The sequence below is a fragment of the Paracoccus litorisediminis genome, assembly GCF_009711205.1.
GTDB classification, from domain to species: domain Bacteria; phylum Pseudomonadota; class Alphaproteobacteria; order Rhodobacterales; family Rhodobacteraceae; genus Paracoccus; species Paracoccus litorisediminis.
Window position 1 is genome coordinate 1 of the sequence record NZ_WMIG01000029.1, and the last position, 40,952, is coordinate 40,952.

Genomic DNA, 40,952 nt, shown 5'->3' on the forward strand with positions numbered 1-40,952 from the left:
TCGCGCTGATGCCGTTGGGCCGAACGATGTCTGGGCAATGGATTTTGTCCATGACCAGTTGGCTCTGGGCAAGAAGCTGCGGATCCTGACTATTGTCGATACGCATTCCCGCTATTGCCCCGCGACGGATGTGCGCTTCCAGTATCGCGGTGAGGACGTCGTTAGGACGTTGGAACGGATCTGCCGAAAGATCGGCTATCCGAAGACGATCAGGGTCGACAATGGCAGCGAATTCATCTCGCGCGACCTCGATCTGTGGGCCTATTCCAAGCACGTCACGCTCGACTTCTCGCGGCCAGGAAAGCCCACGGACAACGGCTTCATCGAGGCCTTCAACAGCAAGCTCAGGTCAGAATGCCTGAACGCACACTGGTTCATGAGCCTTGCGGACGCGGCCGAAAAAGCTGGAGGATTGGCGCAGACACTACAATGACGACCGACCCCACAGCGCCATCGGATACAACGTCCCGAGCGCGCTGCACTTTCCCGGCGGCGTCACCAGCCCGCCGCCATGGCCAAGGCTGGAAACTCCGGCTTTAGATGGTCCAAAATTGGTAGGCAGGGCAGCATCATCCCACAATTCTCGAACGAGTTGGCTAAGTTGGGGATACGCTACGCGCTTCAACTCTCCGTGCCCGATGCCGGCGCGACACCATCCCTTGCCTGCGTATTGAGGAACGTATGCACGCAAAACCTCCGCCCTGATGTCCAACAATAGGGCACTGAGCAAACCTTGACGGAACAACAATGCTGGTTCGCGCTTAAGTACCATTCGTCGGATATCAACATGCCAACGCGCTAGCCAAGCTGCGACTGGAGCCATACTTGGTTTGACGACCTCTTCGCCCCGAAGCCCAAGGCTTGAAGGTCTGCTTCGGAAATGCTGCACTGCAGCGATATCGCCCGCTGCGGAATGGCCGCTATGGGCTCAAAAACAACGTCGCTCTGCGCCACTTTCCTGTACTGACTGAGTGGAAGCTCGCTCATGCTACAAGGAGTAAAACGCAGCGATGAGTGGACCATTGGCGTCGTCAAGCAGGGGGTCGATCAAGCGCCAACCGGGCCAGGTCAGATCGACCGAAAGACTTCGAGGGCGACCGGTTCCGCAGACGACGTGGCGATGAGCCCGTTCGCAGCGGCTTCGCGAATTAACGCATCGAGAACTAACGGGCGCTCGTAGGGAGTGTCGCGGTCTGCGACGGACCACGAGGCCTGGAGCATAAAAAGCTCGGGGTCTACCTCGGAGCGATGCGCCAGAAGGGTAGCGTTCGACGCGATTGCACCGACCTCCCCAGCGATCAAGCGTTGCAGCGCTTCGCCCTTGCCCGGCTGCGCCCGCACCCGGACGCTGACACTTCGCCTGTCACCGCCGATATTGAGGCGACCGACAGTAAGATTATCAATTTCGACCCGTCGCAGCTTTGTGTGGCGCACAGAGAGCCGCCCGACCGCGAGCGCTCCCACGGCGACGGCACCAAGCGCGGCCGCGCCAAGCAAAATCGTGCCGAAAGACACGACCCCCGCCGCTGCCGCGCCCGCCGCGATGGCACCACGGCTGGAGTTTCTGAGGTCTCTTTTCTTCATCGCCACCAACCGGACCTCAGTAATTACGCCAAGTGTAGGTTGGGGGGAATCTTAGAACGACGCAACACTGAGTGTCGCAGCTCCACGTCCGAGCAAACGACAGGAACGCCCCCGAACAATCTTTCGAGCCGCCGGGACCAATATCGAGCGGCCGTCGAGTTGGGATGCTCTATCACATAAGGACGATTTGCGCGGTCTCCGGTCGAGCGCCGTTGATGCTGCGCGGCGGCCTTCCCGAAAGCGGGCATTAGGCATACGGCGCAGCATTTCGCGCCGACGCGAGTCTGCCTAAGGTGCCCTAACCTTCGGACTGCGCAGTTGTTGCTCGGTCCCTAGAAAATGGACAGCACGGTCCGCTATCTCGGTGTTGACGTGGATGATGCGCTGTCTATCTCCGAGGCCATTGACCTATGACCGTCAGGACGATCGCCTTGCGGCGAGGAAATCGTCGACTAAGCTGCCCTTCGTTGCGGGCCTTTGATAGCAAACAACCTGACGGGATCGGGAGCCAGCAGACGTATATACTGCGCGAGTGAAACCTCGCGCCGGCTAACCGGTCGTCCGTGAAGTCTGTCCTGCACCGCCCGATTTCCTTCACGGTCCAGAGAGGATCGGTATGCCAGCTAATGTGTTGCGCAGGTTGATTGCGTCCCACGGCATATGTTCGGTAATGCCGAGCCCCACGACGTCGCAAGCCGCAGAGACGTCGCGGATGATACGCAGGACCTGCTCGAATGTCATCGACCCAACGCGCTCCGCCATCACGCCCTCCAGCACTTGCCCCGGCACCGCAAAGCCGTGTGACCGGAAGACCTGCGGATCCAGCACGTCGAGATCCAGATGGACTGCAAGATGAGCGATGCTTTCAGTCCGGATCCAGTCCAGGATCTGATCGGAAGATGACGCAACTTGATCCGTGCCGAGCGCCAGCAGTCCCAAAGCCTCGATCTCCTCGGCTTCGTAGGGCAAAAGCCGCGACAGGCCAACCATCATCACCCGCTCACGGTCGAGCGGCATCGCGACTTCGCTCGCCATTTCGGAATCACCGCGCCCCAGCAGGTTGCCCAGCACCATGGTATGCGCGCGCGAGCGGTCGCGGGGGGACGCTACGTCGGGATGCGCGTCGAGCCAGAGGACTCCCAACTTCCCGTTGTGACGTTCGTTCAACCAAGCAAAGGGCGCTTGGTTCACGAGGCAATCGCCGCCAAAGATAACGACCCGCTCCGGCGCATGATCTTCAAGAACGCTGCGGATCTGTTTCATCTGCTCCATCAGAGCAGCGCGTCCGGCAATCCCGCCCTCTAGTGGCAGTGGCATGGCAGAGGGGTCGGGCACAGCGATCTCGACTGTCCTGTCCCCGTTCTGCGGCGCAAGCCATGCAAGCAACCGCGCCCCGAGCGGATAGGCGTGGTTTTCGCCGCCCTGCCATTGCGGCACCACCAGTCGAAGCGTGCCAGATGTCTGCGTCATGCTGCTTACTTGCTCCTTTGATTGCTGGTGGCGACTATACACGACCATCATTCTGGCTGCCCTGCCATCGGAAAGCGCAACCAAGAGCACACGGCTTCGCCTGTAGATGTGGGACGAAGCTGCCGCTCGTCGTTAAGGCCGCCGGGGCAGCGCCCGACGAACTTCTGGGACAAGTCGGCATTCGAACTGCCGGTTGCCGCCACGCGATGCGGACATTTCTACCCTTCGCCAGCGCAGGAAATCTAATCTCGAGTTCACGGGACCAAGCCCCGGAGGACGGATGTTGCCACTCGCTGCAAAGAGAACGAAAGACTGCTTTGGAACTAGCCGCCCGGAGGCGTTCCGACTTAGTCGGTCGCCACAACTTTAGCTTTTCGCCTGCTCGCCTCAAGTTCGGCCATCAGCGACTCAATTCGATGCTTCCTGTCGTTGGCTTCGGCGATCATGCTGACGACGGCCGCGTGCTTCTTTGCCAGCAATGCCAAGGCGTCGGTGCAGGACACGATGTGTTCCCCGGTGCCGATTTCCACATCGGCGATCTCGCGCAGGGTGAAGCCAAGGCCTTGCGCCTGTTCGATGAAGCGCAATAGGGCGACCAGATCCTCGGGATAGTCACGATAGCCGTTCTTGCCGCGATCCGCGGGCGGAATGATCCCCTTTCGCTCGTAAAACCGGATGCGCGAGGTGGTCACGTCGGCAGCTTTCGCGATGTCTCCTATTTTCATGCGAAGGACCCTTGACCTTAAACATAGGTTCAAACCTTATATAGGCTGCGAACCGATAGCAAGGATCGCAGACATGTTCGACAAACAACTCGAATCGACCCTTTTCCAGCCACTCCTGCTGCCCAACGGACAGATCGTCCCGAACCGCATCGCCAAGGCCGCGATGGAGGAAAACATGGCGGATCGCCAGCATCTGCCGGGTGCAGCGCTGCGGGGGCTTTACCGGCATTGGGGCGCAGGCGGGGCCGGGATGCTGATTACCGGAAACGTGATGGTGGCGGCAGATGCGGTCACCGGACCGGGCGGGGTGGTTCTGGATCGACACCAATCGCTGCAGCCGTTCCGGGAATGGGCGGTGGCAGGCAAGGCGCAGGGCGCGCGGATGTGGATGCAGATCAACCATCCCGGTCGTCAGGTCTATGTCGCCACCAATCCGCAAGCGATCGCCCCCTCGGCCGTGCAGGTCGAGATCGAGGGATATTCGCAACTTTTCGCGCAACCTCGCGCCATGACCGAGACGGATATTGCCCGCGTCATAGGTCAGTTTACCGAGACCGCCTCACTGGCAGAACAAGCGGGGTTCGACGGCGTCGAGATCCATGCCGCGCATGGCTACCTGCTAAGCCAGTTCCTGTCGCCTCTGACCAACCGGCGCGATGACCCTTGGGGCGGTAGCCTCGAAAACCGCGCACGCCTCTTGATCGAAATCGTCCGCGCCGTCCGAGTGCGCGTCAGCCCCGGTTTCGGCGTCGGCGTCAAACTCAACTCCGCCGATTTCCAGAAGGGCGGGTTCGAGCCGGCGGATGCGATGTCCGTGGTCCAGATGTTGAATGCCGAAGCCGTCGATCTGGTTGAGGTTTCCGGTGGCAGCTATGAAAGCCCGGCCATGCACGGGCGCCCACAAGAGGAGACGAAGCGCGCCAGCACCCGCGCGCGAGAGGCCTATTTCCTCGATTTCGCGCGCGATATTGTGGCGGTGGCCAAGATGCCTGTCATGGTCACCGGCGGTATCCGCCGCCGCGGCACCGCCGAGGACGCCCTTTCGCCCGAGGATGGGCGGGCTGGCGTGGCGATGGTCGGCATCGCCCAGGCATTGGCCTATGCGCCCGACTTGCCGAAACGCTGGCTTACTGCCGAAATGGCAGTGACAGTTCCCGCAGTGCATTGGAGGCGGCGTGCGCTGGCGGGCCTTGCGACGATGGCGATGACCAAGCTGCAGTTGCGGCGGATGGGCCAGGGCAAGGTTCCGAATGCTGCGGCCTGGGCGCCGGGCATCCTGCTGAGCGATCTGTTGCGCACCCGGCGGCGCAATCGTGGCTATCGCAGCTGGCTGCGCCGGCGCGGCGAAGAGTGAAGGAAGCGCCCATGGGCGTATCCTGCATGCCGTGAGCGATGTCGCGCATTGTGATGAAGCAAGTTTCGTTGACGTCGAACGCCCGACAGGGCGAGATCATGTCCGCCATTGGTCCGCGAACAATGGTCGAGCGCAATGCTCACCCTTCTTGTCGCCACGGCTTTCTCGGCCCGCTCGCGGTGTTGAGCTGGCTGCGGCATCAATTAGGATAATCCGCCCTGCACTCTACCCTGGCGTCAGGGAAGCCCCATCAAATGGAAAGAAAGGATGCGAACCAGATCAATTCCTGAGACGGCCGCTTTCGGCATCGACATCGGCAGGAAGCTGTTCCACGTCGTTGCCCTCACGCTGCCGGTGGTGTGATCCAGCGACCTTCGAGCAGAAGGTCTGCATAACATGAGCACCTGACAGGCACGAAACCGGTACAGGTCCAGCACGTGTCTGCATGCAGATCGAGCGCTACTCCTCATGAGATCAGAGCCGCCGCCGCTGGCCCCTCATGCCCGCCGATGTCCATTTTGGATCATAAACATTATCAACCGCGGACTTTCACCGTCAGTGCGGGCACGCCGGACATATACGGCCAGAAAACAGTCCGCGGGACTGTTTTCCCGGCGATTGGATGCGGTGCCTCAAATCCTGTGGAAGCGGATCTCCTCCCGAGATTCCGACCGCCAGACCGCCAGACCGCCGAAATCTGCATTGCTCTTATAGACCTCTGGCCTGAACCCTCGTGGGAAAGGGGTAGCCCGACCCGGATCAGCCTGCTGCAACGACGCTTGACCAAGTAAGTCTATCAGACGCACGGAATGACTTCTAGCTTCAAGTCCATGTCAAATCATTGATTTGTATTAAAAAAATTTCTTATACAACCTGCGGCGCACTCGACGAACCTAACAGTGAGCAATCCGGTTTCGTCGTAGTGTATCCAGCAGCACACGGAACGCGGGCATCATCTGGCGGCGGCTGGGATAGTAAATGTGATATCCTTCATAGGGCGGCGTCCACTCTTCGAGAACCCTGATAAGTCGACCGGCGGCAAGATCTGCGCTGACAAGAAGTGCAGGCATGTATGCGTAACCAAGGCCGCGCAGGGCTGCCGAGTAGATTGGAGTCAGGCTGTTGAAAACCAGCGGGCCATTGACATTGACCTCCATGGCACGGCCGTTTCGCTCGAACTCCCAAGCATAAATATTACCGTGCGTCGGTAGGCGCAAATTGATGCAACGGTGCTGCATCAGATCCGCTGGAACGGAAGGAACGGGTCGACCTGCCATGTAGCTGGGGGCCGCGACTACTATGGATTGCATCTCAGGACTGATCGGCATGGCGATCATGTCTTTGGCAATAATGCCGCCAAGGCGAATTCCTGCATCGAAACGCTCGGCTACGATATCGATGAGGCCGTAGTCGACAACGATCTCAACGTGGATATCAGGGTAGTCACGGGCCACCTCTGCAAGCGCGGGCATCAGAACTGTCTCGACGGCATACTCATCGCTGGTGATCCGGAGGTTGCCGGCGGGTTTCTCCCTCAGATCCGCCAGCGCTGCCAAATGTTCGTCAAGCTGGTTGAGCATAGGGGCGAAGCCCGACATCAGCCGCTCCCCCGCCGCTGTCAGGGTGACGCTTCGAGTGGTCCGGTTGAGAAGCCGGACACCAAGCTCCGCTTCCAGCTTTCTGACGGTGTGGCTAACCGCCGACGTCGACAGGCCCAGTTTCGCTGCCGCGCCTGTGAAGCTAGCCGCATCGGCGACCGCAACAAAAGTGCTCAGATCGTTCAGGTTCGGCCGTGTCATTATGAAACTCTGTTTCACACTACATCAAATTAATAACACGTAGTGCAACAGACGGTCCAGCCCTACATCTCGCTCTCAACGTAACACCGGGTTGGGAGGCCCGAAGGCAAGGACCGTAGAATGCCAAACAATAGCCCACCCAAAACCGCTGCTTGGCCCGCAATTTTTGCCATTGCCGTTGGCGTGGCCGCGCTCATTACCGCCGAATTGCTGCCGGTAAGCTTGCTCACCCCTATGGCGCAAGGTCTCTCGATTAGTGAGGGCATGGCCGGTCAGTCGGTCTCGGTCACGGCCTTCGTCGCCATCTTCGCCAGCCTGTTCGTCACCACCGCGACCAGAGGCATTGATCGACGCTTCGTCGTCATGGGATTTTCGGTGCTTCTGATCGCATCCAGTCTGATTGTTGCTGTTGCACCGAACTATGCATGGATGCTGGTCGGACGTGTGTTGCTCGGCCTGGCACTGGGCGGCTTCTGGGCGATGGCGGTGTCTCTCGCCATGCGACTGGTTCCCGCATCGGACGTGCCCAAAGCATTGTCGATCGTGTTTGGCGGGGTGTCTGTTGCGATGGTTGCCTCGGCCCCGCTCGGTAGCTTTCTCGGCGGCCTGATCGGCTGGCGTGGCGTGTTCATCGTGGCGGCGGCATTCGGAGTCATCTGCCTGATTTGGCAGGCGATCACCCTTCCCAAGATGCCTCCCCGTGGGAGTGGTAACTTCGCGGCAGTCGTCGCGCTTCTCGGTCGGACTGGTGTATGCTTGCCAATGCTCGCGATCTTTGCCGTCTTTGCCGGACAGTTTTCCGTTTTGACCTATCTGCGGCCGTACTTCGAGCGTGTCTCTGGCTTCGGCGTCGAGGGTGTCTCTTTCGTGCTGCTAATCTTCGGCGTAGCGAACTTCGTCGGAACGTCGCTGTCTTCCATTGCTCTGCGCCACAGTCTTCGCATTACTTTGGCTTTTGCACCCTTGGTTCTGGCCGGATGTGCGATCGGGTTAGCCACGTTCGGCACCATTCCCTTCGCAGTTGTCGCACTAATCGCGATCTACGGCTTTGGTTTTGGCTTCGTCCCGGTCGCATGGTCTACATGGGTGACGCGCGAGTTGGGTGATGACGCTGAAAGCGCAGGAGGCTTGCAGGTCGCGGTGATCCAGTTGGCCAATACCACTGGAGCTGGCCTGGGCGGATACGCGCTTGATCTGGGTGGCCCCTTGGCGCCGATCTTATTCGGAGCCGCGCTCCTCGCATTAACCTCGGCACTGGTCATTGCTGCTGTGCCGCGTCCAATCAGCAGGGTGGCTTAGCGGTATGCCACCTCATATTCACTGTCATTCTGCAGTTACCCTTAAGTATTTATGGGCCAGTCGTCTGCACCACAGCCCGCATCTGTCGACACGACAGTACGCGCGGATCCTGCGGGAATGGGTGAATTCGATAGGCCTGGAACCCAGTGCCTATGGCACCCATTCGATGCGCCGAACGAAGGTGGCGCCGATCTTGATGACGCACTCACCTTGTCAGAGGGAGTTGATCTGTGAACAACGAAATCCCCAATAAGCTGGCAGCCGTGCGGAAAACCGCCATTCGCTGCACTAGCACGATGTGTTGTCATCAAACTTTCCGTTGGTCTCGGACGGCGTGCCTGACGATGAAGGTGCTGTTTGGCATGGCCTTGCGGGAAACGACCGGCTTTGAGGAAGGATTCCTGCGTCTGATCGGCTTGAACTGGAAGGTGCCCTTCGTCGGGCGATCCTTCCACGGAAAGACTCGCTTGTCCTCCTCTGTTCAGCACTCTCACGTCGCCAGAAGACGCTTGCGGTGACCATCCTGTATCGCGGCTCCAGAGGGCAGTTGCACTGCTGATCGACAGCCCCGTTACTGAAGTGGAGGGCGAGCGGCACGCCCGCAAGCATGGCATCGCCAAGTGGCGGGTCTGACGTAAGATCCACCTCGCGATGGATGAGCAAATATTGAAGGTCTTGGCTGTTGAGATCACCCGGATCCATTTCGATGACGGCCTATTCGGCGGGAGAACAGTCCGCCGGACTGTTTTCTGACCCTCCTCTTTGCCCGATCTGCTTTGCGAGATCCCGACGGGTGAGGTGATTGGTAGCTTTACCGCCGATGGTGCCGATCGCCGAGCTCATGATGTCATTTCCCCCCGCAAAAATGCGCAGCTGGTAGGCCGCCGGTGCCGTGGCGCGTAACGAGGCCTTGGGGGCATCATAATACCTCGGACGGGCGCTCTGACGACGATGGAGTCCGCTGCCAAGGGCAGCGCCCATGGCAACGTGATCGGGCTATCGGGGACGCTTTGGGTTGGTGCCTTGCGTCATGTCGCTCTTATGACTGAGGCTGGGTCAAAGGCGGCCCGTGCGGCCAACAGTTCTGAAAGCGCGGCCTCCCGGAAATTTAGCCGCGATGCGGCAATCTGCCCCAAACCGGCGGCGTTAATTACTGTAAATTACCTGCCGATACGAGCCGGACTACTGCCAAATGTGGCATCTTCCGAGGAGCCGGTTGTCCGGAGGCTAGCAGCATTTCCTGACAAATCCAGCGCAAGGAGAAACAGGGCCATGACCCAATCCGACCCCAAAGCTGCCGTCCCGACCGCCGATGAGCTGCGCCTGCTTCATCTGCAAAAAGAGCTGGAGGAAATGGAGCGCCGCGCCAAGCTTCTTGACACCGAGCGTCAGGAGCGCGCCCGTGCCGCCGAGGAATTCCTCAAGGGCGAGGTCACTGACCGTGAACGCGAATTGATCCGCCGTCTTGTCATGAATGCGGTCGAGAAGGGCCAGTTCGAGGTGATGGTTTACAGTTTCCCCTCGAAGCTCTGCACCGATAACGGCCGGGCCATCAACAATGCCGAACGCGACTGGCCCGAGACGCTGCAAGGCAAGGCGCGGGATTTCTACGACCGGTTCAAGGCAAATCTGCAGCCCAAGGGCTACAAGCTGAAAGCGATGATCATCAACTTTCCCGATGGCATGCCCGGAGACGTCGGCTTCTACCTGGATTGGGCGCCGAAGGCGGTGTGATTGCGGCCTGGGATTACTTGCATGCAAGCGAGGTATCGGACGCCAGAGTGTCTGCCAGAACATCCGGCCAGACGGGCAGGACAATCGCCTGCCTCTCATTGCCTGAGCAGGATTGAGTGACGAGGTCTCAGTGAATGGTAGGCATCCCACCGAAACTATCGCCAGAAGAGCGGAAGAAAGTCGAACCCTCTGCTTGGCTGCGCGTTTTGCCAAGCTTGCAAGGCTATCGACCGGGATGGCTGACCTCTGACGTTTCAGCCGGGCTGGCCATTGCCGCTGTGGGCATTCCCAGCGCCATCGCCTATCCGGCAATTGCCGGGTTGCCCCCTGAAACCGGGATTTATGCCAGTATCGGGTCGGTGATCGGCTATGCGCTGGTTGGTCCCTCACGTCGGCTGATTGTTGGGCCGGATGCCGCGACCATGGCCGTCATGGCGGCGGTCCTGGCGACAGTCCTGCAGCAAATGCCGGGATTGCCGCAGGCCGATCTTGTCGGCGCAGCATCGCTTCTGTCGATTGGCGTCGGTCTTATCTGCTTTGCGGCCAGCGCATTGAAGCTGGGCAATATCGCGAGCTTGCTTTCACGGCCCATCCTCGCCGGTTTTTTCATCGGCGTGGCTATCTCGATCATCATCGGCCAGATCGGCCGCGTGACCGGGCTCAAGATCGAATCCGACGGGCTGGTCGGGCCATTGACCGAGTTGATACAGAAGGCGCACAGCATCCACTGGCCTTCGCTTCTGCTTGCCCTCATCATGTTCGCGATCCTGCAATTTGTCAGGATGCGACCGGTGGGCATACCCGGTCCGGTGATCGTCGTCGCCCTGTCCGGGCTGCTATCCGCGATCTTCAATTTCGAGGCCAAGGGGATCAGGATCGTCGGAAACCTGCCGACCGGACTGCCATCTATCGGTTTCCCGGTTCATTCCGGGCTACCCTTTGATGATCTGATGCTGGGCGCGGCGGCGATTTTTGTCGTCAGCTTCGGCGCCGGCATCATAACGGCGCGCAGCTTTGCCGCCCGAACCGGCGAGGACGTGGACCCCAATGCCGAACTGCGTGGTTTTGGCGCGGCAAACATCGTGTCCGGCCTTCTGGGTGGATTTGCGGTCACGTCATCGGATTCCCGAACGGCAGTGAACCTATCGGTCGGTGGAAAGACCCAGCTTGCCGGGCTGGCGGCGGCGATTGTGCTGGCCATCGCTGTCGCCTTCTTTGCCAGCTATCTGCGGATCCTGCCGATCCCGGCGCTGGGGGCAATCCTGATTGCCGCGGCGCTGAGCGTGATCGACCTCGACGGATTGCGGCAGATATGGCGCATCAGCCGGGTCGAATTCGGCTTTGCCTTGATCGCCATGGCCGGCGCGATCAGTTTCGGCGTGTTGCAAGGGGTCGTCGTGGCGATCATCGCAACCTTCGTCTATGTCATCCTCAAGGAGATCCAGCCAAGGGTGGCATTGCTGGGGCAGATCCCCGGACGGTTGGGGTTCTACAAGCTACATCGCTCAGCCGATGTGCAGCCTGTTCCCGGGCTTCTGATTTGTTTTATTCAGGGCAATCTGTTGTTTTTCAATACAGATCACGTCGATGGCCAGCTTCGCGAGATCATTGCCGAACACGCCCCCGACACACGCTGGCTGATCATTGACGCCTCGGCGATAACGCAGATCGACAGCACCGCTATTGCCATGCTTGAGGACCTGCAGCGCGATCTTGAGGGACTTGGTATCCGGATGGGCCTAAGCGAGGTGCAATCAAGCGTTTGGACGCTGCTTGAGCGCTGCCGCTTCAGCTCCCGGCTTGGTCCGGCGATGATCTTTGACGATTTGGATGACGCGCTGCGCGCCTTCAGGGCCGCGGCACCTGAAGCGGCGGACGCAAGGAATGAACCAGCGCCCGCGTAATCGACGAACAGGAGAAGGTCATGGGCAAGAAGAAGGACATCCCGGTCGACACAGTACAAGCGGATCAGGGGGCCAAGCTAGATCGCAAGACCTACGAGAAAGAGATCGCCCGCCTTCAGGTCGAACTTGCCCATCTGCAGGCTTGGGTCAAACACAGCGGGGCGCGCATCGTGGTGATCTTCGAAGGTCGTGACGCGGCAGGCAAAGGTGGCTTGATCAAGCGCATCACGGAAAGGGTCAGTCCGCGGGTGTTCCGCGTCGTGGCCCTGCCGGCGCCGAGCGATCGCGAGAAGTCGCAGATATTCATGCAGCGCTATATCAGTCAGCTTCCGGCCGCCGGAGAAATCGTGATCTTCGACCGAAGCTGGTACAATCGCCCTGGCGTCGAGCGTGTGATGGGCTTTACCCCGGAAGCCAAGGTCAAAAACTTTCTGAAAGGTCTGCCTCAGCTGGAAGCCTGGTTGGTCGGGTCAGGGGTGATCCTGTTGAAATACTTCCTTGATGTCTCGGAGGAAGAGCAGGAGCGACGCTTCCGCCAGCGCGTCGAGGACCCCGTGCGGCAATGGAAACTCAGCCCGATGGACGTCGAATCCTACCGTCGCTGGTGGGATTATACTGCGGCCTATTCCGAGATGATCCGCATGACCGACACCGAGCAGGCACCGTGGTGGGTCATCGACTCAAACGACAAGAAACGCGCAAGGATCAATGCGATCACACATCTGCTGGCGTCCATCCCCTATGAGAGGGTCAAGTTCAAGAAGCCCGAATTCGGAAAGCGACAGGAGCGGCCGAAAGGCTTCGCCAAGGATATCCTGTTTCGCAATGTCGTGCCAAACGTGACCTGACGCCATGCAGGCGTAAACAGGCATGGTGCCTGATCAGCGCACCAGTTCCAATCATGAGGTAGCGTTTTTCGGTGTCACGACGCTGGTGTGCCACCTCATAGGCCATACGCTTGGCCGAATGCGCGCCGGACATGCTGGCAATCTGGCACGATCCCGCTTGCAACCACGATCACGTCGTCACGCTTCAACGGGGGGCACGGAAAATCGCCCCCATAACGCTTCTTCATCAGCCCGTAAGCTTCGCAAGCATTTCGGAATCCACTACTGCAAGCGCCTTGTTGCGATAGCGCTTGTCCAGCGTCACATCCATGCCGAACCAGTCCGGCGGCACGAAAGCCTCCGCAGCCGCCTCCGAAGGAAACTCCACCTCGACGGTCATCAGCGACTTCAATGTTCCGGCATAGATGTCGAGGTCATAGGTCTGACCACCAGGAAGCCCGCCCTTGAAGCGGGTCTTTTCCACCCGCCGACCCTCGGTTTCCGGCCAAAGCGCCTCGAATTGCGCGGCGGTGATCGCCACCTCGCGCTCGGAACGGACAAGGCCCTCACCGCCCTTGATCGAAAGGAAATGGTTTTTGTCGGACTGGCGCAGCCGCAACTCGATCGAATCCTCGGAGGAGGTGACATAGCCCTGCCGGATCTCGGCCGACGGGACGCCGTCGAGGTCGGGCAGGATGCGTAGCAGGAATTTGCGTTCGATTTCCAGCGGTCGGTCAGTCATCCGTCGTCCCTTCCATGCGCGCGCGCAATTCGCGCTGTAGCTCATCATAGGCTTTTGCTGCCGGGCGCGTCTGGGCGAAGGTCGCGACAGGCGCGCGATGTGTGCCCATCCGCTCGATATCGGTTGAGAACGGGACTTCGACCGCGAGAAACCGATCGGGATAGGTCTCACGCATCCGGGCCATGGTCTCGGCATGTAATGTCTTTTGCTTCTGCACCATCGAGAAGAAGGCCACGACCTTCTGCTTGTCGGCCTGTGCATGGTCATCGAGGAAATCGAGAAGCTGCTCGAAGGTCCGCTCGGACAGTGTCGTCGGGATGACCGGGACGACGATGTGATCGGCGGCCTCGAACACGTTCTCTGCCAGCATCGAGATGTTCGGTGGGCAGTCCAGCAGGACGATGTCGTAATCCCCCGCCACGGATTTCAGTGATCGGCCGAGCCGTTCGCGGTTGTGCTTCATGCGGGACAGAAAGACGTCGAAATCACGGAAGCTCATGTTGGCGGGCAGGATGTCGAGATTGTCGAAATCGCTGCCGCGGATCGCCTTGGCAAAGCGTTCGGTATCCTTGAAGAAGGCCTCATCCAGCAGCTTCTTCGAGGGTTTGACGCGGAAATAAAAGCCCGACGCCCCCTGCGGGTCCAGGTCGCACAGAAGCACCCGCGCGCCAGACTGGGCAAAGGCATGGGCAAGGTTCACCGCTGTCGCCGTTTTGCCCACGCCGCCCTTGTTGCTGTAACAGGCAATAATCTTCACATCACGCTCCTTTCCTACGAAACAGGCTGGCGAATTCGCGCCGGGTGGCCGGGCTGTCGAAAGCTTCGAAACTTTTGACAACACGCGCCCGTTCCTGTGCCTGGCGTTGATGCAGGATCGCGATCAGCGCGCCGATACTGGTGGCCATGGCGCGTTCATCCTGCTGTGCCTTGAGCGGGTGATGCGCAAGGAAGTCCTGCAGTGCAGCCTGCTGGACTGAATAGTCGTTAAAAAGACCAAGGTTTTCCTGAAGTTCCCTGAGCGGTAACAGAAGCGCCTTGAGTCGTCCACGCGGGAAAAGCGGCGCGAAAAGCTCGATCAGATAGCGCAGCTTCTTGCAGTTGATCCGCAGCTCATGCACCTCTTCGTCCGGCGTTTCCTCGGTGATCCTGGCCGCGATCTTGCAGACCTTTCGATAGCGATGCCAAATCAGCCCACAGGCATAGTCCTGCGCCGGATGCGCGGCCTCCGGACCCGGTTCCGGGCGGGAGCCTTGCGCGAAGAGGACCTCCAGTTCGGTCAGCGCGATCCGATATTGCGGGCTTTCCAGAAGCTTGACGAACTTGCGATGTTCGCGCCGACGCTCGCGGATGAAGATGTCGAACATCAGTCGCAGCCCGTCATGCAGGGACTCGGGCAGCAAGTCGTAAAAGGCATCGCGCCCTAGCAAATAGACATCCAGATCGCGCAACCGGCCGGTCGGGGTCATGAGATCAGAAAACCGCCGCTTCAGGTCCGCAGTCTGCGCCTCTCCATAGCTGCCACGGAACAGGCTGATGACCGAGCGGATCTTGCGCAAGGCGACACGGTAGTCATGCAGGAATTCGCTGTCATGGTCGGCGATGATCCCGGCCTCGTTCCGGCGCGCCACGGCAAGATGGGTCCGTATGATGTCATTGGCGGCATCATAGGCGATCTCGTCCGGTGCGATCACGGTCTCGGGCTTCGGATCATAGGACTCGTGCTCGGGAAAGAGCATGTCCACCAGGTCCGCGATGCCATGGTCCTTTTCCGGGGCGGGGCCGCGCAGATATGCCGACAACGCCGCGAGCGCCTTGTCATAGCCCCGGAGCCCCTGCAACGAGACCAGCCTCACCGTGCGGCCAGCACCGTCCGGTGTCAGCACAGTGAGATCGGCCCGCGCATGGGTCTTGCCCTCGTCATCCACCAGCGCAAGCTGTGCATGGTTGAGCATGCCCGAGCCGACGACCAGCAGGCTTCTTAGCGGCGAGGTTCCCTTCAGCGCGCGTTTCGTCGGACCGTCGGCCAGATCCGCAACAAACCGCCCCGAGCCTTTGCCTGGCTGGGTCAGGACCTCACTGTTGCTGAGCAAAGTCAGCGTCTCGCCGGTTTCCATCAGAGCCCGGTCGATTTTTCGGATCGACTCGTCATGACAGTCAAGCAGCACAAAGGGTATGTCGTCCTTTGACTCGCTCACCCGTGCTGTCAGTTTCCCGATGCGTTCCTCTATGTTCGGGAACCCGTCGAGAATGATGATGCCACTTGCCACTTTGGTCACGGTTACCGTTCTGCCGTCTTCTTGAGATAGGCTGTGATCAGCTTTTCGATGATTTTTTGGACGCTGGTGTCGTTATCAATGGCGCGGACCTTCAGCGCCTTCAGGGTTTTACGATCGAGGCGAAGGGAGGTGTTGATCTTATCCTCCTTTGGCTCAGAAGTACTGGCTTTCTTGGCTTTCGGCATATCCCACCACGAGCACTATTTGACGTCATGATGTCATCGGTCTTCTACGACCGCAAGTGAGGTCTCGTGGGCAGAGCTCACACGTATTTTGGGTTTCTGGAAAGCTGTCTAAAGGTCAGGCGCCTTCGACCCACTTTCCTGCGCGCAGAATGTCGGCCCACCTCCTTTGACAGAGCAATGGCCGAATGGTTAACAAGGATGAAGTCCAGAATTTCGGGACGAGGTCACAAGGTCCGCCCGGCTTTTCATGCCAGATTACCGCGACGTCAGGCCGCGCCTGACTGCGCGATCTGGACCAGGTCACCCGCATCTGCTGCGGATGCCATGTCCGACCAAGCTTACAACGTCCTGTTTCTCTGCCACGGAAACTCAGCCCGCTCCATCATGGCCGAGGCCATTTTTGAAAACCGAAGGCAAGGGCCGCTTCAACGCTTCACGGCTGGTTCGATGCCGAAAGCCAAGATGCATCCTTTTACCCTGAAGCGGCTCGAACGGCTCGAACATGAAGCCGACGGCCTCCGTTCGAAAAGCTGGGACGCGTTCACACGTCCCGAAGCGCCACGAATGGATTTCGTTTTTACCGTTTGCGACGACCGCGACGACGCGGAAAGCGAGGTCTGTCTGCTTTGGCCCGATGCAGCACTTTGTGTGCGTGGACACGGCAACATTGCCACCCCCTCATCAGCACCGGTCCCGCAGTTCATGCTATGCAGTTGCGGGACGACGACCTGCCTTGCCTGACGCCCGCCCTAGCGTAGCAAGCGGAAGGAGTGGCGCAGAACTGACCCGGCTCTTCCGGATGCGGCCTTGCGTAGCCAGATCAGGTGATACCGACGGGCTTCGTGAATAATATCCATTCGCTTGCATCGACATCCCAGTCGTCTTTGACGACCGGACGGCGGGCGACCTGCCGGTAGCCCTTCGCCGTATAGAGGCGGAGAGCGTCCTGATGCGTGTCCTCGGCGATCAGACTGATAGTGTCGTGACCGGCGGCGGCTGCGATCACCTCGGCATATGCCAGCAACGCGCTGCCCAATCCCTTACCGCGAAAGGCCTCGTAGGTGGCCAGAACGTTCAGGTACCATGATCCCGGCACCAGCGCTTCCAACTCCAGCAGCGGCACGAAGATCGGCGGTGTGTCCGGGTCGATCGGGCCGGGCTGGTCCTCGGCGGCATAGCCAAGCAGGCAGGCGGCCACCGCACCGTCGACCTCGGCCAGCCAAGCGTTGTGGTAGGAGAAGTTGCCCGTCTCGCGCGCCGCGCGCTCTTGCCCAAGCGCCCAGGAGTCGCCATCCGGGCCGACCGTCTTGCGCCAGAAATGCAGCGGCAGGTCATCCGCCGCCATGTTGATGAAGCGCGCCAGATGCGCGGCATCCGATGCCCTGGCCTTGCGAATGTCCATTCGTTTCGTATCCCTGCCTGCTTTCTTCGCGCGCTTTAGTCTTTGACGATTTAGCGCCCCCTCGCCAGCCCCTTTGGGGATCGCGTGCCTGCTCCGATGGTCTGGCTTGCGCGACGCGCGGGCGCCGCCTACCAAGTGATGCGATCCCATAAGCGCCTCACGAGGACAGATATGAACGACACGGTTTTCCGCTTCCCCGAACCGGGCCCAGAGCCCATCACGACCGATCTGGAGGGATGGACGAAGGTCGAGGGCAACCCGACCATGCGCTACTGGGTGCAGCACGCCTCGCTCGATGGTAGCATGATCTCGGGCACCTGGGAGGCGACGACCGGCACCTGGCACGCGAGCTACCAGTTCTATGAATTCGTTCACCTGATCGGGGGCCGCATCACCATCACCCCCGACGGCGGTGCGCCGGTCACGCTGACACCTGGCGACGCCTTCGTGGTCGAGCCGACCTTCAAGGGCACCTGGACCATCGAAGAACCGGTGCGCAAACACTTCGCCATCAAGCTGAAGTAAGCCGCATTGCTGCGATTGCCCCTCTCGGGAACCACCTCATGACCACCGCCGACCTGATCCTGACCAATGCCCGCGTCCTGACCATGGACCCGGACCACCCCCGCGCCGAGGCCGTGGCCATTGCCGGTGAACGCATCCTCGCGGTGGGCAGCGCAGCAGAGGTGGCTGCGCTGGCCGAGCCGGGGACAAGGATCATCGACGCAGGCGGGCGGACGGTGCTGCCCGGCTTCTTCGAAGGGCATGTCCATGTGGGTCTTGGCGGTGCAGACCTGACGCATCTGCATATCGGTCATCTGCACGGGGCCGAGGCGGTGGGTGCCGCCTTCCGAACCTTTGCCACCGCGAACCCCGATATGCCGCTGCTCATGGCGCAAGAGGCGCATTACACCATCCTCGACATGCCCGCCACGCGCCACGATCTGGACGCGATGATCGCCGACCGCCCCATCGCGATGATGTCACCCGACCTGCACACGGTCTGGGCCAACACCGCCGCGCTGAAGGCCGCAGAGCTGCTCCACGGTGCCGAGATGCCGCATGGCCACGAGGTCGTCATGGGGGAAGACGGCCTTGCCACCGGCGAGCTACGCGAGTTCGAGGCCTTTGGCCCGTTGATCGCCTATGCGGGCGAGGGGCGCATCAACCTTGGCATTGCCACCGGCGAGGAGCCCGATCCATGGCCCACGCAGGCCGAGCGCGCCGCAGACAAGGCGCTGCTACTCAAGGGGATGATGCATTGCGCCGCGCATGGCGTGACCAGCCTCGTCAATATGGACGGCAATCGCTACACGCTGGAACTGCTGTCCGAGATGCGGGCCGAGGGCATGCTGCCTCTTCGGGTGAAGGTTCCGTTCCATTTCAAGCCGCATATGGGGCTGGACGCGCTCGACCGCGCCTCGGCCATGACGGCGGAGTTCGACGATGACTGGATCAGTTCCGGCTTCGTCAAGATGTTCATGGACGGCGTGATCGACAGCAGAACCGCCTTCATGCTGCAAGACTACCCCGACCAGCCCGGCCACCGGTCCGAGCCGTTGTTTCCGCCGGAGCGCTTCGACGAGATCGCCACCGAGATCGACCGGCGCGGCTTGCAGATCGCAGTCCATGCCATTGGCGACGGCGCGGTGCGGGTGGTGATCGATGGCTATCAGGCGGCCCGCGCCGCCAACGGTCCCCGCGACAGTCGCCACCGCATCGAACATATCGAGCTGATCGACCCCGCCGACATTCCCCGGCTGGCGTCACTTGGCATCACCGCCAGCCTGCAACCGCCCCACGCGCCGGGGGCGATGGATTTCCCGCTGCAGCCGACGCTTTCGCGGATCGGCGCAGCGCGTTGGGCGGATGCCTACCAATGGCGCAGCCTGGCTAAGGCAGGCGCCGCAGTCGCCTTCTCCAGTGACTGGCCGGTGGCAGATGTCTCGGTGCTGCGTGGGATCGCTGCGGCATTGACGCGAGAGCCCTATGACAGTGCCCGCGATGAGCGGCTGTCGCTGCTAGAGACGCTGCACGCCTACACGGCGGGCGGCGCCTGGGCGGCCCATCGCGACCAGGTGACGGGGACCCTGCGCCCCGGACTCGCCGCCGACCTCGTGATGCTGGGCGGGGACGGCGAAGCTACGGACGCAAGCAAGATCCCCGATCTGGGCGTAATCCTGACGATCTGCGGTGGCCGCATCATCCACGACCCTGGAATATTGGCCTGAAGACGCGCGGCGAGTACCTCTTCGGGGGCAAAGACCGTCCGCACCGTAAGCTGGCTGAAAGCGTTTCGCTGCGGCGCGTCTGACTGGCCGCCGATTGCCGCCGTGCAATATTTGTCGCACTGATCGGCGGCAATGGGGCCGGAGTCCTGTCGTTTGCTCGGACTTTAAGTTGCGATACTCATTGTTGCACCGCTCTGGGATTCTTCTCAACTGTAAGACCGCATGTCCTTTTCACCTGCCCGCCGATAAGGGATCAGCTCGTACTCTGATCGCGGGGCGGTAGGTACCGTTCTTTTGCGATGTCGGTTTCCGCACTTTAATTGGTGACGCATGGACCGCCACCGTCGGCATGCGAGTGGAGTCGAGCAGCGGCGAAGCGCTGCGACGCCTGATCGCTGGGAGGAAAATGCAACGCGCCGCACGCGACCACGCAGTGATTTAGTCTCCAAGGACCGGCTCAAACCGGCCGGGTCCTTTCATGATCTGGTTCATTTCCAGCGTCTTGCATTCGCCATTTCTCTCGAATCTGCGTCAGCAAGCGCTCGGGTACATCCAAATCCCTTCCAGTCTCAAGCCATTGAGCTAATTGCGCCATCCACCTTGGCTATGATGTCATCTCGCCTTTCTGGCCGGATCCCGGCAATGCGCGCCACTTCCGGAAATGCCCCCAAACCAAGCTTCCGCCCTTCCCCGGCCACAACTAAGAATGTTCACCACCCGGCCCTTCAGAGAAAGAAACGTCATAGGCGGGTGCCAAGGACCAGGATCCTCGGGCATCCATGATAAAGGCGTGGTTTCTCACATGATCGTCGCGATTCGGGGCGCGAACACTGAAGACCATACGCCGGAACATCTCTTCGACTGCGGCCGGTCTTCGACAAATTGCCTTCACCATCCGCATCAAGTCGATACAGTCGATGATCCGGTGCCGCAATCCGCTGTCGATCAGAGCGGCCACTGTCGCTACATGCAGGCGAGATCCATCCAGTCAATCGAAACGGTCCGTCCCCAGGAACCGCACCTTGGCACCATTAAGCGCAAACATCGGACTGGTTGAAACTCTCGCCGCTCTCATCAATTCCCCATAGGCGATCTCGGCCTCGACGCTCCCAAGCTCATCCGAAGAGGCCCGGCCTTTGATCAGTAAATGTTACCAGCTAGGGCTCATTTCGATCCTGTGGTCGCGCAAAGACCTCATGTCCTCATTCACACGAGAGTCTGGACCGGGATCACCGAGATCGAGGAGTGAGCGGCTCCCGGCAGACCATGCTCTGGGGCAAAAGGCATGTGGATCGCCCCCAGATAGAGGGCAGAAACAAAACTGCCAGTTAACGCTTAGGGTCACCCGTTGCGGTTGGTGAAACTATGTTGAGCAAGACGCGACACGCGGACGGCTGTGTCTGTCAGCAGAGAAGCGCGCGAGGTCGCTTTAGCATAGACCGTCAGAGCGGGTTGATCATTAGTCAGGCCTCCCCACGACAATCCGAACTATGCCAGCGCATCAAATCAATGGACCCAGACTCGATGTCCTCTCAACGACGCCCCAAGCGCCCTTAACTCAAAGGGATATTCTCTCGAAACACGACCTGAAGTCGCGGTGGGTATTCTTGCTCGGACGTGCCGCGGACCGCTGAAACCAGCAGCCTGACAACCTCCCGCGCCTGAACACGATGGTTCTGGTCGATCACCGCATCCATCGTCCGGTCAAGCAGGAGGAGCCGGGTTGCATCAGTCAGGTCATGCCCGATGAAAACGGTGCGCTGGCTCAACTGGGCCTCGCGCAGCGCGCGGGCGATACCCTGATTTCCAGATCCGATGTTATAGATTCCGTCGACCTGACCCGTGCTCAGAATGCGACGCATTTCGTCATAGGCATGCTCGCGGTCATCGCCCACCTCGGCATAGCCGGTGATGCGCAGGTCGGGAAACTCGTCGGCCAATATCGAGCGGAATCCCATTTCGCGTTCCTCATGGCCGCGATAGGCGCGCGAACCCACGAACAGCGCAATATTGCGGTTCATTGCCGGACCAAGGAAGCGCCCCAGCAGCAGCCCCGCCAAACGTCCCGCAGCGCGGTTATCGACCCCGATATAGCCGACCTTGTCGATGGCCGGCACATCGGAAACCAGCGTCGCGATGCGGACACCTTCGCGGGCTAGGGCATTTAGTTCTTCGCGGATCTCGGGACGGTCGGGGGCGACGACGCCGATGGCATCGGTCTGGCCGCGTAGCTCGGCAAGACGGCGACCGATGCGGCCACCGCCCCAGTCCTCGACATCATGGATACGCAACTGGACATCCGCGTGCCGCGCGGCCTCGTCTATCAACTGGCTGCGCAGGTTGCGCATGAAGCTGTTGTTGCCCGCGGGAAGCACGAAATCCAGCCGCACGCGCCTCGACTGCGGTGCCTCAGCAGGTCCGAAATAGCCCAGTTCGCGCGCCACTGTCTGGACGATTTCGCGCGTGCGCTCCCGCACGCCGCTGCGCCCGTTCAGCACACGGTCCACGGTGGCAGGGGAAACCCCGGCCCTTTCGGCAATTTCAATGATGGTGGTGCGCATTTCGGTCCTGAAAGGGCGGTGATGCACACCAGCAAAAACCTCATTTCCATCATCACGCAAGACAGAATCTGCCGATTAACCTCAAGAATGACGTAAAATGATGGCAAATGACGGGAATAGATGATTGCTGGTGACGTTTTTTGCGTGCCATCTTTCGGCATGCTGCGGGCAGGAGGAGGCCCGTCGGAGGAGGAACATGACAGCCCTAAATCTGACCGCGGACCCGGTGATCCGCTGCCGTGACTATCGTATCGGTGCCATTGGCGCGGGCATGATCATGGCCGAGTGCCATCTGGAAGCCTATCGCCTTGGTGGCTTTACCGTGGGGGCCATCGCCTCGCGGACCCGGAAAAAGGCCGAAGAAATTGCCACGCGCTACGGTATCGCCTCCGTGCACGACACGCCCGAGGCGCTGATCGCGGATGCCTCGCTCGACATCATCGACATCGCCTATCCGCCGCATCTGCAGCCCGCGCTGATCCGCCACGCCCTGAGGCAGCCGCATATCAAGGGCATCCTTGCGCAAAAGCCGCTGGCTTTGTCGCTGGAGGAAGCGCGGGCCTTGCGCGATGAGGCCAAGGCCGCGGGCAAGATCCTCTCGGTCAACCAGAACATGCGCTACGATCAATCGATGCGGGTGCTGAAACAGCTTCTGGATCACGGCGCATTGGGAGAGCCGGTCTTTGCCCAGATCGACATGCACGCCATCCCGCATTGGCAGGGCTTCCTGCAAGGTTACGACCGGCTGACGCTGTCGAATATGAGCGTTCATCATCTCGACGTGCTGCGGTTCCTGTTCGGCGACCCCAGCGAGGTCACGACCGTCACCCGCACCGATCCCCGCACCGAATTCGCGCATCAGGACGGCATCGTCTCGACCATGCTGCGCTTTCCTTCGGGGCTGCTGGCGCTGTCGCTTGAGGATGTCTGGTCCGGCCCGCGCGCCGAGGGCTATGCCGACGACCAGCACATCAACTGGCGCGTCGAAGGGACCGAGGGCGTCGCCAAGGGCACGATCGGCTGGCCGACCGGCGCACCTTCAACGCTGACCTATGCCTCGCGCAAGGAAACCGGCGGCGCATGGGTCAGCCCGGAATGGGACACGATGTGGTTTCCCCATGCCTTCATCGGCGTGATGGAACAGCTGCAATGGGCGATCCACAGCGGCGAGGCCCCTGCCCTTTCGGTCGCCGACAATGTTCGGACCATGGCGCTGGTCGAGGCGGCCTATCGCTCGATCGACGAGGCCCGGACCGTCGCCCACGATATTTCTCAGGACTGAAACGGGAGGAAACCAGTCATGATGCAAGCAGGGATTTTCACAGGGTATTTCCCCTATGATCTGAAAACCACGGCGCAAAAGATCCGTGCCCATAATTTCAATACGGTCCAGCTAGACCTGCATTTCAGCGATATCGACGTCTCGGACGGTCAAGTGACGCCCGAAAAATGCCGCACCATCCGCGACACGTTCCGCGACCACCACCTGCCGATCTGCTGCACCTCGGCCTATACCAATATCGTCCATCCCGATCCGGCCACGCGCAAGGTCCGTCTGGACCGCCTGAAAGAGATCCTGGCCCATGCGCAATATCTCGGCTCGCCCTATGTGATCTCGGAGACCGGGACCTTCGACACCAGCAGCGATTGGGTCCACCACCCCAAGAACAAGACCGAGGAAGGTTGGGACGACTGCCGCGCAGTCATCACCGATCTGGCGAAATTCGCATGGGATCACGGCGCGGTCTTCCTGCTGGAAACCTATGTGAACAACGTCGTCGGTTCGGTCGAGGAAACCCTGCGCATGTTCGCCGAGGTCGATCATCCCGGCCTTGGCCTGCTGATGGACCCGACCAACTATTTCGAGGCCCATAACATCGGCCAGATGGACAAGACGCTGAACTACGTCTTCGACGCGCTTTCGGACAAGATCAAGATCGCGCATGCCAAGGACGTGAAGCGCTCGGGCGACGACAAATCGGAAAAGCACTCGGATATCGGTGATGCCTCGGCGGCGGAAAGCCACACCTTCCGCGGCGTCGGCGAGATCGAGCTGCCAGCCCCCGGTCTGGGTGAGCTGAACTATGACCTGTACCTGCAGCGGCTGGCACAGAAACACCCCAACATCCCGATGATCATCGAGCATCTGGACGAATCCGACGTGGCCCGCGCCAAGGCATTCCTTGACGGCAAGCTGCGCGCAAACGGCTGCTGACCCTTCCCGGCAGTCTCTGGCAGGGCGGACGATTTCCCGTCCTGCCAACGGACCTCGCATCATGCAGGACAAGGAATAATGGTAGAACTTTACGGCAAAACCTTTACCCGGCGCGACATCGAGGCCGCCAGCGGTGGCCTGTCCCATGCCGCAGGCGTCCGGCTGATGAAGCTGTCCAACGGGCTGGAGCGGGGCAACCGGATGCTGGAATTCCGCAGCGGATCGGGCCTGCGCTTCACCGTCCTCATTGATCGCTGCATGGACATCGCGGATTGCGAGCATAACGGTCGTGCCATCGGCTGGCATTCGCCCTCGGGCTTCCGCCACCCCTCGCTGGCGGAATACGAGGGCGAAGGCGGCCTTGGCTGGATGCGCAGTTTTTCGGGGCTGATAGTGACCTGCGGGCTGGACCATATCCTGTTCATGAACGAGGTCCCGACTGACAGCTATGTTTATGGCCCGCGCAAGACCGCCTCGCATTCGCTGCACGGCCGCGCCGGGACGATCCCCGCGCATCTGACCGGCTACGGTGAGCGGTGGGAAGGCGACCGCTGCTTCCTATGGGCCGAGGGCACTATCACCCAATCCGCCGTTTTCGGTGAGCATCTGGAACTACATCGCCGCATCGAGATCGAAGTCGGCACGGATGAAATCCGCCTGTCCGACCGGGTCGTGAACCGCGGCTTCTACCGCACGCCGCATATGTATTGCTATCACATCAATGTCGGCCATCCCGTGCTGGAGGAAGGCGCGCGCTACCTCGCCCCCGTCGCCGAAACCGTCTGGGCCGCGCATGAGGGCAGCTATCAGGCGCAAGGCGTGGGCTATCGCAGCCTACCCGCGCCGCAGATGAATTTCCACGAGCAGGTCTGGCAGCATGAATTGCTGGCCGATACCGCCGGAGAGGTTCCCGTGGCATTGGTCAATGACCGGCTTGGCCTTGGCTTCATGGTCGTGACCCGCAAGGACCAGTTCCCCTGCCAGTATGAATGGCAGAATCTGCAATCGGGCCAATATGCGTTGGGGATCGAGCCCTCGACCAACCATGTTCTGGGCAATCTTGCCGCACGCGAGCGGGGTGAAATGATTTGGCTGAACCATGGCGAGGAACGCGCCTATGACAGCCGCTTCGTCATCCTGCCCGATGCCGAGGCCGTCACCGCAGCCGAGGCCCGCATTCGCGGCATCCATTCCCAGCCCGACACTGACTATCCGCAACCGACCGGAAACTTCCGCAAGATCGAGGGCCGCTGATGAGCAACCTGACCGGACGCCGCATTCTTTACACCGGGGCCTCGGGTGGACTGGGCCATGAGACGACCCTGCAACTTCTGGCTGCGGGGGCCGAAGTGATCGTTCTGGACCGCGATGCGCGCAAGAATGAAAGCCTGATCGCGGATACGCCAGCCGATCTCAAGGCGCGGCTGCATCTGATCGAATGCGACCTGACCGATAAGCCCGCGCTGCAATCCCTGCTGGACCAACTGACCACCACGCGCGCGCTGGATGCAGTGATTAACAACGCCGCAATCTATCCGTCGAAACCGTTTGAGGAATACAGCCTTGAGGAACAGGCGTTGGTCCATGCCGTCAATGTGGAAGCCGCGCTGATCTGCACCCGCGCCGCCCTGCCGGGAATGCGCGCGCAGGGCTGGGGCCGGATCATCAACATTACCTCGATCACTCTGACCGGCGGGTGGGAGAACCTCGTGCCCTATGTCCAGTCCAAGGGTGCTTTGCTGGGCCTGACCCGGGCATGGGCGCGGGAATTCGGCAAATGGGGCATCACGGTCAATGCCATCGCCCCCGGCGCTTTCCCGACCGATGCCGAGAAGATCCATCCCGACCCCGTAGGCTATGCCGCCCGGATCATGGATTCGCAGGCGATCAAACGCCGCGGCCATCCCGGCGATATCGCCGCCAGTATTCGTTTTTTCCTGTCCGATGAGGCCGGGTTCATCACAGGACAGTCCCTCGCCGTCGATGGCGGCTGGACCATGCATTAAGGAGCATATCATGGGCATTCTCGACGGAATTACCGTCCTCGACTGCTCGATCGCCATGGCTGGCCCCTTTGCGGCGCAGCGGTTGGGCGATCTGGGAGCTAATGTCATCAAGATCGAACCGCTGACCGGAGAATGGCAGCGCCACGCCCCGGCGGGCGGTATCACCGGCAACAAGATCAATGTCTCGTTCCTGTCGTTGAACCGCAACAAGCGCTCGTTGGCGGTGGACCTCAAATCCGAAGGCGGCAAGCAGGTCCTGCAAAAGCTGGTCGAGACGGCGGATGTCTTCATCCAGAACTACCGGCCCGGCGTGGCGGCCAGGCTGGGGGTCGATTACGACAGCCTTGCCGCAGTCAATCCGCGCCTGATCTATGTCTCGATGTCTGGCTATGGCGAGGATGGCCCCAGCGCCAAGCGCCCCGGTCAGGATCTGCTGCTGCAGGCCATGTCCGGTGCCATGCTTTCCGCCGGGCGCGAGGGCGAGGCCCCGACCCCTGCCGGGCAATATCTGGTCGATGCCATCACCGCCTATACCGCCTTTGAGGGCGCATTGGCGGCACTTTACCATCGTGAACGGACTGGCGAGGGCCAGAAGGTCGAGGTCAATATGCTCGACGCCATCACCACCATCCAGATGCAGGAACTCTCGGTCTATACGATCGGCCAAAAGCCGCAGACCCGTTCGGCTGAGCCCCATGCCCATGTCTATATCCGTTCACCATACGGCATATTCGGGACGAATGACGGCAAGTTCATCGCGCTCGCCATGCCGAACTTCGCTGGTCTTGCCCGTGCATTGGACGCCCCGCACCTTGCGGAACTCGACGAGACGAGCGCCGGATGGGAGCAACGCGACGAGACCTTTGCTCTGGTCCGCGCCGCGATTGCCAGGTTCTCCCAGTCCGACGCATTGGCCCGGCTGGAGGCCGAGGGCATCTGGGTCGGTCCGGTCTATGGCTATTCGGACCTGCTGGCAGATCCGCAGATCGCGCATAATGGCACCTTCATCGAATACGACCACCCGACCGAAGGACGGGTCAAAACGCCCGGCTTCCCGATCCGTTTCTCGAAATCCCCGTCCGAACTGCGCTACGGCGCACCGCTGACCGGCCAGCACACCGACGAGGTGCTGTCCGCCGCAGGCTATGATGCGGCTGAGATCGCAGCGCTCGTCGCCCAGGGTGCCGTCGGTCGGGGAGAGGTCTGATGTTTCGCGGATTGACATGGGACCACCCGCGCGGTCGCCACGCGCTGGAAGCCGCGCAGGCCCAAGGCGGGCCGATCAGCTGGGACGCGCAACCGCTGGAAGGCTTCGAAAGCGCCCCGATCGGCGAGCTTTGCGCGCGCTATGATCTGGTCGTCCTCGACCACCCGCATCTGGGCGAAGCCTTGTCGCTTGGTTGCCTGCGCCCCTTGGACGAGGTGTTCTCACCCGAGGAACTGGACGCAATCTCCAATCGCGCCATCGGCCCCAGCATGGCAAGCTATGTGATGCAGGGGCGGCCTTGGGCGCTGCCGCTGGATGCGGCCACGCAGGTCATGGCCCGCCGCCCCGATCTGGTCGAGACCCCGCCCCGCACTTGGGACGAGGTTGCGGAACTGTCGCGCCAGACCGGCAAGGTCGCGCTGTCGCTGGCCGGGCCGCATGCCTTCCTGTCCTTCCTTTCGGTCGTGCAGGCCATTGAACCGGGCCTGAACTTGCGCAACGGCGACCGCTGGATGGCCAACACAACCGCTATCCGCGCCATCGCGCTGCTCGCCGATCTGGCCGCGCACAGCCCTGCCGCAGTCGCTGCGTTGAACCCCATCGGCATTCTTGAGCATATGTCGGGCGGGAACGACGATGTGGCACTGTGCCCGCTGATCTATGGATATGTGAACTATGCCGCACCCTCGCGTGCCGTTCCGCTGGCCTTTTCCGACGCACCGCGGATCTCAGCGGATGGAAGCCCCGGGTCGATCCTTGGGGGCACCGGCATCGCGATCTCGACCCGTTGCACGGTCAACGAACCCCTGCGGCAGCACCTGCTGTGGCTGATGAGCCCCGAGGTCCAGCGCGGTTTCATCCCCGACCACGATGGCCAGCCCGGCACCCGAGAGGCTTGGCTTGATCCGCGGGTGAACAGCCAGACGGGCAATTTCTTCGCGGCAACCGCGGCGACGCTCGAGGCTGCCTCGATCCGACCGCGCCATGACGGTTTCATCGCATTCCAGGCCGCAGCTTCGGCCACATTGCGCGAAGGGTTCGCGGCAGACGCCGCCCCCGAAACCCTTGCCGCACAAATCGCCGACCTGTTCCACGCCTCGCACAAAACGGAGATGCCTGCATGACCGCGCCGCTGATATTCGAAATCGAGGGGCAGGTCGGTATCATCACCTACAACCGCCCGGAAAAGCTGAACGCCATGACCCCGGAAATGGCCGAGCTGATGGTCGATGCCGTCAACCGTTGCAACGGCGACGACGCCATTCGCGCCGTTGTCCTGACAGGAACGGGCCAGGCTTTCTGCGCAGGCTCGGACATTTCGCTGCTCGATAGCTATGCCACGCCTTGGGATTTCCGCAATCGCACCGAATATTGCGATGCCCTCCGCGCCTTGCGTAAGCCGTCGATTGCGGCGATCAACGGCTATGCTTTCGGCGGCGGCCTTGAAATGGCACTGTCCTGCGACATCCGCATCGCCGCCGAGACCGCCCGCATGGCCGCCCCCGAGATCAAGCTGGGCTGGATCGGCGGCGGCGGCATGACGGCGCTGCTTGCCCATTCCATCGGCCCCTCGAACGCCGCGATGATGGTGATGACCGGCGAGCCGATCGACGCGCAAAAGGCCTTGTCATGGGGGCTGGTCAGCGAAACTCATCCGACCGACGCCCTGCGTGCCCGCGCGGTCGAGATCGCCGCAACCATTGCCGCACGCGCTCCCATCGCCGCCGAGACCGCCAAGGACAACCTTGCCGCCGCCTTCAACATGCCGCTGGAACAAGCCATCGCCTATGAGCGCGACCTGCAGACCATCTGCTTTGCGACCGAAGACGCAAACGAGGGTCGCGCGGCCTTTGCCGCCAAGCGCCAGCCGCTGTTCCGGAGGCGCTGACATGACACTGGAGCTGCGGGCAATCCTGCGACATCGCAAGTTTTCAGCACTTGCGATGTTACTTCTGGCTGCGGTCTAGCCGAGTTTCTCCAGCGAATATTTCCTGCCCCAGCGCACTGTTATGAATGCCGAGCGGCAAACCACGGTCGTGGCCATTCTGGCGCTGGGTCAAGCACTCGTCATCATCGCGCGGGATCGATCTTTCGCTCGGTCCTGTTAGCGGATTGTCGGCAGTCTGCTCGGCCATGGTAATGCATGCGATCGGATCGGACGCACTGGCGCTGATGAAGGGGGAGTGCGCGGGAGCAGACACGGACGCCATCAACGGCCTTCTCATCACACCGCTGCGGATTAATCCCATCGACGCAACATCGGGAAGTAAAGCCCGTCCCGGTAACATTTGCGCAAGCGTGATGACACCGCGCCGGCATTGCCCCTGCTGGACGTGGCTGACGGTCAGCTTCTGTCCAACATCAATTTTGAGGTCAGGCGCGGCGAGATCTTTGGCCTGCTACCGAACTGTTTGAGACGATCAGCGGCGAGAGAGGCCCCGCTGCGGGCCAGATGCGCCTGTTCGCCAAGATTCTTGCGCCCAGCAACCCGAACCGCACGCTGCGCGAAGTCGTCACGCTTCTACCCAAGGGGCATAAGACGGCCGGTATTCTGCCCCAACATTCGGTGAGCCAAAACGCCTCGATTGCCTATCATCCGTTCCGCAAGAAATTCGGCATCACCAACCTGACCTCACTGGTCGAGCGGGTCAGCCGCCTCACAGTGCAACTAGAAAATGCCTGTCGCCGATCTCGCCCGATCATGGACGGCCTGATCACCAGCCTAGCTCCCCTGCTGGCCCATGCCCGCCGCTCGATGAGCTTTGACCGAGGACTCGAGTTCTTGGCATGGCCCTAACTGACGTTGCGACTTGGTTTTGTGAACGGCAATCGCCCTGGCAGAAAGGCACGGTCGGGCCTTCCACGACATTTTGGTCGCGGACTTCGGCAGCATCTGATGGTCGCGCCGCCACAATCAATTGTCCAAATAGGCCGAACGCTATCGCCCTCATCCGATGCCATTTCCCGCTCCTCGGGTGCGGCGCGGATAACGAACATCGCGCCTTGGCCGATGCGACGATCACGCGGCATGCGGATCGTACCAGCGCGGTCGTAGCGCGGCATCTGCAACGGGCGGCGGACACGCTTTTGGCCTCGCCGGGCCATTCGCGGAACGGTCGGCCCTGCGGATCCGAGTTATATCTGTATACACATACAGGCGTATTTATCATCAAATTACGACTTATGGTGTAGAATAATGATCAATTCTTTTCGTATCGAAAATTCTTTGTATACATTTGCTGCAGGAGGAGAGTTTTGATGGTTTCCGAGGACAGTGCAAGAATCGGCCAAAGCCAGACCGTTCGCGCGGCAATGACCCTGCGCGACATGATCATCGATGGCCGTCTTGAGCCCGAGATGCGCTATACCGAAACGCAGCTGGCCGAATTGCTGTCGATGTCTCGCACGCCGATCCGGGCCGCTCTTCAGCGCCTGACCGACGAAGGGCTGCTGACCGCGATGCCGGCGGGCGGCTATGTCATCCGCCTGCTTCTGCCCAGCGAAATTTCCGAAACCATCGAGCTGCGCGGCGTTCTTGAGGGGCTTTGCGCGCGGCTTTTGGCCGAGCGCGGCTGTCCGGGCGCGGCTTTGGACGAACTTGTCGCACTGTCCGCCCAGATCGAAGCGCTGCTGGCCGATGACGGCTTCTCTCGCGCGGATCTTCCGACCTATGAGCGGCTGAATGGCCGTTTTCACCAGAAGCTGGTCGCGGCGACCGAAAGCACGCTGCTGATCCAGGAACTGGCGCGGGCCAACAATCGGCCCTTCGCCTCGGCAAGCTCGCTGGTTGGCATGTATGAGAACGACCGCGCCGCGCGCCAGCATTTGCTGATCGGGCAGGATCACCACCGCACCGTGATCGAGGCCATCCGCAGCCGTCAGGGCGCGCGGGCCGAAGCGATCATGCGCGAACATGCCCGCCTGTCGCAAAGAAACCTGATGCGCGCCGTCGAATCCAGCCGTTCGTTGGAACTGCTTCGCGGCGCGTCTCTGATCCGTCAGCCGGATGAGGAAACCGGCTGAAACCAGTCAACGGCAGCAGAGGGGGCTGCCGCAAGCCAGAAAAGGGAGGAGTATCAGATGCAAAGACGAAACCTGCTGCTGGGAGCGATCCTGGTGGCCTCGACAGCGCTTGCCGGAATGCCAGCCTTGGCCGCGGGCGATCCGTTCAAGATCGGGCTGATCCTGCCGATGACCGGGCCTTTCGCCTCGACCGGGCGCCAGATTGAGGCGGCGGCGCGGCTTTACATGGCGCAGAATGGCGACGAGGTCGCGGGCCGCAAAGTCGAGCTGATCGTCAAGGACGACGCCTCGGTCGCGGATACCACCAAGCGGCTGGCGCAGGAGCTGATCGTACGCGACAAGGTCGGCGTCATCGCGGGCTTTGGCCTGACGCCGCTGGCCATGGCCACCGCGCCGCTGGCGACCCGCGCCAAGGTTCCCGCCGTGGTCATGGCCGCCGCCACGTCGTCGATCACCGAACAGTCGCCCTATGTCGTGCGCACCAGCTACACGACGCCGCAAGTGACCTCCAAGATCGCGGAATGGGCCGCGGGCCAGGGCATGAAGAAGGTCGTGACGGTGGTGTCGGATTACGGTCCGGGGCTGGACGCCGAAAAGACCTTTGTCGCGGTCTTTGGCGCGGCGGGCGGCGAGGTGACAGAAACCCTGCGCGTGCCGCTGCAGAACCCCGACTTCTCGCCCTTCCTGCAGAAGGTCGCGGATGCAAAGCCTGACGCGATCTTTGCCTTCGTGCCCTCGGGGGTCGGCGCGCAGTTCATGAAGCAATTCGTCGAGCGCGGCCTCGACAAGACCGGCGTCAAGCTGCTGGCCGATGGCGGCATCACCGATGACGACATCCTGAACGGCATGGGCGACCCCGCCTTGGCCGCGATCACCGGCTTTCACTACTCGGCGGCCCATGACAGTGAGCTGAACAAGAAATTTGTCGCTGATTTCGCAAGCGCCAATGACGGGATGCGGCCGAATTTCATGGCGGTCGGCGGCTATGACGGGATGCATGCGATCTATGCCGCGCTGGAAAAAACCGGCGGCGACAGTTCTGGCGATGCCCTGATCGCCGCGATGAAGGGTCTGGCCTGGGAAAGCCCGCGCGGCCCGATCAGCATCGACCCCGAGACGCGCGACATCGTGCAGAACGTCTATCTGCGCCGCGTCGAACGCCAGGGCGACCAGCTCTGGAATATCGAGTTCGAAACCTTCGAGGCGGTCAAGGACCCCGGCAAGACCGGCTCCTGAACCCATCCAACCCTGCGGGAGCCTCACCTGCGCCGGGCGATCGGCGCAGGGCCGCTACCCGCATGCCAGGGAAACGCGCCCATGCTGACCATCCTGATTGACGGGATCGCCTATGGAATGCTGCTCTTTGTCATGGCTGCCGGGCTGGCCGTGACACTGGGGCTGATGAATTTCGTGAACCTTGCACATGGCGCATTCGCCATGATCGGGGGCTATGTCACCGCCTTGGCGATGAACCGTCTGGGCATGCCGTTCCTGCTGACGCTGCCCTTTGCCTTTCTGGTCCCGGCGCTGGTGGGCGTGGTCGCCGAGCGGTTGCTTTACGCCCGGCTTTACCGCCGCAGCCATCTGGATCAGGTGCTGTTCTCGATCGCGCTGGTCTTCATGGCCATGGCCGGGACGGATTGGCTTCTGGGCTCCGGTCAGCAGCTGATCACCCTGCCCGGCTGGTTGCAGGGCCGGTTCGAGGTCTTCGGCGTCGGCATCGGCCGCTACCGGGCCTTCCTGATCGTCATCTGCGCGGCATTGGTCGTCGGGCTGCAACTGATCCTTGGCCGCACCCGGTTCGGGGCGCGGCTGCGCGCGGCGGTCGATGACCAGCGCGCGGCGCGCGGTCTTGGCATCAATGTCGGCGGGATCTTTGCCGCGACCTTCGCTGTAGGCTCGGGCCTTGCCGGTCTGGGTGGCGCGTTGGGGATCGAGATGATGGGCCTCGACCCGACCTTTCCGCTGAAGATCATGGTCTATGTGCTGATCGTCGTCACCATCGGCGGCACGGCCAGCCTGACCGGCCCCTTCATCGCGGCGCTGCTGATCGGCACGGCTGATGTCGCCGGGAAATACTACCTGCCCGAGCTTGGCGCCTTCCTGATCTATCTCGTGATGATCCTGCTGCTGATCCTGCGCCCGCAGGGCCTGATTGCCCGCGCCCGCTGAAGGATGACCCTGATGAGTGACACCACCCTTTCCCACCCGGCAACCGCGGCGCGTCCCGATGCAGGCCAGCGCGCCAGCCGCGACCTGCTGCGCCGGGGCCGACTGAAACCGGCCGAGATCGTCTTTTGGCTGGCGACGGCGGCCAGTTTCTTTCTGCTGCCCGACCGACATCTGCTGCTGTCCGAGATCGTGATCCTTGGGCTTTTCGCGCTCTCTCTGGACCTGATCATCGGCTATGCGGGCGTGGTCTCATTGGGCCATGGCGCGTTTTTCGGGCTTGGCGCCTATGTCGCGGGGCTGGTCTCGGTCCACCTGACCGGAGAGCCGCTGACCGGTCTGATCCTTGCGGCGCTGGCCGCCGGGATTTTGGGGCTGGCGACGGGGCCGCTGCTGTTGCTGCGCGCCTCGGACCTGACGCGGCTGATGGTGACGCTGGGCGTGGCCATGCTGCTGCTTGAGGCAGCGAACCGCGCGGCATGGCTGACCGGCGGCGCGGACGGCTTGCAGGGGGTGACGATCAACCCACTGCTGGGCCGGTTCGAGTTCGACCTGTTCGGCACCACCGCCTATGCCTATTGCCTGATCGTGACCTTCGCGCTGTTCCTGCTGGCGCGCCGGGTCGTGACCTCGCCTTACGGTCTGTCGCTGCTGGCGATCCGGGACAATGCGCTGCGCGCCCGCAGCATGGGCATTCCGGTGGGACCGCGCATCCTTGGCATCTACGCCTTTTCGGCGCTGATTGCCGGGGTCGCAGGGGCATTGTTGACCCAGACCACGATGTTCGTGTCGCTGGACGTGCTGGCCTTTCACCGCTCGGCCGATGTGTTGTTGGTGCTGGTGCTGGGGGGTGTCGGCTATCTGTATGGCGGGCTGATCGGGGCGATTGCCTTCAAGCTGCTGCAGGACTGGTTCTCGGCCATTACTCCGCAATACTGGATGTTCTGGATGGGCCTCGTGCTGATGGTCATCGTGCTGATCGGGCGCGATAACCTGAACGCCCTGCCCCGCACGCTGATGCGCCGCTTGCGCCGGGAGGACCGGGCATGAGCGCCGCATTGCAGACCATCGCGCTGGAGAAGCGCTTCGGCGGGCTCATTGCCACCGACAAGGTGTCGCTGACATTGGAACATGGCGCGCGCCATGCGCTGATCGGGCCGAATGGCGCGGGCAAGACCACCTTCGTCAACCTGCTGACCGGGGTGTTGCCAGCCAATGGCGGACAGATCCTGCTGGATGGCAATGACATCACCCGCAAAAGCCAGATCCAGCGCGCCCGGCTGGGTCTGGGCCGGACCTTCCAGATCAACCAGCTGTTCGGCGCGATGACCCCGGTCGAATCCATCGGGCTGGCGGTGTCCGAACGCATGGGCGGCGGGCGCGACTTCTGGCGCAGGGTCGGGACGCGCACCGATATCCTTGACGAGATCACCGGCCTGATCGAGCGCTTCCGCCTGACCGAGGTCATGGACCACCCGACGCGGCTGCTTCCCTATGGCAAGCAGCGCCTGCTGGAAATCGCGCTGGCCTTGGCCTCGAATCCACGCGTCCTGCTGCTGGACGAACCCGCCGCCGGTGTCCCCGAGGCCGAGCGTGGCGAGCTGCTGGAAACCCTCGCCCAATTGCCGCGTGACGTGTCGATCCTGCTGATCGAGCACGACATGGATCTGGTCTTTGCGTTCGCCGAGCGCATCACCGTTCTGGTCAACGGCGCACTTTTTGCCGACGGGACCGTGTCCGAGATCATGTCCGATCCGCGCGTCCAGGCCGTTTATCTGGGGAGCGATGCCCATGCCTGAACTACTGACGATCCAGAACCTGCGCGTCGGCCATGGCGATGCCGTCGTGATCCCCAACCTGTCCCTGCGTCTGGATCAGGGCGAGGCACTGGCCGTGCTGGGCCGCAATGGCGTGGGCAAGACCACGCTTCTGGACAGCATCATCGGCGTCACCCGGCGCTTTGGCGGCAACCTGTCGCTGGCCGGGCGCGACATCACCCGGCTGACACCCGAGGCCCGCGCCCATGCCGGTATCGGCTGGGTCCCGCAGGAACGAAACATCTTCCCCTCGCTCACGGTCGAGGAAAACCTGACCGCTACCGCCCGCCCCGGCAAATGGGACCTGCCCCGCATATATGCGATGTTCCCGCGCCTGCAGGAACGCCGCGCCAATATGGGCAACCAGCTATCTGGCGGCGAGCAGCAGATGCTGGCGGTGGGCCGCGCCCTGATGCTGAATCCACGGCTGTTACTGCTGGACGAGCCAACCGAGGGGCTGGCCCCGATCATCGTCGAGCAGTTGCTGGCCTCGATCCGGCAAATCATCCGGGACGAGGGGCTGGCCACGATCATCGTCGAACAGCATGCCCGCAAGATCCTGAAGGTCACCGACCGGGCCGTGATCCTCGACCGGGGCGAGATCGTCCATCAGGCCCGCAGCGATGCGCTGCTGGCCGATCCAAGCCCACTTGAACAGCATCTGGGCGTCATCGCCAAAGGAGCCGCCGCATGAGCCTCGACATCGCATCCCTGCCAAGCTCGGATCTGGACCCGTTCAGCATCGATTTTTTCGACAACCCCTTTCCCGATCATGAAAGGCTGCGCGAGGCCGGGCCGGTGGTCTGGCTGGAACGCTATGGCATCTATGCCGTCGCGCGCCATGCCGAGGTGCATCAGGTCCTGAACGACTGGGGCACCTTCTGTTCCTCGCGCGGGGTGGGCTTGCAGGATTTCAGCCGCGAAAAGCCGTGGCGCCAGCCCAGTCTGGTGCTGGAAACCGATCCGCCCGAACATGATCGCGCCCGCAAGGTCCTGGCCCGCGTGCTGTCGCCCGTCACCATGCGCGAGTTGCGCGACGGCTTTGCCGCTGCCGCCGATGCGATGGTCGCAGGGCTGATCGGGCGCAAGCTCGACGGCATCGCGGATCTGGCCGAAGCCTTTCCGCTTTCGGTCTTTCCAGACCGCATCGGGCTGACGCAAGACGGGCGCGAACACTTGCTGCCCTATGCGGGTCTGGCCTTCAACGCCTTTGGCCCGGACAATGCCCTGCGCCGCGAGGCGATGGCGCGTGCCGCCCCCCATATCGCCTGGGTGACCGAGCAATGCCGGCGCGAGAATTTGTCCCCGGACAGTATCGGCGCACGCATCCATGCCGCCGCCGACAGCGGCGAGGTCACGGCAGATGAGGCGACGCTGCTGGTCCGCTCGCTGCTGACGGCGGGCATCGACACCACGGTGAACGGCATCGGCGCGGCGCTTTACTGTCTTGCACGCTTTCCGGATCAATTCGCGGCGCTGCGCGCCGATCCGAAACTGGCCCGCAATGCCTTTGAAGAGGCCGTGCGCTTTGAAAGCCCGGTCCAGACCTTTTTCCGAACCACCACCCGCGAGACCGAACTGTCGGGTGTGCCGCTTCCCGAAGGGACCAAGGTGCTGATGTTTCTGGCCTCGGCCAATCGTGACCCGCGCCGCTGGGACCGTGCGGACGCCTATGACATCACCCGCAAGACCAGCGGTCATGTCGGCTTCGGTTCGGGTGTCCATATGTGCGTGGGGCAGCTTGTCGCCCGGCTGGAGGGCGAGGTCGTGCTGGAGGCCTTGGCCCGCCACGCGACCGGCATCGAAATCGCGGGGATGCCCGTCCGGTCCTACAACAACACGCTGCGCGGGCTGAAAGCCCTACCGCTGCATATCCGCTAAGGGCTTGCCATGCTGGATCATCTTCTTGCACCGCTGGACGACACGATCACCATCGACCAGCTGACCGTCGCGCCCTATCCGATCTACAAGCGACTGCGGGCGGAAACCCCGGTTCTGCGCGTGAAATCGGTCGGCCGGACCTTTCTGACCAAGGCCGCCGATTGCAAATTCGTCAAGGACACGCCCGAGATTTTTTCCTCGGACGATCCGAACACGCCGATGAAGCGCGCCTTTCTGGCCCATACCTTGATGCGCAAGGACGGCAAGGAGCATCTGGCCGAGCGCATGGCCATGGCCCCTGCCCTGATGCCCAAGACCATTCAGGAAGTCTGGGCCCCGCTATATCGCCAGCTTGCGGATGAATATCTGGACCGCCTGCCGAAAGGGCAGATCGTGGACCTGCATCGCGATCTCTCTGGCCCGATTGCCGCCCGCATCCTTGCCCATATCCTTGGCATCCCCGAGGCGAGCGACCAGCAGATGATCTTCTGGTCACAGGCGTTGATCGACGGCGCGGGGAATTTCGGCTGGCGACCCGAGCCCTTCGAGATCTCGGACCGGGCCAATGCCGAAATGGACGCGTTGCTGGAAAAGGCCATCGCGCGGGTGCGTGTGGCACCCGATCGCTCGGCTTTGTCGGTGATGGTGAATGCCGAAAACCCGATCCCGACCAGCCAGATCATCGCCAATATCAAGATCGCCATCGGCGGGGGCATCAACGAGCCGCGCGATGCGCTCTCGACCATCGTCTATGGCTTCCTGACCGAGCCCGAGCAACTGGCCGAGGTCCGGCGCGCGGGCAAATGGGGGCAAGCCTTCGAGGAAGGCATCCGCTGGGTCGCACCCATTCAGGCCTCGTCCCGGCTGGTGACCGAGGATGTCGAGATCGGCGGCTTTTACATCCCCAAGGGCGATACGGTGATGACGATTCAGGCCTCGGCCAATCATGACGAGGACCTGTTCGACCACCCCGAGCGCTTCGACGCGTTCCGCGCGAAAAACCTGCACCAGTCCTTTGGCTCGGGGCCGCATCATTGCGGCGGTGCCCATATCGCGCGGCGCACCGTCGGCGCGATCATGCTGGAAGCCCTGTCCGAGCGCTTCCCCGACATGACCCTGCCCGAACCCGAAACCGTGCTGTGGCGCGGCTTTGGTTTTCGCGGCCCAATCAACCTGCCCGTCAAACTGGGCTGACCCCAGCTTCCCGCAAGGAGAATGACCATGAAAATCACCTTCATCGCCGCCGATGGTACCGTCACCCCTGTCGAGGTCACCGCGGGCGAAAGCATCATGCGCGCCGCCGTCCAGAACGATGTCGATGGCGTCATCGGCGAATGCGGCGGCTCGATGATGTGCGCGACCTGCCATTGCTACGTCGACGACGCATGGACTGACGCCGTCGGTCCGCAAGAGGATGGCGAAAGCGACCTGCTGGATTGCGCCGCCTCCGAGGTGCGGGCGTCAAGTCGGCTGTCTTGCCAGATCAAGATGCGCCCGGAACTGGACGGGGTGGTGATCCACCTGCCGGAATCGCAGCTGTAACGGGGGCGGGATGGAACGCATCGTCATCATCGGCAGCGGTCAGGGCGGCCAACAGGCTGCCTCAAGCCTGCGGCAAGAAGGTTATCAGGGCCAGATCCTGCTATTGGGCGAGGAACCCGGCCTGCCCTATCAGCGCCCACCGCTGTCCAAGGCCTATATGGCCAATGGCGATGCAGGCGCGCTGACCCTGAAACCCGCCAGCTTCTACGACCGCGCTGCCATCAGCTTGCAGGACCGCACCCGCGTCAGCCGCATTGAGCGCGTCACCCGCGAGGTCGTGACGGAAGCAGGCGCGCGCCACGCCTATGATCACCTGATCCTCGCCACCGGCGCGCGGAACTTTCGCCCGCCGATCGCGGGGTTGGACGCACCGGGCGTGGTCGAGTTGCGCACCCTGTCGGACGCAGCCCATATCCGCGACAGTCTGGCCGCGACAGGTCATGCGGTGGTGATCGGCGGCGGTTTCATCGGTCTGGAGTTCGCCGCCATGGCCCGCGCGGCAGGCGTCGCCGTCACCGTGATTGAGGCCTCCCCCCGCCTGATGGCCCGCGCGGTTTCCCCCGGGATGTCGGCGCGATTCCTTGAGTTGCACCGCGAGATGGGCTGCACGATCATCTTTGACGCGCTGGCCGATGCGATACTGCACGACCCGCACGGGGCCGCCGCCGGTGTCGCCTTGCGCGATGGTCGCCAGATTGCAGGGGATCTGGTGCTGGTCGCAACCGGGGTGCGTCCGAACGTCGAACTGGCGGCGGATGCAGGGCTTGTCTGCGACAATGGCATCCGCGTGGACGGGCAATTGCTGACCTCGGACCCGGCCATCTCGGCGCTGGGGGATGTCGCGTCCTTCCCCGATCCGGATGGCGTGCATATCCGTCTGGAATCCGTCCAGGCGGCGGTCGATCACGCCCGCCATATCGCCCGGCGTCTGGTGCATGGCTCCGCAGCAGACTATGCCGCGCTGCCGTGGTTCTGGTCCGATCAGGGCAAGTTCAAGCTGCAAATCGCTGGGCTTTCGACCGGGGCCGACAGGGTGATGTCCCTGCCCCAGCCGCAGGCCGAGCTCTTGGTACTGGCTTTCCGGGCGGGCCGACTGATCGCCGTCGAAACCCTATCCGCCCCCGCCCTTCACATGGCGGGCCGACGTCTGATCGGCGCGTCATTCGAGATGCTGGAAGCCCACGGCTTCGACCTGCGCGCGGCGGTCAAAGCCATGGCGGAACCTGTCTGAGGCCGGGGGGCGCGATCAGCCCGCCATCTAGCCCAAGCAGGCTGATGGCCCGAGCCAGGCAGGCAGTATGACCCATGACAGGCCGAAATCCTGCGGCTCAAGCGTCACGAAACGCCCCGGCAGGCACAATCGCATTGTCATTACCCCGGACGGCAGCCGGGGTAATGACAACATCATCGGGCGCGACAGCAGCCCGTTAAACGGAATGACTACCGTTCGGGACTTCGCCACCGGGCTTCCAAGAATATTTCAGAACAGATCGAGGGAGCGTCTCAGCCCCCTCGCATCGGTAGACCCAGAATGGCACGGGCCTGCTGCCAACTGGCGACGGAACGCTCATATTTTTCGCAAGGACCAACCGCACGGCGCACGAGTGCCACATTCGACGGCGCGAGGCGTTCGCGATCAAGGCGGACATTGCCTTCAAGCCCTATACGAGTGTGCCCCCCCTTTGCGGATTGACCATTCGTTGATGGACAGTTGCGCGGGGCCGATCCCCGCCGCACACCACTGCGCGTCGGGGGCAAGCCGCTTCAGCGTCTCAATATAGAGGTCAAATATGGAGTGAACCCTGGAGTGAACCCCTCGGGCTGGACCCCGGGACCCTGAAGAACTGATACGCTGAACGGGCCTTGATCGGGGAAGGCTCATGACATCACGAGGACCCTATCGTCGGCATTCGACCCCGTTCAAGCTGCAACTCTGCCAGGACATCCGTGCCGGGGTGATCGGCCGCCGGGATGCGCAGCGCACGCACCAGATCTCCGC

Annotated in this window: 36 protein-coding genes and 6 pseudogenes; 30 read left to right on the forward strand and 12 right to left on the reverse strand. The window is 61.9% G+C overall.

Annotation, left to right across the window (positions count from 1 at the left end; all coding sequences use genetic code 11):
* Window positions 1-512, forward strand: a pseudogene (locus GL300_RS23885) (integrase core domain-containing protein); the annotation flags it as partial.
* A 556-nt stretch (window positions 513-1,068) separates the two neighbouring features.
* Here the strand turns inward: GL300_RS23885 and GL300_RS23890 are convergent.
* Complete coding sequence (locus tag GL300_RS23890; protein ID WP_155042192.1) at window positions 1,069-1,590, reverse strand: hypothetical protein; 522 nt, start codon at window positions 1,588-1,590, stop codon at window positions 1,069-1,071.
* Window positions 1,591-1,881: 291 nt separating this feature from the next.
* Between GL300_RS23890 and GL300_RS26945 the strand changes: the two are divergent.
* Window positions 1,882-1,998 (forward strand): annotated as a pseudogene (locus GL300_RS26945) (integrase); the annotation flags it as partial.
* Window positions 1,999-2,178: 180 nt separating this feature from the next.
* Here GL300_RS26945 and GL300_RS23895 read toward each other — a convergent pair.
* Together GL300_RS23895 and GL300_RS23900 are read right to left on the reverse strand one after the other, a co-directional pair.
* A complete protein-coding gene (locus GL300_RS23895) occupies window positions 2,179-3,054 on the reverse strand; it encodes an arginase family protein (RefSeq protein WP_155042193.1) in 876 nt (291 codons plus the stop codon).
* A 347-nt stretch (window positions 3,055-3,401) separates the two neighbouring features.
* Entirely contained in the window at window positions 3,402-3,779 is a 378-nt protein-coding gene (locus tag GL300_RS23900) for a MerR family transcriptional regulator (RefSeq protein ID WP_155042194.1), read from the reverse strand.
* A 73-nt stretch (window positions 3,780-3,852) separates the two neighbouring features.
* Between GL300_RS23900 and GL300_RS23905 the strand changes: the two genes are divergently transcribed.
* On the forward strand, window positions 3,853-5,133 hold the full coding sequence (locus tag GL300_RS23905; RefSeq protein WP_155042195.1) for an NADH:flavin oxidoreductase/NADH oxidase family protein: 1,281 nt from the start codon (window positions 3,853-3,855) through the stop codon (window positions 5,131-5,133).
* Window positions 5,134-6,026: 893 nt separating this feature from the next.
* Here the strand turns inward: GL300_RS23905 and GL300_RS23910 are convergent.
* Window positions 6,027-6,932: a LysR family transcriptional regulator gene (locus GL300_RS23910; protein ID WP_155042196.1), complete on the reverse strand. Its 906-nt coding sequence runs from the start codon at window positions 6,930-6,932 to the stop codon at window positions 6,027-6,029.
* A gap of 120 nt (window positions 6,933-7,052) precedes the next feature.
* Here GL300_RS23910 and GL300_RS23915 point away from each other — a divergent pair, with 120 nt between their 5' ends.
* The 6 genes and pseudogenes from GL300_RS23915 (at window position 7,053) to ppk2 (ending at window position 12,717) form a co-directional block, all read left to right on the forward strand.
* Window positions 7,053-8,231, forward strand: coding sequence for an MFS transporter (locus GL300_RS23915; RefSeq protein ID WP_155042197.1), 1,179 nt, complete (start codon window positions 7,053-7,055; stop codon window positions 8,229-8,231).
* A 43-nt stretch (window positions 8,232-8,274) separates the two neighbouring features.
* Window positions 8,275-8,424 (forward strand): annotated as a pseudogene (locus tag GL300_RS27560) (integrase); the annotation flags it as partial.
* Window positions 8,425-8,566: 142 nt separating this feature from the next.
* Window positions 8,567-9,153: pseudogene (locus GL300_RS26955) on the forward strand (transposase); the annotation flags it as partial.
* Between the two features lie 350 nt (window positions 9,154-9,503).
* Window positions 9,504-9,965 carry a histidine kinase gene (locus GL300_RS23925; protein WP_155041615.1) on the forward strand — a complete coding sequence of 154 codons (462 nt, stop codon included), beginning with the start codon at window positions 9,504-9,506 and terminating at the stop codon, window positions 9,963-9,965.
* 206 nt (window positions 9,966-10,171) lie between these two features.
* Window positions 10,172-11,869, forward strand: a complete 1,698-nt coding sequence (locus GL300_RS23930) for a SulP family inorganic anion transporter (RefSeq protein ID WP_211595382.1) — start codon at window positions 10,172-10,174, stop codon at window positions 11,867-11,869.
* Window positions 11,870-11,889: 20 nt separating this feature from the next.
* Window positions 11,890-12,717 carry a polyphosphate kinase 2 gene (gene ppk2, locus GL300_RS23935; RefSeq protein ID WP_155042200.1) on the forward strand — a complete coding sequence of 276 codons (828 nt, stop codon included), beginning with the start codon at window positions 11,890-11,892 and terminating at the stop codon, window positions 12,715-12,717.
* 226 nt (window positions 12,718-12,943) lie between these two features.
* Here the strand turns inward: ppk2 and GL300_RS23940 are convergent, their stop codons facing one another.
* The 4 genes from GL300_RS23940 to GL300_RS23955 all read right to left on the reverse strand — a co-directional run bounded on the left by GL300_RS23940 (window position 12,944) and on the right by GL300_RS23955 (window position 15,899).
* A complete protein-coding gene (locus GL300_RS23940; RefSeq protein ID WP_155042201.1) occupies window positions 12,944-13,438 on the reverse strand; it encodes a CYTH domain-containing protein in 495 nt (164 codons plus the stop codon).
* Complete coding sequence (locus GL300_RS23945) at window positions 13,431-14,195, reverse strand: ParA family protein (protein WP_343043196.1); 765 nt, start codon at window positions 14,193-14,195, stop codon at window positions 13,431-13,433. The genes GL300_RS23940 and GL300_RS23945 overlap by 8 nt, the downstream gene beginning before the upstream one ends.
* Before the next feature lies 1 nt (window position 14,196).
* A complete protein-coding gene (locus tag GL300_RS23950) occupies window positions 14,197-15,633 on the reverse strand; it encodes a CHAD domain-containing protein (protein ID WP_155042202.1) in 1,437 nt (478 codons plus the stop codon).
* A gap of 83 nt (window positions 15,634-15,716) precedes the next feature.
* Window positions 15,717-15,899: a ribbon-helix-helix protein, CopG family gene (locus tag GL300_RS23955; protein ID WP_155042203.1), complete on the reverse strand. Its 183-nt coding sequence runs from the start codon at window positions 15,897-15,899 to the stop codon at window positions 15,717-15,719.
* Window positions 15,900-16,223: 324 nt separating this feature from the next.
* On the opposite strand from GL300_RS23955, the gene GL300_RS23960 reads away from it, so the two are divergent.
* A complete protein-coding gene (locus GL300_RS23960) occupies window positions 16,224-16,640 on the forward strand; it encodes an arsenate reductase/protein-tyrosine-phosphatase family protein (RefSeq protein ID WP_155042204.1) in 417 nt (138 codons plus the stop codon).
* 79 nt (window positions 16,641-16,719) lie between these two features.
* Here the strand turns inward: GL300_RS23960 and GL300_RS23965 are convergent, their stop codons facing one another.
* On the reverse strand, window positions 16,720-17,301 hold the full coding sequence (locus GL300_RS23965) for a GNAT family N-acetyltransferase (RefSeq protein WP_170297800.1): 582 nt from the start codon (window positions 17,299-17,301) through the stop codon (window positions 16,720-16,722).
* 171 nt (window positions 17,302-17,472) lie between these two features.
* Between GL300_RS23965 and GL300_RS23970 the strand changes: the two genes are divergently transcribed.
* A complete protein-coding gene (locus GL300_RS23970) occupies window positions 17,473-17,826 on the forward strand; it encodes a cupin domain-containing protein (protein WP_155042206.1) in 354 nt (117 codons plus the stop codon).
* A 38-nt stretch (window positions 17,827-17,864) separates the two neighbouring features.
* Window positions 17,865-19,532 carry an amidohydrolase gene (locus GL300_RS23975; protein WP_155042207.1) on the forward strand — a complete coding sequence of 556 codons (1,668 nt, stop codon included), beginning with the start codon at window positions 17,865-17,867 and terminating at the stop codon, window positions 19,530-19,532.
* 700 nt (window positions 19,533-20,232) lie between these two features.
* Here the strand turns inward: GL300_RS23975 and GL300_RS27355 are convergent.
* Window positions 20,233-20,520, reverse strand: a complete 288-nt coding sequence (locus GL300_RS27355; protein WP_155042228.1) for a HipA domain-containing protein — start codon at window positions 20,518-20,520, stop codon at window positions 20,233-20,235.
* 565 nt (window positions 20,521-21,085) lie between these two features.
* Window positions 21,086-22,093 (reverse strand): LacI family DNA-binding transcriptional regulator, encoded by a 1,008-nt coding sequence (locus GL300_RS23985; protein ID WP_155042208.1) that lies wholly within the window; start codon window positions 22,091-22,093, stop codon window positions 21,086-21,088.
* Window positions 22,094-22,289: 196 nt separating this feature from the next.
* Here GL300_RS23985 and GL300_RS23990 point away from each other — a divergent pair, with 196 nt between their 5' ends.
* The 18 genes and pseudogenes from GL300_RS23990 (at window position 22,290) to GL300_RS24075 (ending at window position 40,184) form a co-directional block, all read left to right on the forward strand.
* Window positions 22,290-23,375: a Gfo/Idh/MocA family protein gene (locus GL300_RS23990; protein ID WP_155042209.1), complete on the forward strand. Its 1,086-nt coding sequence runs from the start codon at window positions 22,290-22,292 to the stop codon at window positions 23,373-23,375.
* 18 nt (window positions 23,376-23,393) lie between these two features.
* The gene (locus tag GL300_RS23995; protein ID WP_155042210.1) at window positions 23,394-24,308 is read left to right on the forward strand and encodes a sugar phosphate isomerase/epimerase family protein; all 915 of its coding nucleotides are present in this window, start codon (window positions 23,394-23,396) and stop codon (window positions 24,306-24,308) included.
* 78 nt (window positions 24,309-24,386) lie between these two features.
* Window positions 24,387-25,562, forward strand: coding sequence for an aldose 1-epimerase family protein (locus GL300_RS24000; protein WP_155042211.1), 1,176 nt, complete (start codon window positions 24,387-24,389; stop codon window positions 25,560-25,562).
* On the forward strand, window positions 25,562-26,314 hold the full coding sequence (locus GL300_RS24005) for an SDR family NAD(P)-dependent oxidoreductase (RefSeq protein WP_155042212.1): 753 nt from the start codon (window positions 25,562-25,564) through the stop codon (window positions 26,312-26,314). The genes GL300_RS24000 and GL300_RS24005 overlap by 1 nt, the downstream gene beginning before the upstream one ends.
* Window positions 26,315-26,324: 10 nt before the next feature.
* Window positions 26,325-27,521 (forward strand): CaiB/BaiF CoA transferase family protein, encoded by a 1,197-nt coding sequence (locus GL300_RS24010; RefSeq protein ID WP_155042213.1) that lies wholly within the window; start codon window positions 26,325-26,327, stop codon window positions 27,519-27,521.
* Window positions 27,521-28,645 carry a type 2 periplasmic-binding domain-containing protein gene (locus tag GL300_RS24015; RefSeq protein WP_246195398.1) on the forward strand — a complete coding sequence of 375 codons (1,125 nt, stop codon included), beginning with the start codon at window positions 27,521-27,523 and terminating at the stop codon, window positions 28,643-28,645. The genes GL300_RS24010 and GL300_RS24015 overlap by 1 nt, the downstream gene beginning before the upstream one ends.
* The gene (locus tag GL300_RS24020) at window positions 28,642-29,409 is read left to right on the forward strand and encodes an enoyl-CoA hydratase/isomerase family protein (protein WP_155042215.1); all 768 of its coding nucleotides are present in this window, start codon (window positions 28,642-28,644) and stop codon (window positions 29,407-29,409) included. The genes GL300_RS24015 and GL300_RS24020 overlap by 4 nt, the downstream gene beginning before the upstream one ends.
* A gap of 711 nt (window positions 29,410-30,120) precedes the next feature.
* A pseudogene (locus GL300_RS26960) lies at window positions 30,121-30,374 on the forward strand (IS30 family transposase); the annotation flags it as partial.
* A gap of 405 nt (window positions 30,375-30,779) precedes the next feature.
* A complete protein-coding gene (locus tag GL300_RS24030) occupies window positions 30,780-31,544 on the forward strand; it encodes a GntR family transcriptional regulator (protein WP_155042217.1) in 765 nt (254 codons plus the stop codon).
* Between the two features lie 57 nt (window positions 31,545-31,601).
* On the forward strand, window positions 31,602-32,780 hold the full coding sequence (locus GL300_RS24035; RefSeq protein WP_155042218.1) for an ABC transporter substrate-binding protein: 1,179 nt from the start codon (window positions 31,602-31,604) through the stop codon (window positions 32,778-32,780).
* A gap of 81 nt (window positions 32,781-32,861) precedes the next feature.
* A complete protein-coding gene (locus GL300_RS24040; RefSeq protein ID WP_155042219.1) occupies window positions 32,862-33,716 on the forward strand; it encodes a branched-chain amino acid ABC transporter permease in 855 nt (284 codons plus the stop codon).
* 12 nt (window positions 33,717-33,728) lie between these two features.
* On the forward strand, window positions 33,729-34,763 hold the full coding sequence (locus tag GL300_RS24045; protein WP_155042220.1) for a branched-chain amino acid ABC transporter permease: 1,035 nt from the start codon (window positions 33,729-33,731) through the stop codon (window positions 34,761-34,763).
* Window positions 34,760-35,512, forward strand: coding sequence for an ABC transporter ATP-binding protein (locus tag GL300_RS24050; RefSeq protein WP_155042221.1), 753 nt, complete (start codon window positions 34,760-34,762; stop codon window positions 35,510-35,512). Before GL300_RS24045 ends, GL300_RS24050 begins: the two co-directional genes overlap by 4 nt.
* Window positions 35,505-36,224: an ABC transporter ATP-binding protein gene (locus GL300_RS24055; RefSeq protein WP_155042222.1), complete on the forward strand. Its 720-nt coding sequence runs from the start codon at window positions 35,505-35,507 to the stop codon at window positions 36,222-36,224. The genes GL300_RS24050 and GL300_RS24055 overlap by 8 nt, the downstream gene beginning before the upstream one ends.
* On the forward strand, window positions 36,221-37,411 hold the full coding sequence (locus GL300_RS24060) for a cytochrome P450 (protein WP_155042223.1): 1,191 nt from the start codon (window positions 36,221-36,223) through the stop codon (window positions 37,409-37,411). Before GL300_RS24055 ends, GL300_RS24060 begins: the two co-directional genes overlap by 4 nt.
* A 9-nt stretch (window positions 37,412-37,420) precedes the next feature.
* A complete protein-coding gene (locus GL300_RS24065; protein ID WP_155042224.1) occupies window positions 37,421-38,605 on the forward strand; it encodes a cytochrome P450 in 1,185 nt (394 codons plus the stop codon).
* A 27-nt stretch (window positions 38,606-38,632) separates the two neighbouring features.
* Entirely contained in the window at window positions 38,633-38,953 is a 321-nt protein-coding gene (locus GL300_RS24070) for a 2Fe-2S iron-sulfur cluster-binding protein (RefSeq protein WP_343043198.1), read from the forward strand.
* Between the two features lie 10 nt (window positions 38,954-38,963).
* Window positions 38,964-40,184, forward strand: coding sequence for an NAD(P)/FAD-dependent oxidoreductase (locus GL300_RS24075; RefSeq protein ID WP_155042226.1), 1,221 nt, complete (start codon window positions 38,964-38,966; stop codon window positions 40,182-40,184).
* Window positions 40,185-40,456: 272 nt separating this feature from the next.
* On the opposite strand, the pseudogene GL300_RS24080 reads toward GL300_RS24075, so the two are convergent.
* Window positions 40,457-40,745, reverse strand: a pseudogene (locus tag GL300_RS24080) (3-keto-5-aminohexanoate cleavage protein); the annotation flags it as partial.
* Window positions 40,746-40,952 lie beyond the last annotated feature (207 nt).

Excerpts from the sequence above, each read along its gene's own strand:
- GL300_RS24035 (WP_155042218.1), top strand. The coding sequence starts at position 31,602 with ATGCAAAGACGAAACCTGCTGCTGGGAGCGATCCTGGTGGCCTCGACA.
- GL300_RS23965 (WP_170297800.1), bottom strand. The coding sequence starts at position 17,301 with ATGGACATTCGCAAGGCCAGGGCATCGGATGCCGCGCATCTGGCGCGC.
- GL300_RS24075 (WP_155042226.1), top strand. The coding sequence starts at position 38,964 with ATGGAACGCATCGTCATCATCGGCAGCGGTCAGGGCGGCCAACAGGCT.
- GL300_RS24050 (WP_155042221.1), top strand. The coding sequence starts at position 34,760 with ATGAGCGCCGCATTGCAGACCATCGCGCTGGAGAAGCGCTTCGGCGGG.
- GL300_RS24045 (WP_155042220.1), top strand. The coding sequence starts at position 33,729 with ATGAGTGACACCACCCTTTCCCACCCGGCAACCGCGGCGCGTCCCGAT.
- GL300_RS23975 (WP_155042207.1), top strand. The coding sequence starts at position 17,865 with ATGACCACCGCCGACCTGATCCTGACCAATGCCCGCGTCCTGACCATG.
- GL300_RS23915 (WP_155042197.1), top strand. The coding sequence starts at position 7,053 with ATGCCAAACAATAGCCCACCCAAAACCGCTGCTTGGCCCGCAATTTTT.
- GL300_RS23895 (WP_155042193.1), bottom strand. The coding sequence starts at position 3,054 with ATGACGCAGACATCTGGCACGCTTCGACTGGTGGTGCCGCAATGGCAG.
- GL300_RS24060 (WP_155042223.1), top strand. The coding sequence starts at position 36,221 with ATGAGCCTCGACATCGCATCCCTGCCAAGCTCGGATCTGGACCCGTTC.
- GL300_RS23995 (WP_155042210.1), top strand. The coding sequence starts at position 23,394 with ATGATGCAAGCAGGGATTTTCACAGGGTATTTCCCCTATGATCTGAAA.
- GL300_RS24010 (WP_155042213.1), top strand. The coding sequence starts at position 26,325 with ATGGGCATTCTCGACGGAATTACCGTCCTCGACTGCTCGATCGCCATG.
- GL300_RS24015 (WP_246195398.1), top strand. The coding sequence starts at position 27,521 with ATGTTTCGCGGATTGACATGGGACCACCCGCGCGGTCGCCACGCGCTG.
- GL300_RS23900 (WP_155042194.1), bottom strand. The coding sequence starts at position 3,779 with ATGAAAATAGGAGACATCGCGAAAGCTGCCGACGTGACCACCTCGCGC.
- GL300_RS24020 (WP_155042215.1), top strand. The coding sequence starts at position 28,642 with ATGACCGCGCCGCTGATATTCGAAATCGAGGGGCAGGTCGGTATCATC.
- GL300_RS23925 (WP_155041615.1), top strand. The coding sequence starts at position 9,504 with ATGACCCAATCCGACCCCAAAGCTGCCGTCCCGACCGCCGATGAGCTG.
- GL300_RS24065 (WP_155042224.1), top strand. The coding sequence starts at position 37,421 with ATGCTGGATCATCTTCTTGCACCGCTGGACGACACGATCACCATCGAC.
- GL300_RS24055 (WP_155042222.1), top strand. The coding sequence starts at position 35,505 with ATGCCTGAACTACTGACGATCCAGAACCTGCGCGTCGGCCATGGCGAT.
- GL300_RS24070 (WP_343043198.1), top strand. The coding sequence starts at position 38,633 with ATGAAAATCACCTTCATCGCCGCCGATGGTACCGTCACCCCTGTCGAG.
- GL300_RS23990 (WP_155042209.1), top strand. The coding sequence starts at position 22,290 with ATGACAGCCCTAAATCTGACCGCGGACCCGGTGATCCGCTGCCGTGAC.
- GL300_RS23985 (WP_155042208.1), bottom strand. The coding sequence starts at position 22,093 with ATGCGCACCACCATCATTGAAATTGCCGAAAGGGCCGGGGTTTCCCCT.
- GL300_RS23960 (WP_155042204.1), top strand. The coding sequence starts at position 16,224 with ATGTCCGACCAAGCTTACAACGTCCTGTTTCTCTGCCACGGAAACTCA.
- ppk2 (WP_155042200.1), top strand. The coding sequence starts at position 11,890 with ATGGGCAAGAAGAAGGACATCCCGGTCGACACAGTACAAGCGGATCAG.
- GL300_RS24030 (WP_155042217.1), top strand. The coding sequence starts at position 30,780 with ATGGTTTCCGAGGACAGTGCAAGAATCGGCCAAAGCCAGACCGTTCGC.
- GL300_RS23955 (WP_155042203.1), bottom strand. The coding sequence starts at position 15,899 with ATGCCGAAAGCCAAGAAAGCCAGTACTTCTGAGCCAAAGGAGGATAAG.
- GL300_RS23905 (WP_155042195.1), top strand. The coding sequence starts at position 3,853 with ATGTTCGACAAACAACTCGAATCGACCCTTTTCCAGCCACTCCTGCTG.
- GL300_RS23910 (WP_155042196.1), bottom strand. The coding sequence starts at position 6,932 with ATGACACGGCCGAACCTGAACGATCTGAGCACTTTTGTTGCGGTCGCC.
- GL300_RS24040 (WP_155042219.1), top strand. The coding sequence starts at position 32,862 with ATGCTGACCATCCTGATTGACGGGATCGCCTATGGAATGCTGCTCTTT.
- GL300_RS24000 (WP_155042211.1), top strand. The coding sequence starts at position 24,387 with ATGGTAGAACTTTACGGCAAAACCTTTACCCGGCGCGACATCGAGGCC.
- GL300_RS23940 (WP_155042201.1), bottom strand. The coding sequence starts at position 13,438 with ATGACTGACCGACCGCTGGAAATCGAACGCAAATTCCTGCTACGCATC.
- GL300_RS23970 (WP_155042206.1), top strand. The coding sequence starts at position 17,473 with ATGAACGACACGGTTTTCCGCTTCCCCGAACCGGGCCCAGAGCCCATC.
- GL300_RS24005 (WP_155042212.1), top strand. The coding sequence starts at position 25,562 with ATGAGCAACCTGACCGGACGCCGCATTCTTTACACCGGGGCCTCGGGT.